The organism is Halobacillus campisalis, assembly GCF_030345335.1.
GTDB classification, from domain to species: domain Bacteria; phylum Bacillota; class Bacilli; order Bacillales; family Halobacillaceae; genus Halobacillus_A; species Halobacillus_A campisalis.
In genome coordinates this window covers 1-57,671 of sequence record NZ_JAPVRC010000001.1, presented here as the reverse complement: position 1 = coordinate 57,671, position 57,671 = coordinate 1, and the positions used below count along the sequence as shown (strand labels likewise).

Below are 57,671 nucleotides of genomic sequence, written 5' to 3'. Positions count from 1 at the left end.
ACTTAGTAACCATATCAATAGAGATATCTCCCGTCAACTCATGCTTAGTCTTAAGTGAGTGAAGGGCATCTATGTATTGGCCGAGTAAATCATCTTCGACCCGAAGCTTCTTGTTTAAAGCGTTGTTTCCTTCAAGATTTATGAACAGATCAATATGCCCGCGGTGAATGTATTCGGCAACTTTCTTTTTCATTATATCTTCCATATACAAAAACGATCGAGGTACCTTTGGAGAGAAATCAAGAAATCGGTGATTGACACTCTTAATTTCGACCGTCACTTTAAGCTGTTCTCCTGCAATCGTCTTTCGACCATAACCCGTCATGCTTTTTATCATCGTTACCACGTCCATTTATATTTTTTAACCGGTCTTAAGTGTACCAAAAATGTTCACAACCGTGCGAATCATTGCTATACTGACAAGACTAGAGAGGTGAGAACCATGTCATTTGATGGTATTGTGACCCGGGCGATTACTCATGAACTCCATGAGCCTATCCAATCCGGGAGAATTATGAAAATTTATCAACCTACAGATACAGAATTAGTTTTTACAATTAGAAAAAACCGAACAAAGCATACGCTCGTATTATCAGCACACCCAACTTATGCGCGTTTTCATTTGACCGAAGATCAATATTCCAATCCGAAAGAGCCTCCGATGCTATGCATGCTTTTAAGAAAGCATCTCGTTGGAGGCTTCATCGAAAATATCGAGCAGGTGGAAATGGAGCGAATTGTAAAATTCCACATTCGGTCCAGAAACGAAATTGGTGATGAAACAGTTAAAACCTTAATTATAGAAGTAATGGGAAAACACTCCAATATCCTTCTCGTAGATGAGGAGGCCGGTCATATCTTAGACAGTATCAAGCACCTGCCTCCTTCTCAAAACCGTCACCGGACGGTAATGCCGGGACAGCCGTATATCCTGCCTCCTGAACAAGGCAAAACTAGTCCGATCGAACTTACTGGAGAAGCTCTTATCGCGAAATTGGATTTCAATTCCGGTAAACTTGACCAGCAGATACTGAAAAAAGTGATGGGCTTTTCCCCAATGATCACTAAAGAAATCGCTTATCGGGCAAGTTTAGGTTCAGCTGCTAATTATAAAGAAGAGTACGAGAACTTCAGACAAAGCATTTTACAGCATAATTATCAGCCAACCTTATTCCTTGGGGATCGCGAACAGTTTTATGTATTCAACCTACAGCATAAGAATGAGGAGACTAAAAACTTCTCCACTGTCAGTGAAATGCTGGACAGCTACTATTCGGGCAAAGCTGAGCGCGACCGCGTAAAACAGCAGGCTGGTGACTTATATCGATTCTTAAAAAACGAACGTGATAAGAACAAACGAAAAATTAAAAAGCATGAAACTACTTTAAAAAAATCCGATGCAGCAGATGATTATCAAAAAATGGGGGAGCTTCTCACTGCCCATATGCATCTAGTGAAGCTGGGAGATTCAAATGTAACTGTCGCAGACTATTACGACCCAGATCAATCTGAAATGACGATTGAATTGAACCCAAATAAAACACCCAGCGAGAATGCTCAAAACTATTTTCAGACGTATCAGAAGTTAAAAAAGTCCAAACAAGTCGTACTAATCGAAATTGAGAAGGCAAAAGACGAAATCGAATATTTCGAACGATTGATCCAGCAAGTTGAAACAGCACGTGAAGAAGACATTGAAGATATTCGCGATGAGCTAAGAGAGCAAGGATATATGAAGAAAAAACCGGCGTCTCGCAAGAAAAAGAACCAATCTTCTAAGCCATCGCCGGAATCATTCACTTCCACGGACGGCACTACTATTTATGTCGGCAGAAACAATAAACAAAACGAATACTTGACCAATCGCCTTGCAAGTAAAAAAGATATTTGGCTTCACGCAAAAGATATTCCCGGCTCCCACGTTGTCATAAAAAGTGAAAAACCGTCAGAAGATACTCTTTTTGAAGCGGCAAGACTTGCAGCTTATTATAGCAAATATAGTCAGTCCTCCTCTGTACCGGTCGATTATACACTCATTAAAAATGTAAAAAAACCTTCTGGTGCTAAACCGGGATACGTGACCTACGATCAGCAGCAAACCTTGTTCGTAACTCCCGACAAAGAGGAAATAAAGAAATTGAAAAGTTAAATGAGCAGAAAAAATCCACTATATTAAATAGTGGATTTTTTATCTGCTCAAAAAATATACGAAAAGAATAATTGCTGCAACATAAGAAAATATAGCCTGCGCCCAGTATCTTGGCTTTTCTTTTCTAAGGAACCATTTATTCCATAATATAAAGAAAGTCAAACACCCAGCTAAGCTTAGTAAGGGTTCAAATGACCATATCGGCTCCATAAATGTGAAAGCCATCCAAGTATATAGAAAAACCATACAAGTGATTAACCCTAAGCCTGCATTAATTAGAATGAAAAAAGAATGCTTTCTTGATTTCATTTCATCACCATAGCTTTCCGTATCTACTCTTATGGTACTAACCATTTACATGAAGCGCAATATAATGTGTTTTAATTTTTTGTGAAGATTTGAGGGTCAGCACTCCACTTTTGAAGTTTTCCATATTCTTCTTCATTTAATTGATCTTTTTCTTTCATGATATGGATCAATTCATTATAAGTCGCTAAGGAATGTGTTTTATACCTCTTAGCTTCAAATGCCTCTTCAGCTGCATGTAAATTATAATTAAAAATAGATAAAATACACACTACTTTTTTATTACTTTCTCTTAAGGCTTCACTGGATGCGATCGAAGACTTTCCTGTAGATATGAGATCTTCGATGACTACCACATGGCTGCCTTGACTTAAGTCGCCTTCCACCTGATTTCCTTTTCCGTGCTTTTTGGCTTCTCCCCTTACATATACTAAGGGCAGGTTCAGTCGATCTGCAACCCACGCTGCATGAGGGATTCCAGCCGTGGCGCAGCCAGCAATCATATCGACCTCTTCATCGAGCTGGTCGATGTATCTTACCATTTCGTCAATGATGTGTTTTCTTACATGAGGATAAGACATAGTCAGGCGATTATCGCAATATATCGGGGATTTCAATCCGGAAGTCCATGTGAATAAGTCGTTCGGCTGAATTTGCACGGCTCCAATCTCAAGCAAGTAATCTTCAATTTTGTTGTTTTCCATTACTGAAAGCCTCCTTGAATCGTTCGTATGTATCCCGTGGTTTGTTTGAATGCGTAATACTTCTTCCAACTACAATCGAGTCGCTTCCCTGAAATCCAGCATCAAAAGGAGTAGCTATCCTTTTTTGATCATGCCGTTCATCTTCTGCCTGCCTGATTCCCGGGGTCAAAGCTAAAAAGTCCCTGCCGCAAGCTTTTTTGATGGCTTCTACTTCTTTCACTGAACAAACGACTCCATCAGCCCCGCTGCGCTTGGAAAGCTTAGAATACTCAGCCACAACGTCATTCAGCGGACGATCGATCAGAAGTTCAGAGGTGAGAGTATTCTGGTCTGTAGACGTCAACTGAGTAACAGCCAATAATTTAGTATCACAGCCATTTTCCTGAGCTAATCCTTCTTTTGCCGCTTCGATCATACGGCTTCCTCCAGCGGCATGGACATTTACAACATCCACCCCAAGAGAGGATACACTTCTCATCGCTCGTTTGACCGTAGCTGGTATGTCGTGTAATTTCAAATCAAGAAACAGAGGATGGTTTCTTTTTTTCAGTTCGAGGATCATAGATGGCCCCTCTTTATAAAAAAGTTCCATACCTACCTTCACGGGTACTCCATCAAGCTTATGTTCATCTAAAAATGCTATAGCTTGCATTTTACTTTCGAAATCAAGCGCCACATAAATTTCTTCCAATTGGTTAATGATGAGCCCCTCCTACCGCTTCTTTTACCGAGTTAAACCCAAACTTTTGCAATGTCTCAGGCAGTTCATGAATCAATTCTTTACAAATGTTAGGATTTTTGAAGTTCGCACTGCCAATAGCTACCGCACTAGCCCCGGCAAGTAAATATTCAACAATATCGTCTGTGGTTTCAATGCCTCCCATGCCGATAATCGGCAGGTCAACCTCTTGATATACTTGATGAATCATCCTTATGGCCACAGGTTTTATAGCAGGTCCAGATAACCCTCCCGTTTGATTAGCTATAATTGGTTTTCGAGTGTGAGGATCAATTCTCATCCCTGTCAGCGTATTGATCATGGAAAGGCCGTCAGCCCCCGCTTTTTCGACCGCTTTAGCTAACCCTACGATATCAGTGACATTAGGTGACAACTTAATATAAACGGGAAGACTACTGACTTTTTTCACTTGCTTTGTGACTTCGTAAGCTAGTTCAGGATCCGTGCCGAATTGCACGCCGCCTTCCTTAACGTTCGGACAGGAAATATTAATTTCCAGAGCATGTACACCACTTTTTGACAACTTTTCAGCAACTAGTGAATATTCCTCCAGTGTACTTCCTGCTACATTAGCGATGATCGGGGTTTTGTAAGGATAAAGAAACGGGAGCTCATCCGCTATCACGCCGTCTACTCCAGGATTTTGCAGCCCGATTGCATTCAACATCCCGCTTGAAGTTTCTGCAACCCTCGGGGTCTGATTACCGAAGCGCCGCTCCCCAGTCGATGCTTTGATAATAATCGCTCCAAGCAAAGATAAATCATAAAACTGTGAAAATTCTTTCCCGAAGCCAAAACATCCTGACGCCGGCATAATCGGATTTTTCATGTGGATGCCTGGCAGTTTTACAGTAGTATCTATCATAAGATGACCTCCTCCGGGCGGAAAACCGGGCCATCGCTGCACACTTTAACGTATCCCTTTCCACATCCGCCAGGCGTTTCAAGTACACACGCAAAACAGGCTCCTATTCCACATCCCATTCTTTCCTCTATCGAAATATATCCTGGAATTCCGTCCAGCTTTTCTTTTACATTTTTCAACATGACGGTCGGTCCGCACGTAAAGTAAGTTTCAATCGTATCTAAGGCGGGGAGGGCATCGGTAACAAAACCTTGCGTACCGACGCTTCCATCATTTGTGGTAATATGAACCTCTCCTAAGGATTTAAACTCTTCTAAATAAAAGAGGTCATTTTCAGATCGAAAACCTAATACGCTCACCACTTCGATGCCTTTTGCAGTCAGTTCCTTGGCCAGATAATATAGCGGAGGGATGCCGATCCCCCCTCCAATAAGGAGGGCTTTCTTGGAGTTTATTTCATCCATAGGGAACCCTTTCCCACCCGGCCCTACTACATCTATCTTTTCGCCTGCACCTTTCTTGGTCAAAGCCTCTGTCCCCTCCCCCATCACCTTATAAAGTAAGGTGATGGTCCCTTTGATAGGACTTACATCTGCTATAGAGACGGGGCGGCGCAGGAAGTATTGTTCGCTGATTTGAAGATGTACAAATTGGCCTGGATTATCGACTAGTCCTGCGATTTCTCCTTGCAGCTCTAATAGATACGTTTGGTGAGCGATCTGCTGATGGGTTACAATCGTCATCCATTCTCTGAGCATTAAGATAACACCGCCTCTTTTTTATCAATCGTACGTGCTGTAAATGTCATAGCATCAATGACTTCTACAATTGTTTTTGCAGTATCGAGACTCGTTAAGCAGGCAATTCCACGTTCCACAGCTTCCCTTCTAATAAGAAATCCGTCTGAACGAGAGCGAAGACCTTTGTTAAGGGTGTTGACTACGAATTGTACGTCACCGTTTCTTATTAGATCAATAATATCTAGTTGATCTGAACCCAGTTTACCTACAGTTTCAACGGGTAAATCCGCTGCCTCAATCGTTTTCGCAGTTCCTTTCGTCGCGTAGAGATGGAAACCAAGCTGATGGAAGACCTTCGCAATCCCAAGCATCTCATCCTTATCTTTATCTGCTACGGTTAATAGTACAGAGCCTTCAGTTGGAATTTTCAAACCTGCAGCTGTCATTCCTTTAAACAGAGCTTTCTCTAAACTTTGATCATATCCGATAACTTCACCGGTAGACTTCATTTCTGGTCCAAGCGTCGTATCTACACTTCTAAGCTTCTCAAAAGAAAAGACGGGGACTTTCACATAGACGCCATCTGGCTTCTCTGCCATCCCTGAGGTATAACCCAATGATTGTAAGCTTTCCCCCATAATGACTTTTGTAGCGATCTGTGCCATCGTAACCCCAGTTATTTTGCTTAGGAAAGGAACGGTTCTGCTTGCCCGGGGATTGACTTCCAATACGTAGGCTGTATCATCCAATACGACGAACTGGATATTGATTAACCCTTTCATATTGAGCTCTCTCGCAATCTTCACGGTAGCATCTACACACTGCTGTTCGAGAGCCTTTGTTAGACGCTGGGTCGGATATACGGCCATCGAGTCTCCAGAGTGTACTCCAGCTCGCTCGATATGCTCCATAACACCTGGTATTACAACATCGTCTCCGTCCGTGATCGCGTCGACTTCAATTTCCATACCTGTCAAATACTTATCGATTAAAATAGGGTGACCGTTATGAACACGAACATTTTCTTTCATATAGGTTTTTAGTTCATCTTCAGAATAGACAATTTCCATTGCTCTGCCGCCGAGGACATAGGATGGTCTAACGACCACTGGATAGCCGATCTCTTTGGCAGCGTGAATAGCTTCACTTTCACTGATTACACTTTCGCCGCCTGGTTTCGCAATATCGAGTTTATTTAACAACTGCTCAAAAAGATCCCGGTCCTCCGTCTGGTTAATTGCATCCATAGTTGTGCCAAGGATCTCTACTCCACAGCGGCTTAGCCCCTCAACAAGATTAATTGCCGTTTGACCGCCGAATTGAACAATGACTCCTGCCGGTTTTTCTAAATTTACGACGTGCATTACATCTTCCAGGGTCAGCGGCTCGAAATATAGCTTGTCTGAGACACTGAAATCGGTAGATACCGTTTCCGGGTTATTGTTCATGATGATAGCTTCGTATCCTAATTCTTTTAACGCTAGTACAGAGTGGACGGTTGCATAGTCGAATTCCACACCCTGGCCGATGCGTATAGGACCAGAGCCAATGACTAACACTTTGTTGTTTTCCGAAACGACTGATTCATTCTCTTCCTCATAAGTGCTGTAGAAGTATGGAGTTTCTGACACGAATTCGCCCGCGCAAGTGTCGACCATTTTATAAACAGGTGTGATGTCATGTTTATTTCGGAATTCCATTACATCCATCTCAGGTACAGATAGTAGACGTGCCATCTGGGTATCAGAAAGCCCGCTTTCTTTCGCTTCTCTAATAACATCAATATCCCATTTTTTCTCCGTTACTCTTCGCTCCAGACTAATGATCCGTTGTAATTTGTTTAAGAAGAAGAAATCAATCTGCGTCGTGTGGTGAATATCTTCTAAAGAAACTTCTCTACGCAATGCTTCTGCTAAAATGTAAATCCGTTCATCATCTGCTTTTTTCATGCGGAGAAATAGTTCTTCGAGACTTAACTCAGCAACTGAGTCGACATATAAATCCTCTTTTTCACCTTCAAGTGAACGAATTCCTTTAAGCAGCGACTCCTCGATTGTACGTCCTATCGACATTACTTCGCCCGTCGCCTTCATCTGAGTACCCAGTTTACGATTTCCTTTGGCGAACTTATCGAATGGCCATCTCGGAATTTTTGCCACTACATAATCCAAAGCGGGCTCGAAACAAGCGTATGTGGTTCCAGTTATCGGATTTCTTATTTCATCAAGGGTCATACCTACCGCAATTTTCGCTGCCATTTTTGCAATCGGATAGCCTGTGGCTTTAGAGGCTAAAGCCGATGAACGGCTGACTCTCGGGTTTACTTCAATTACGTAGTATTGGAAGCTGTTCGGATCCAAAGCGAGCTGGACGTTACATCCCCCTTCGATCTCTAACGCTCTGATGATTTCCAAGGAAGCATTACGTAACATTTGATATTCTCGGTCACTCAACGTTTGGGACGGAGCAAAAACGATGGAATCTCCGGTATGAATCCCGACCGGATCGAAGTTCTCCATATTACATACAACGATAGCCTGATCATTAGAATCACGCATAACTTCATACTCTACTTCTTTAAAACCTGCAATGTTCTTTTCAATTAAGCATTGACTAACTGGTGAAAGGTAGATGCCGCTCCTTGCAATTTCACGAAGCTGCTCTTCGTCGTCACACATGCCGCCTCCTGCGCCTCCCATTGTATATGCTGGACGAACGATGACGGGATAACCGATTTTGTCAGCGAAATCCACCGCTTGATCAACTGAATTCACAATTTCACTATCTGGTACAGGCTGGCCCAACTGATGCATAAGGGAACGAAATTTTTCACGGTCTTCCGCTTTTTGAATGGCTTCGAGTGGAGTTCCCAGCAAGTCTACGCTGTAACGCTCAAGAATTCCTGAATCACTCAATTCAACCGCTAAGTTCAAGCCTGTCTGTCCGCCTAATGTTGGTAAAATAGCATCAGGACGTTCTTTACGGACGATTTTCATTAAAAATTCCAACGTGAGAGGCTCCATATACACTTTATCCGCGAATGTATGGTCTGTCATTATCGTAGCTGGATTTGAATTCGCCAGGATCACCTCATAACCTTCTTCTTTCAGTGCCTGACATGCCTGGGTGCCGGAATAATCAAATTCAGCAGCCTGCCCTATGACGATCGGACCTGATCCGATCACAAGTATTCTCTGGATATCTGTACGCTTAGACATAATTAGCCTCCTTGTTCTTTTGTTGAGATTGTTTTATACGAAGTAGAAAATCGTCAAACAAATACGATGTGTCGTCTGGTCCAGGTGAGCTTTCCGGATGGTATTGGACACTAAACACATTATGTGTACTATGCTCAAGACCTTCCACGGTATCGTCATTCAAAGAAACTTGAGTCAACCTGAGCTTGGTAGCTTGAACCGATTGAGTATCGACCGCATAGCCATGGTTTTGTGAAGTGATTTTCGTCCTGTTGGATTTTATATCTTTGACAGGTTGATTAGAGCCACGGTGTCCGAACTTCATCTTACTCGTATCGGCCCCAGCAGCCAACGCGATCAGCTGGTGACCTAAGCAAATTCCAAAGATAGGTACTTGTCCCATTAATAAACGAATCGTTTGAATGGATTCAGGGACGTCTTTCGGGTCTCCCGGCCCGTTAGACAGCATGACGCCATCAGGCTTCAATCGTAAAATTTCTTCAGCGGATGTATGATAAGGGACTACGGTTATATGACAATTGCGCTTCGTAAACTCTCTTAAAATTCCATGCTTCATTCCATAATCCACCAGGACTATACGATAACCACGTCCCGGAACGACATATGGCTTAACCGTTGATACCTGCCTTACTTGATCTGTAGGGAGTGGTGTATCCTTCATCATATTCAATATTTGACTTACAGAACGGTCTGCAGACGTAATCACTGCCTTCATCGTTCCGTGCTGTCGAATGATTTTTGTCAATTTCCTTGTATCGATTCCGCTGATACCAGGTATCCCTTTAGCCTTAAGGAACTCATCAAGCGTTTCTTCACTTCTGAAATTAGAAGGTTGTTCACAATGCTCTTTCACGACCACCCCTAAAATAGCCGGGTTCACAGTCTCAAAGTCATCACGATTTATGCCGTAATTCCCTACTAAAGGGTACGTAAAGGTCACAATCTGTCCGCAATAAGAAGGATCTGAAATAACTTCCTGATATCCGGTCATCCCAGTGTTGAAAACTACTTCTCCAAAGCTTTCCCGGTCACTGCCGAATCCTTTTCCGATAAATGTAGTGCCGTCTTCAAGTACGAGTTGTTTCATTTGTAGTTCCCTCCCAGACAATTTTTCCATTGACGATTGTAAGTACCGGCCATCCCTTTACTTCATGATTATGAAATGGTGTGTTCTTTCCTTTTGAAGCGAAATCATGACGGTTTATTTGTTTTTCATCGTCGATATTGACTAATGTGATATCTGCAGGCGCACCTGCTTCCAGCGATCCATAAGGTAATCGAAACAATTGGCTAGGTGCTGAGGTCAACCAATTAATCAGTTGTTCCAATGTAATAACATCCTTTTGAACCAACTGGGTGTACAGTAATGGAAATGCAGTTTCAAGTCCTGTAATTCCAAAAGGAGCTTTAACCAGACCTTCTGATTTTTCTTCCTCTGTATGGGGAGCATGGTCTGTAGCAATACAATCAATCGTTCCATCCAGCAGCCCCTCGATCAGCGCTAGCTGATCTTCTTTAGAACGAAGAGGTGGATTCATTTTGAAAAAGGCATCGTTTTCTGTAATATCATCTTCTGTTAATAGTAAGTGGTGGGGGGTTACTTCAGCAGTTACATGAATACCTGCTTTCTTTGCATCACGGATGACGCGTACAGACTCTTTTGTTGATACATGACAGACGTGGTAATGACAATCAGCAGCTTCTGCAAGTAGAACATCCCTCGCGATGTGGACTGATTCTGCAATGTTAGGAATACCAGGAACATTCAACCTTTTACTTACGTTCCCTTTGTGCACTACACCGTTATAGATAAGTGAATTATCTTCACAGTGAGCCACAATCGTTTGTCCTAAGCGGGCGGCTTCTACCATAGCCTCATACATGACACCAGCGGTCTGTACGCCTACTCCATCATCAGTGAAAGCTACGGCACCCGCGCGATTCAATGTATCAAAATCCACTAATTCTTTCCCAAGCTGACGAGTTGTAATGGAAGCATAAGGAAGGACGCGGACAACTGCATCGTTTTTAATCTTATCGTTTAATTGTTCCATCGTTTCTTGACAATCAGGAACTGGACGGGTATTAGGCATCGCACATACTGTAGTAAAACCTCCGCGGGCTGCTGCTTCCGTTCCTGTAGCGATCGTTTCTTTACTTTCTCCACCAGGCTCTCTTAAATGGATGTGAAGGTCGACAAAACCTGGAGAGAGCAGCTGCCCTTCTGCATCTATTGTCCTGTCGGCTTCTCCCGCTACTTTTTTAGAACATTCTTGAATGACCCCATTTTCAATGAAAAGCTCACAATCTATAAGCTCACCTTCGACTACTCGTTTAGCATTTCTTATTTTTATGGACATTTATAAATCCCCCTCTAACAATTTTTGGATAATCGCCATTCTTACGGCAACTCCGTTTGACATTTGGTCAAAAATTCTTGAGCGCTCACATTCTACTAGAACATCATCAATTTCAATACCTCGATTGACAGGCGCTGGGTGGAGAATGATACTGCCTCGTTTCATCCTCGCTTCACGCTCCACAGTCAGACCGTATAGACTCAAGTAGTCCTTATTGGATACATGCTGTTCTTCATGTCTTTCGCATTGCACTCTAAGCAGCATGAGGACATCACTCACCTCTACCGCTTCATCCATTGATATGTACTCACTAGATAAAGACTCATCCTGCCACTCTACAGGAGCTGCGAACGATACTTTTGCACCAAGCTTCTTCAACGCATGTGCATTAGATCGAGCAACTCTGCTGTGTTTAATATCACCGGCAATTGTGACATGAAGATCTTTAAATGAAGAGAATTCTTGTGAAATCGTGTAAAGGTCGAGTAAGCTTTGCGTTGGGTGCTCTCCTGTCCCATCACCTGCATTTATGATAGATAAGTTCAACCCTTCAGAAAGATCTTGAAGAACTCCCTGCTCAGGCTGACGAAGAACCACTAATTGAACTCCAATGGACTCGAGCGCTTTTAATGTATCTTTTAAACTTTCACCTTTCGTCAGGCTGGAGTCTGAACCATTGACATCCACTACATCGATGCCGAGTCTCCTCTCAGCAATATAAAAGCTGTTTTTCGTCCGTGTGCTTGCTTCAAGGAAAATGTTAGCTGCAAACGTTCCTTTTGCTGCCCAGTCCACAGTTCCATCTTTAATTTCATTAGCTCTTGTGAATATGCTGTTTAAATGTGAGTGTGTCACTTCGTTCATAGATAGTAAATGCTGCATGGGTTCATCTCCTTTTTATCGATAGCTATAAAAAAAGCACCCCCGGAGTGACCGGGGGTGCTTCATTCGTTTCATAACGAATTAGCTAAGCCCTAGCCACACCTTTCAAAGCCTCACAGGACTTTGTTAAAACGTGTGCTGGTTTTAGTTATGCTGCTCCATTCGATTGATTGTCTTCTACTTCAGGCTCTTCAAACATGCTTCCATTACCCTGGCTTTTCTCTTTTCCAGGAAGAAGCAGGTTCAGAAGGACACCTAATATAGCTGCAAGAGCCATCCCCTGTACTTGAACATCGTCTGTCAATTGAACAAAAGCTCCGCCTACTCCGATGACAAGAATGACAGAAGAGATAATTAAGTTGCGCTTCTCCCCGAAGTCTACTTGATTATCGATCAGCATTCGTAAACCACTGGATGCGATGGTTCCGAATAATAATATGGACACCCCTCCCATAACTGCGGAAGGAATTGATCCAATCACTGCTGTACTCATACCTACGAATCCGAAGAAAATAGCAATGACGGCTGCTCCTCCAATTACGAACACGCTATAGACTCTCGTTATGGCAAGTACTCCGATATTCTCTCCATAGGTCGTATTTGGAGGCCCTCCGAGAAATGAGGCGATAACCGTAGCTACGCCATCACCGAGGATTGAACGGTTCAACCCTGGATTTTTCAAAAAGTTGCGTCCCACTACTTTTGAAAGAACCATCTGATCACCGATATGCTCTGTAATGGTCACTAGGGCGAACGGAACCATAAGGAAAACAATTTGCCAGCTAAAAACAGATAGTGGTGAAAAATCCCTGAATGGAATTAGAAATTCGGGCATTTGGAAAATGGCTTGAAATGTTGCTCCTAAAGAACTGGCAGACATGATACTTGACCATTCTGCTGTTATTTCACTTGTGTCTACAATTCCCTGGCTTAGTGCAAAGCCATACCCCCCTAGAATTCCGATCAAAATGGGAAGCAGTCCTAAAAATCCCCTTAAGAATATCGTGGCCAGAATGGTAATCCCTAACGTCACGAGAGCGACTGTGAAGTGAGTAGCACTGTACACCTGCTCATCGCCTGGTAAATACATGGCCATATCAATTGCAGTAGAAGCTAACCCTAAACCGATAACAATAATCACTGGCCCAACGACGACAGGAGGGAGTAATTTCATAATCCATTTCATGCCGAAGATAGTGATCAGCAGGGCGGTTGCCCCGTATACCAGCCCAGCAAGAAAACTCCCTATCATAGCACCGGCGACACCGTGAGTTTCAGAAACTTGCATGATCGGATAGATAAAAGCGAAACTGGATCCTAAATAAGCAGGGATTCTTCCTCTCGTAATAAGCAAGTAAGCAAGTGTTCCGAACCCACTTGAAACTAATGCGACTGCTGGCGGTAAACCGGTTAAGAATGGTACGAGGATGGTTGCTCCAAACATTGCAAATAAGTGTTGAAAGCTTAAAGCAAGCCATTTTGGTGCTTTTGGTATTTCTCTAATGCCTACTTCTGCTTCTGTTGATTTCATAATAAGTTCCTCCTTTTCGCATAAAAAAAACCTCTTTGCTTAAAGGTTCGCAAAGAGGTACACGTATCACCTGGATACGAGATTACTTTCGACCTTTTAAGCCTCACCGGACTTTATTAAAGGGTTCGTATGTTCAATTTTCAAAAATGACGACTTCATCTAATTTGTCCGTCTCGGATAGGCCGACAGTCACGACTTCATTTTGGGAAGTCGGAATATTTTTACCGACGTAATCTGCGGTTATCGGTAGTTCTCTGTGACCTCGATCCACAAGGACAGCTAATTGAATTTGTGAAGGACGGCCAAGATCCATAAGGGCGTCCATTGCGGCACGCACCGTCCGGCCTGTGTATAATACATCATCCACTAGTATGACTTTTTTATGGGTGATATCCACTGAAATATTCGTTTCCTTAACATCTGGCTCTTCATCATAACTTTTATTCTTCAAGTCATCACGATATAGCGTTATGTCAAGTTCACCGCCAGAGATCTCCTGGCCTTCAATGCTTTCGATTTTATCTTTGAGACGATCTGCAATCGGTACCCCTCTTGTCTTAATTCCTACAAGCACAAGATCCTCGACTCCCTTATTCTTTTCAATGATTTCGTGGGAGATTCTAGTAAGAGCTCTGCGTATCGCTGCATCGTCTAAAACTGTTGCTTTTCTTTCCATTAATAAACCTCCAAACGAAAAGCCCTTTTCCGCATAAAGGCAGAAAAGGGCTTAATGTACACAGACTCTCGTTGTGTAAACCGACTACCTTTTCAGCCTCACGGGACTGGGTTAAAGGACTATTTAATTCTGTTAACGATTATCACAGACTTCCATGCTTTTGTCAACTTTTACTTCGAAGATATTCCAGGGTTTCTGTAAACTCCTCAGGAGGATCCACTTCGAACTTGAGCCATTCTCCTGATCTTGGGTGTTCAAAGCCGATAGACTTCGCGTGAAGCGCCTGCCCGTCAAGTTCCAGCGTCTTACGAGGACCATATTTAGGGTCCCCGGCCAGTGGATGATGGATATATCTCATATGCACACGAATTTGATGCGTACGGCCCGTCTCCAGCTTACATTCAACAAAAGAAAAATCCTCAAATTGCTCTAATACTTGAAAATGAGTGACAGCATCGCGGCCTGAGTCTACTACAGCCATCCGCTGACGATCTTTAGGATCCCTTCCTATAGGAGCTTCGATCGTACCATATTCGTGTGGTATTGTACCGTGTACGATAGCTAGATACTTACGCTCTACAGTTTTATCCATAAGTTGCTTTACAAGTGATTCATGAGCCTTATCATTTTTCGCCACCATCAGTAATCCGCTCGTATCTTTATCAATCCGATGAACGATCCCCGGACGTTCAACTCCATTAATTCCTGACAAATCATTACAATGATAGAGCAGGGCATTCACTAAAGTTCCATCTTCATGACCGGCAGCTGGATGAACAACCATCCCGGAAGGTTTATTTACAACGATTACATCAGAATCCTCATAAACAATTTCCAGAGCAATATTTTCAGGTTCAAGTTCCAGCGGTTTAGTTTCTGGTATGGTCCAGTTGATTTCATCACCAGCTTGGACTTTATAATTGCTTTTTACAGCTTTACCATTGACGAGCACGTAATCTTCTTTTAACCATCCCTGAATTTGAGATCTGGAAGCGTCCTCAATCACATCTGATAAAAGTTTATCGATTCTTTTTGATTGGTCCGTTTCTTCTACTAAATAAGTTTCATTCACTGCGTTGTACTTCCTTTCTTTCTACGCTCATCTACAAAAGTAGCAATCATGACAAAAATAACTCCTACTACTAAGGCAGAATCCGCGATGTTGAAAATCGGATAATTGTAAGAACCGAGATAAAAATTAAAAAAATCGACGACTTCTTTACGAAAAAGACGATCTATGAAATTCCCGATCGCTCCAGCTAATATAAGAGCTAATGCGAAGCCTACAAAACGACTGCTTTTCGCATATTGTTTCATGTAATAAATGATGACTCCAATAACGATGACGGTCACAATATAGAAAAACCACATTTGGCCTGGAAGGATCCCCCACGCTGCTCCTGTATTGCGATGCGACGTTATGTAAAAGAAGTTTTCGATGACTGATATAGATTCCCGCAGCTCCATGCGCTCGACTACGAGCCACTTGGTGATTTGATCAATAATAATCAAGGCTGCTGCAAAGAGATAATATACAAACATAACTGATCCTCCACGTATCATTTTCCTCTGCTATTGTACCATATCTCGGAGAATGGCGCTTCCGTAAAAGTTTTAAGCTGTTATTTATACGAGAGATGGAAAAAGATACAACTTATGAAGGGTTTCACTTTAACTAACTGGCAGGATAGTTTAAGACTAGGTTTCGAGATAATCGGGTTCGTTGCCCTATTAAGAGTCAGGGGTTGTTGGGAAGCTACTCGCTTTCCTGTGGGAGCTTTGCTGTTCCGTCATCATGATGAGTGGAAGGTGGTTTTAGGAATGGACTCGCTTTCCGTGGGAGTGCGGTGAGCTTCCTCAGGCTGTGGCCTTCCGGGATCTCACCAATCACTCTCATCCCACAGGAGTCTCGCCCATTCCTAAAACCACCTAACTTATATTAAGAGACGGTACTAAGACATGAGAAGCAAAAACTCTCTTGTACCAACGTTTCCCAACCACCCTTCCATTATGAAACGACTGCCGTGATCTCATCTCACCCGCGCATTCGAGCCTCGACGCTTAGCGGGTTAACGAGACTTCCTTCACATCTGTACGATAAGTTAACATCGAATCACTCCGTTCTTCGTGTTTCCTTTATCTCCGGCAACTCAGTCCAGTCCATACGTCGCTGACCAAAGCGCTTCCGCTTTTACCACGGGAGTCTCGCAGCTTCCCAACAACCCCGTACGAAATGGAATAAACGAACCCCCTGGCATTGGTATAGAAAAGACTTTAAGTTCTCATCTAAGCCGAGTATACCGGTTATAGCGCTAACGAGCCTTATTAGCCAACATTGAAAGCACTTCGTTCTTCGTGTTTCCTTTTCTCCGGCAGTTGGATCCATACCATACGCCGCTGAGCAAAGTGCTTCCGCTTTTACAAAGGGAGTCCTGCAGCTTTCCCACCAACCCATTCGATGAAAGTTAGAAACGAACCCTTCTATCAACAAAGAGGGTCTTCTATATGACTGTCGCGTGAGAAGATAGCGTATTACATCAAGGTTTTTAACATAGGACACTTGTTATGAAAATCAGCAAATGTTTGCTTTTTCTTGAAGCGGTTTCGAGATACTATGTTTGGCAGAGGGGAGGAGGGAAACGGTGAGACTCCTGGGTGAGGAGCGGGACAGGTGAGACCCCGGAGAGCGAAGCTCGAGGAGGCTCAGCGCCCGCCCCCCGGAAAGCGATCCGTTTCCCGGAGCCCCTAAAGCCTCATTATGTCTCGAAACTGAGTCTTCAAGAATAGAGAGATATTGATTAACTAGACCATTTAACAAACAAAAACGCTTGGATATAAAAATCCAAGCGTTTTTGTTTGCTATTTACACTGTTATTTATTCTATTGAACATACTTCGCTAGTGTCCGCAGAGTAGAAACTACCTATTTATAAAGGTCGGCACTTCATAATTACGAGACATAATGTTTTTCAACAACTGCAGCACATCGCGCACACAAATCAGGGTGGTTTGGATCTTTCCCTATTTCATGAGAAGAAACCCAGCAGCGCTCACATTTTTCTCCTGAATGCTTCGTTACTTCAACGTTTACATAATCATATTCTTTCGCATTAGATGCTTCTTCACTCAATTCTGCTTCTGACACGATAAGAAGCTGGTGAAGACCCTCGATTGAATTCAAAACATTTTTTGTTTTTTCATCTCTAGGAACAATTGAGATTTTTGCGTCTAACGATTTACCGATTACTTTTTCATTACGAGCTTCTTCAAGAGCCTTCAATACATCATCACGAACTTCCATGAAATGATCCCACTTCTCAACGAGGTTCGTATCAGCTTTGTCAGAAGCTTCCGGCATATCAGTCAATTGAACACTATGCGCTTCCACTCCAGGAATGAACTTCCAAGCCTCTTCCGTCGTATGAGGGAGAATTGGAGACATCAGTTTGACAAGTGATGTGATGATTTCATAATAAACCGTTTGAATGCTCCGGCGGTGAGGATGGTCCTCGCCTTCGATATACAATATATCCTTAGCAAAATCAAGATAAAATGAGCTTAGATCGATAGTACAGAAGTTATGAACTTTGTTATAGACTGTAGAGAATTCGTAAGACTCATAAGCAGTATGCACATCTTTTACTAAGCTGTTGAGACGATGCAGCATATACTGATCCACTTCCTGGAGATCTTGAACAGCTACACGATCCTTTTTCGGATCAAAATCGTGAAGGTTTCCTAATAAGAAACGGAACGTATTACGGATTTTCCGGTACACTTCAGCCACTTGTTTTAGGATTTTATCCGAAATACGTACATCGGCCTGATAGTCAGCAGAAGAAACCCAAAGTCTAATGATGTCAGCACCAAGCTGTTTCATAATTTTATCAGGGACCATAACATTCCCTAATGATTTACTCATTTTACGCCCATTTCCATCTAAAGCGAAACCATGGCTTAAGATTCCATTAAACGGAGCCTTGCCTGTAACAGCTACAGCCGTTGATAGGGAAGAATTGAACCAGCCTCGATACTGATCGGATCCTTCCAAATATAGATCCGCCGGACGTTGAAGTTCTTTTCGCTGATGAAGGACTGCCTGGTGTGTAGAACCAGAATCGAACCATACGTCCATAATATCCGTCTCTTTCGTGAACTGTCCATTAGGGCTGTGTTCCGAAGAGAATCCCTCTGGAAGCAAGTCCTTAGCTTCACGTTCGAACCATACATTAGATCCATGCTCTCTAAATAGACCAGCTACATGATCGATTGTTTCATCTGTAATAATCGGAGTCCCATCTTCTCCATAAAACACAGGAATAGGTACACCCCAAGTACGCTGTCTGGAAATACACCAATCTTGACGGTCGCGAACCATGTTATAAAGACGTGTTTCGCCCCACTTTGGCGTCCATTCGATACGATTGATTTCACTTAAAAGCTGCTCACGGAAATCTTTGATAGAAGCGAACCACTGATCCGTTGCACGGAAAATCGTCGGTTTCTTCGTTCTCCAATCATGAGGGTAGGAGTGGGTGATGAACTCTAAATGTAGTAACGCTCCTGCTTCTTTTAGATTATCTGTTATAGGCTTGTTGGCTTTATCATAAAATAACCCTTCGTAACCTGGTGCTTCTTCAGTAAACACACCTTTGTTATTTACTGGACACAAAACATCAAGACCATACTGCTGCCCGATCCAGAAGTCATCTTCCCCGTGACCAGGAGCAGTGTGTACACACCCCGTGCCTCCATCTACAGTGACGTGGTCGCCAAGGACTACCAGAGAATCACGATCATATAATGGGTGCTTAGCCGTAATTCGATCTGCTTCCTTTCCTTTAAATACTTGAGCTACCTCATAGTTCTCCCATTCAAGAGAAGAGGCGACATTTTCAAGAAGATCATGCGCAACGATGAATTTCTCCTGTTCTACCTTAACAACGGCATAATCATACCCCGGGTTTAAAGCTATCCCCAGATTAGAAGGAATAGTCCAAGGTGTAGTCGTCCAGATGATGAACTTCTCACCGCCTTCAAGCAGGTCCTTTCCGTCTTTCACTTCAAAACTTACATAGATCGAAGGCGAACGTTTATCCTGGTATTCGATCTCAGCCTCAGCTAGAGCTGATTCACTGGACGGAGACCAAAATACAGGTTTCAACCCTTTATAGATATAGCCCTTTTTCGCCATATCACCAAAAACCTTGATTTGTTCAGCTTCAAAATCTTTATCCAGTGTGATGTACGGATCGTCCCAGTCTCCGCGCACACCCATACGTTTAAACTCATTTCTTTGGTTATCGATTTGTCCTAACGCATATTCCGCACACTTTTCACGGAATTCAGCTAAAGACATCTTTTTGCGATCCACTTTTTTCTTAGCCAGTGCAGACTCGATCGGCAGACCATGCGTATCCCATCCAGGTACATAAGGGGCATGATAGCCGGACATGGATTTATATCGAACGATGAAGTCCTTTAACGTTTTGTTCAGTGCGTGACCCATGTGCAAGCTTCCGTTTGCATATGGAGGTCCGTCATGCAGTACAAATAAAGGACGCCCTTCTGTACGTTCTTGAACTTGCTTATATATGTTCTCTTCCTCCCAGGATTTTTGCATCTCAGGTTCGCGGTTCGGTAGGTTCCCTCGCATTGGAAACTCTGTCTTTGGCATTAATAACGTGTCTTTATAATCCATTGCCATTCCTCCTTTAAAATCTATACAAAAAGACCTTCTCATCCCTAAAGGGACGAGAAGGTCTCGCGTTACCACCCTAATCAATCAGTAAAGAAACTGATTCACTTATCTTATTCGTATCGTGAACGACTCGGCTATATTTACTCCAAGTTCAACATAGCTGCTCCAGGGTGATTTTCCTACAATGACCAGCTTCGGTCTTTCACCATCACCGAATCGCTTGTTACTGACTAGTTCATTGAGTACTTTCCCTATCAACGCATGTAAATATTCATATGTGTTTATGAATTAAATGTAATTTTAGTCATTTAGTCAAGACTTATTTTCTACATAGTCCTTCTCTGCATCTTTTTCAGTTTGTATTTCCTCTGCTGTACTTTCGCCATGGGGGAACTGGGTATCGAGTAAATGATCCCAGTCATCATTGTCGATCATATCCACTTGAGCTTGGACGAGCATTCTTAATCTCATTTTGAATACTTTCGCCTGCTTTTTCATTTCTTCAACTTCCGAGGAAAGCCGGCGGGACGTTTCCAAAGCTTCATTGATTATGCGGTCAGCGTTTTTCTCGGCTTCCTTCACAATCAATTCTGCTTCTTTGTCAGCACTCGTCTTCACGCCTTCTGCTGTTTCTTGAGCAACAAGTATAGACTTATTCAATGTCGTTTCAATGTTGTTGAAGTGACCGACGCGTTCATTTAAGTGCTCGACCTCACGTTCTAATTCTTTCTTTTTACGAATCACAATTTCATAGTCTTTAATTACCTGTTCAAGAAATTCATTTACTTCGTCTTCATCATATCCTCTAAAACCGCGAGTAAATTCTTTATTGTGGATATCCAATGGTGTTAAAGGCACACCGTCCACCTCCCTGATCATCATTATTTAAATTTCCAATATTACTAGTTTCGTCATATAGCGAGCTAATCCTGCCGATTGTTAATTAAGCTTCGAAATCGTAACTCTGAATTTTTCTTTTTTTGTCATACCACGGATTTCCATCAAGCGGCTTCGTCCCTTGCCTCTCACAGATAATAAGTCTCCTTCCTGCAGTTGAAAAGAAGGATTCTCTACCGTTCTGAAATTCACTTTAACATGGCCCGCATCAATGTGCATTCCTGCCTTTTTCCTTGAGATTCCATAAATTTCTTTAACGAGGACATCAAGCCTTAAAGAAGATAAAGTCGTTTCATTCACTTTCCACGTTTCATTGCTTGCAATTAAATGAGTTAACGACTTTTCTTCGAATTGGACGTTAGTCTTCTTAACACTAGTAAAATTCATTCTTATGTAATCACTGATTTCTTCGGCTACAATGATTTGAATGGTTCCATCTTGAACGACAAGATCACCCAGCTTTTCACGTTTAATCCCTAATGACATGAATGCCCCCAGAACATCCCTATGTTCCAGAGTGATGAATTTATCAGGGTAAGAAGCTTGCAATAAGGTTAGAGAAAAGTCCTGCTGGTCGATTTCCTCATACTCAGGAGCCAGAATGGCACGCTTTCTCTCAGACTTCTCAGATCCTCCGAAAGTATCCCATATGAGATCTGGCTGTGCTCCCATTAAGCTCGTAAAAATAAATATCTCCCGAGGATCCAGAAAATCCGTTTCTTTCCTTTCGTACCGAATGTTCACTTCTTCCTGCATGGAAAGAACCTGATCGATAAAAGGACGTTCTTCCTCTCTGAAATGCTGATAAATCTCCATCATTCTTCCTCCAATATGCATGCATAACTTCTTAAATCATTTTTCTTAAAAAAACCTGTTATACTTCCTATTTCATAAGAGCTCCCTTTTTGGAGATCGTTTCGCAGCTTTTGCGTAAGGAATTGGGAGCTTGGAAATAGCTCAATTCCTACTCGGAAAACGGCAGCATTCCCTAAGCTGAACCTCTCGAGGCCTTGCCCAAATACCCTTTACCATTTCCGAGTTCCCATTACGACAATTAGGGGAACGAAACGATCATTTCATGATTATTAGTTACAGATAAAAAAGAACAGACAAGACGCTTGCTGCTTCTGATCTGTTCTTCTGACTTATAATGTAATAATTATACGATAGAGCTCCTGCAAGCCTGAGGCCGCAAAACGTAAAACCAAAATGGCGACGATAGGTGAAATATCTATCATGCCAAGCGGGGGGATAATTTTGCGGAAAGGCTCTAAGAATGGCTCAGCCAGTTTCGATAAAACTTCGCCGAAACTTGATTCTCTAGCGCCCGGAAACCATGAAAGTAAAATGTAAATGATTAGTATCCAACTGTAAATATTAAGTGCCGTAAATAAAATCTGAAACAAAAACCCCATCAGTTACCACCTTCTGTTTATATCTTCTTCTTCATTCATCAGCATTTCAGAAATGGATCCTGAAATTTCAACGTTCTCTGGTGTACATAAGAATGTTTGAGAACCCAGCTTTTGAATATCACCACCTATAGCATAAACGGTTCCACTTAAAAAATCCACAATTCTCTTTGCCTGCTGATGATCAACACGCTGTAAATTGATGACTACCGCTTTACGATTCACTAGCTGATCGGCGATTTCCTGAGCTTCATTATAATTCTTCGGTTCACTAAGCACCATTTTTGAGGAGCTCTTCGCACTCTTTAAGCTCACAACATTTTGATGCTCAGATGGCTGCTGCTGTTTGTTTCTATATGCTGGAGGAGTGGTTTCTTCCTGCTTATCATCCATTGTATCTTCATCCATATATTCATATTCATCTTCCAAAGTAAAAAACGATTTAAATTTATTTTTCATACTCATTCCACTCACCTCATTGTCCTATTTTTTAACCCACTAGACTTGAGCCTACTCTGATGTGAGTCGCACCTTCTTCAATCGCCAGCCGATAGTCATTGCTCATCCCCATGGACAGCCACTCACAAGGTGCATGGGATTCTTGTTTATCCCTGATGATATCCCGTAAAGCTCTCAGCTTTCTGAATACCGCTCTCAGCGCTTCTTCCTCTTCTTCATGAGGCGCCATGGTCATAAGGCCTACCACCTTAATATTTTCATAGTTTGCCATGGACTCAATGAATGTTTCAACCTCGTCCGGGGCAAGACCGTGTTTGGATTCCTCTCCGCTTATATTCACCTGTACGAAGCAGGGAACAATGCGTTCAGCACGTTTATTTATTTCTTTCGCCAGCGACTTCCTGTCCAACGAATGGATGTAATCTACTTCATTGATTACATCCCTCACTTTTCTGGACTGCAAGGACCCGATAAAGTGCCAAATAGCTTCCTTACCTATCGCTTCATATTTTTCAAGGAATTCTTCTTTTCGATTTTCACCAAGATTTGTAACCCCGGCGGCAAGAGTTTCTTTTGCACGATCGATGGAAACATATTTGGTCACACCTATAATCGTAATGTTTTCAGCGTCTCTGCCGCATTCCTCGCAAGCTTCATTTATGGTTTCCTTTATTCTAGATAGTTGACTTGAAACACTCATATGTAACCTCCTTACTCAACTTTTACGACCAATAAAAGCAAGCATTCTACCCGTTTGCCCATGGTCACGTCGATGGGAGAAAAATGATGCTTGATCTTCGTACGTACAGTAATTTGTGAGTCTTATATTTTCATTTAAGATACCAGCATTGATCGCTATTTGTCTGTTTAGCTCTTTTAAGTCGAGTTTAAACTTATTTTTAGAAATTTGTTCAGAGACCTTGGATTTGAACTCGTCTTTCACATGACTCATAACGTGGTCGTCAACTTCATAATTCTTTTGGCTAATGCTTGGACCAATCGTTAAATGAATTTGTGTTGGTGCGACACCCTGTTCAGATAATTTTTCCACCATTTTCCTGGCTATCTCATGGACGCTGCCTTTCCAACCTGCGTGCGCTATACCAATCCATCCGCTGTCTGGTTCCACGAATAGTAAAGGGACACAGTCAGCATAAAAAGCCGTTAATAAAATATCTTTGTGGTGCGTAATCATTCCGTCTGTACCACTGATTGCTGAGCCTTGAGATAAGGCCCCTTTCCCCTTATCTTCTGGTGTGATGACGGCAACACTAGTTCCGTGAACCTGTTCACCCATAACCCAGTTCTCTAAAGGAATAGAGAGTTCTTCTGCTAAAGCTTTTCTATTTTGAATGACACTGTTCTCATCGTCTGATACATGAAGTCCCATATTCAATGATGAAAACGGAACTTCGCTGTATCCGTCTTCCCTGCTTGATATTCCAGCAATGACTTGATTAGCATCGACGCAGGTATAATATTTCTTCGACTTGCGTTGGAAGGGTTCGGTCATAATAACACCTCAATTTCCCTTCATTTTACCACATGATTCACCTTTTTTCCTAACCTTATCCTGTTATTCGAACTTTTGGTCCTCACTTTTACTACTAAACCCTGTTTTTTTGACTAGTATGACATCGGCTCCGATATTCACGATCTGGTTCCATGGAATCACCATTTCCTCATCTTTTCCAAAAAGACCCATTGCCTTGCCTTTCAATGTCAATACCAGCCCTTTAAGCTGACCACGCTGACTATCTATATCTAAATCAGTAATATATCCTAACCTTTCTCCCGTTTCCATTGCAATGACATCCTTCACCTGAAGTTCAGAAATTTTCATTTAAAGATCCCTCCTCCTTTTATGTATATGCACAAAATTGACAACCATTTCTAAACACAAAAAAACACCACTGAATAGTCAGTGATGTTTTTTCATATTATTGGAACATGGATGAATTCATTTCTTTAATAGCTGCTTTTTCTAACCGTGAAACCTGTGCTTGAGAAATTCCGATTTCTTCAGCGACTTCCATTTGGGTTTTCCCTTGAAAAAATCGTTTAGTCAGAATCATTTTCTCGCGTTCGTTTAATTTTTTCATTCCTTCACGCAAAGAAAGTTCATCCAGCCAATTCGAATCTTTCTCACGATCATCCTTCAACTGATCGACCACGAAGATAGGATCGCCTCCATCATTATATATAGGCTCAAATAATGAGACTGGATCTTGTATGGCATCCATAGCGAAAACCACGTCTTCATGGGGGATCCCCATTTTGTCAGCTATCTCATGAGGTGCTGGGTCCTTGGATGTTTCACTGATAATTTTCTCACGCATTTGTAAAGCTTTGTAAGCTGTATCTCTAAGCGATCTTGAGACCCGTATCGGATTGTTGTCTCTTAGATACCGCCGTATTTCTCCAATGATCATAGGTACGGCATAAGTTGAAAATTTAACATTATGACTTAAATCAAAATTATCAATCGACTTCATTAAACCGATACAGCCGACCTGGAACAAGTCGTCTCCGTATTCTCCGCGGTTATTAAATCGCTGTATCACAGAAAGAACGAGCCTGAGGTTTCCATTGACTAAGACCTCTCTTGCTTCTCGATCTCCTGATTGCAGTTGCTCAAATAGGGTCCTCATTTCCTTATTTTTGAGTACAGGAAGCTTTGATGTATCTACACCGCATATTTCTACTTTATGTCGTGTCAACGTAAGACCCTCCCAAGAAGCTTTAATCCATTTTCAGTATCTCCTTGGAAGGTAAAATTATGCATAAATTGTCATTAAAAAATTACACCATTTTATCAAATTCTCTTTGTAATCGACGAATTATTTTCTTTTCAAGCCTTGATATATAAGACTGTGAGATCCCTAACATGTCCGCCACATCTTTTTGAGTTTTTTCTTTTTTTCCTATTAAACCGAATCGGAGCTCCATGATTTCTTTTTCCCGATCATTTAACTGTTCCAACGCCGATTTCAGAAGCTTTTTGTCTACCTTCTTTTCGATTCCTTTCGTAATGAGGTCTTCTTCTGTACCAAGAATATCTGAGAGAAGCAGCTCATTTCCATCCCAGTCCACGTTTAAAGGTTCGTCAAAAGAAACTTCTGTTTTCAGTTTATTGCTTTTCCTTAAATGCATCAGTATTTCATTTTCAATACATCTTGAAGCATAGGTGGCTAGTTTAATCTTCTTCTCAGGGTCAAATGTATTCACGGCCTTAATCAATCCAATGGTGCCGATGCTTATTAAGTCTTCTATGTTCAACCCGGTGTTTTCGAACTTACGAGCAATGTAAACAACCAGGCGTAAGTTTCTTTCGATGAGCATCGCTCTTGCTGCTTTATCTCCAGTAGGCAGCCGCTCCAGGAGGTCTTTTTCTTCTTCTCTTGATAATGGCGGGGGCAGAGCTTCACTTCCGCCAATATAATAAATTTCTTTTTGCTTAATTCCTAATTTAATGGCTATTTTGTAAAGCCAAAACTTCAACTTAAATGACAACTTCATCGCTATCTTCCCCCTCGACTATGCAGAAATCCCTTTTAAAGAAGCGTGCGGGTGGATCAATATTTGATACATACGATCAAAGGTAAGATCATGATCCTGAATCCCCACTAACGGTTTCTCGATTCGCAATTCCCCTTCTTCCGTAAACACAATAATAGAATCCACTAAAAAGGTAACCATAAGCTGCCCCCCGCTGCCGGCACCTTGAAAAGGTATAAGCTGAACTGAGGATTTAAATGGATCAGGCAGCTGCTCTAAGGCGTCTAACATTTCTTCGCCAACGAGCTGATTCAAAGTTTCATCAGGTAAAAAATTTCTCCATAAGTTACGGTCTGCTAAAAAAACCATTCTCTTGCTAATAGGATCGAAAAGATGATTGCCACTATCGACTAAGCCTGTACACGTTACAGAGTTATGGTTGAAAACAACTTTCACACGATAAAGATCTTCCGTTTTTAGACGATGAGCCTGAATTTGTTCCATTCTCCATTTCGTGAATAACCAGGACACTGGGAAACCGATACATACAAACAGCCAGCTGAATGGATCACCGAAACCTGTGGAATACGTTATGACTTCACCCCCATTCACCTCAATAGGGGTGCTGAGGAGAAAATGAATGCCTACTAAAGTTCCTCCAATTGCAAAAGTCACGAAATAAAAAGTCAGCCATTGGATAAGTAAGGATCGAAAAGAAACAAAAGAGAAAGCTGCAAAAATTATGAGGATGGAGAAGCACGTTTTGCCTAAAGTCGAAGTCAGCCATAAATCGGGATGCAGTACTGTAATGGGAACAATACTTGAAGCTACCAATGCTGCTGCAAAGATTCTAAAATTTGAAGTTTTAGCTCTCGTCAACCCTTGTGTTAAATATAGAATCATACCATCCATCAATAAATTCAGCATCCAAACAGCATCTAGATAAATTCTCCCCACCTCTCTTTAGTATTTATTAATCAGTATAAGTGTGTACCATTAAAAAGTCTGTCAAAACGTGAGCCGCTAAGAAGCTATTTTTGTCGGAAAGAGGATAGGTTTTATTAAGCTTTCCAAATGTTTTCAAAATGACGAAATGGAATATTCAGCGCAGCATCTTAACAAAAAGCTTATTCAATCTTTTGATCAGCTTGCCAACACTCTTTTTACAAGTAAATATCCTGCTATTGGAAAAGGCTGAATATCATCTATTCCATATAACAGGAGTAAAACCTTTTAGGTAAGAACTCTCACTATAAGTTAAAAACCCAGTCAAACAACTGGGTTTTTGTTTTGATAATACTTTTTTAAATTTTATTACTATTTTTATTGTAACGAAACATATTTATATGTAATAATAGTAACCAACAAATGAAAGCCCTTACTTTTTAATGAAAAAGGAGCGATAGAAATGGTCGTGAGATCTGCATCTCGATTAGTAAAAAAGAAATCTACGGAAATGGAATACCCTAGACCACAGTTCAAAAGAGGTGAATGGTACGACTTAAACGGAGAATGGGAGTTCACGTTTGATGATCGAGATATTGGCGAACAAAAAGGGTGGCATAACTCTTCGGATAAGCTTTCACAAAAAATTCAAGTTCCTTATGCTTACCAAAGTAAAAAGTCTGGCATCCATGTAAATGAGAATCATGAAATTGTATGGTACAAAAGAAATTTTTATTGGGAGAAACATATGGATAAGGATTTACTCCTTCATTTTGAAGCAGTTGATTATTACACCAAAGTTTGGGTCAATGGTCAATTTATAGGGGATCATGCAGGTGGGCACACGCCGTTCAGCTTCTCAATCGCTTCAGCTGTTCAACACGGGGAAAATTCCATTGTAATAAGAGTGGAAGATCGAAACAGTGTAGAGCAGCCTATAGGTAAACAATCCTGGAAATCTTCTAACTTTTTATGCTGGTACACACGCACAACAGGCATTTGGCAGCCGGTATGGCTTGAAGAAGTTTCACCTCTTCATATCAAACATGTAAAAATGACACCAAATATTGAGCAGTCTACTCTTCAACTTGAAACCTTGCTTCCTCCTCATGAATCGAAAGCTTATGTAGAAGCTCATGTCTATTTTCAGGGAGATTGGATCAATACCGTAGGAGCCGCGGTGAAAAAAAATCAAACCAGCGTTGAGATGACGGTGGATGTTGAATCGGATCAAGCTGACTTCCGGGTATTTTACTGGAGTCCGGATTCACCACAGTTGTATGACATTTCTTTTGTCTTACGAAGTGAGGAAGAAGTAATGGACGAGGTAAACAGCTACTTCGGCATGCGCAGCATTGAGGTAAATGATGACAAAATACTACTAAATCGTGAAACTTTTTATCAAAAATTGATTCTCGATCAAGGATATTATAAAGACTCATTGATGACTGCTGACTACGAACAAATGAAAAATGATCTCACAAAAGTCAAAGAAATGGGCTTTAACGGAGTGAGACGTCATCAAACCATTGCCGATCGCAGATATATGCAACTATGCGATCAACTCGGACTAGTCATGTGGGCTGAAATGCCGAGCATTTTCCGATTTACTGATCAATCAATGAATGCAATGCTCCAAGAAAGCAGAGAAATGGTCCATAAACATATTAATCATCCATCCGTTATTATTTATACATTAATGAATGAGTCATGGGGAGTTAATGAAATCTACCATCGAAAAGATCAGCAGAATTTTGTAAACGCTCTCTATTATCAAACGAAAGCACTGGACCCCTCTCGTCTCATCGTTGGAAATGATGGATGGGAACACACATTAACAGATATTCTTACGATCCATGATTACAATTCCAATGCAGATGAACTTGCAAAAAGTTATGTAAACAAAGAAAAGTACGTAAATGGAAGCCCTTCTAAAACAAGCAGAAAACAAAATTTTGCCCGAGGTTATCGATACAGTGGAGAACCCATTATAATGAGTGAATTTGGGGGAATCGCTTTTGCTCCTGATTTACATGAAGATGATTGGGGTTATGGATCTAGACCTCAAACGAAAGAGGATGCATTAATACGTTTTGAGAAATTAATGAAAGCCATTATGGACACTGATTCTATTCAAGGCTTTTGTTACACTCAACTATCTGACGTGGAGCAAGAGGTTAATGGCCTTTTAAATCATGACCATGAGGAAAAATTTGATACAAGTCAAATCTGTAAAGTTTTATCAGCTATGAAATCTGATGGGTTTATTTTTGAATAACAGGAGGAGGAGAAAAAATGGAACCAGCTAAAAATCAATCACAAACTGATTTGGAATTGAAAGAGGACATTCGAAAAAAAGAGATTGCTTCCTATTTTGGTTATGGTTTTGCCCAATGTATCAGCTTCGGGTTAATAGGTTCATATATCTTATTTTTCTATACAGACATCTTGGGAATTTCTGCGGCTGCGGCAAGTATCATCTTTCTTATCGCAAGGACGTGGGATGCTGTAAATGATCCGCTTATGGCCTCGATTATGGATACGTTAAATTCAAAACACGGGAAATTTAGACCTTACCTTAAATACATGCCCTTCCTTATCGTGATATCTACGATCGCTTGTTTTCTGCCTTTAGACGGACTTAGTATGACAGGAAAACTCATTTATGCCGGGGTTACTTATGTTTTATGGGGCATGATTTATACAGCCTCTGATGTTCCATTTTGGTCCCTGTCATCCGTTATGAGTCAGCAGGCACAACAGAGAACAAAATTAATTACTTTCGCTAACATGGGTGTGTTTACAGGCATCGCATTATCTCCAACCATTTTCATCCCGCTAACCGAATGGCTCGGCGGAGATGATTTGGGACAAGGTTACTTGCTAGCTACTATTGTATTAATGGCCATCGCACTCCCTATCATGTTAAATGGGTTCAAAAACACGAAAGAACGAGTCAAACCGCCTAAAACAAAAGTAAAATTTTCAGATGGCGTGCGGGCGATTAGAGCCAACAAGCCGATGTTTGCTATACTGGTTGTTTTCTTTTGCAATGTCTTTATGAACATCACGCAAGCCTTGAACATTTACTTCTTTACGTATAATCTTGGAAGCGCTTCATTCATGACCATTTTTGGGATCATTAGTTTTGCCAGCTGTATCGGCTTTTTCATTATCCCTAAACTAAACTTGAAGTATAAGAAAAAGCATATGCTGATGGTGATTGTAGCTGCAGATGTAGTCATTAGGATCATTTGGTTTAGTCTTGGTTACTCTAGTGTTGTTGTTTCATTCATTTTCATAGGAATCACAATGCTATTGTACACAACTACGGGACCTTTAATCTCTGGAATGCTGGCAGAAACGATTGAATATACAGAATGGAAAACTGGAAAACGTAATGAAGCTGTTATCTTCTCAGGACAAACTTTTACAGGAAAGCTGTCTGTGGCTGTTTCTGGAGGTGCTACGGGACTGATCTTAACCGCAATTAACTATCAATCAAATCAGGCCCAAACTGAGTTTACACTGAACATGCTATTTTTCGTAATTGCCTTGCTTCCTGCACTCGGGTCGATCATTCGCTTCATTATCATGTATTTCTATTCTTATACTGAGAAAGAGTACAAGGAAACTGTCGAGAAGATCCAAGTTAGAAAACAAAAAGAGGAAGCGGCTCCTCAAAGTTAATTCTAATAATAAACGTGCTGATCGGAACGAACAAATACAGTAAACTGAAAACACAATAGGTTATTGAGGAGTGCAAAGCCAAATAAGGTTTGCACTCCTTTTTGAAAGCTATTTTAAAGTTCAATGTCATAAATAGTTATTAAACAATATGGCAGGATACTTTAAGACTCAGTTTCGAGATAACCAGGGTTCGTGGCCGCAATGAGAGTCTGGTGTGGTTGGGAAGCTACTCGCTTTCCTGCGGGGGGAAGTGGCGAGCTTCCTCGGGCTTGCAGCCCTGTGGGATCTCGCCTACATCCTTCTCCCACGGGAGTCTCGCAGCTTTCCAACAACCCCGTACGAAATGGATTGAACGAACCCCCTGGCATTGGAAAAGATTTCTGATTTCTCATCTAAGCTGCGTATTCCGGCTATAGAGCTTAACGTCTAAAGAGACTGGCAAATCAACACCGAGGCATTTTGTTCTGGTTTCTTTTATTTCTGCCAGCTTAGTTCAGTCCATATACATTCTTTTGAAATGGATTGCAATTAACTTATCCAACAAGACAATAAGTGATTAACCGCCTGTGATATAGCCTATTAGACAATAATCATATAGCCGTGAAAAGATCAATTAGTTGTAATGGGTTATTGGAAATGGGGGGACATGTCGTTGCCACTCGAAAAGAGCTGTACTACACTTAAAGCACTGTCTCAGATGTTTCCGTGAACCTGACAAACTTAAAGGAGGTCCGGGAAATTGCGAGACTCCTGTGGGAAAAGAGTGCTTGGTGAGACCCCGCAGGACGGGACGTCCGAGGAGGCTCCCCGCGCTCCCACGGAAAGCGAGTGATTTCCCGGACCTCCAAACGCTGTAAAACGTACCGGAAACAGCTCTAACATCTTGAAACTGAGTCTTCAACTAAAGGGAGCTAATATAAAATATAAACACGAAGAAAAAGGCCTCGTGCACACCTTACCCATATGAAAGCACATGAACTGTGCCTGCTCGTTTTTTCATTACAAAATTACAACAGTCATGCTTACGTCCCTTATTTTTGCAGTAATTTGTTATACTTAAATAAAAGACACACTCTTATACGGAGGCTTCCCTTGTGAAAAAATTACCATTAACTTTTGAAAATATGCTCCCAATCAATAAAGCACTATCTAATCCGACCCGTGTTAAAATATTGGATTTATTAAGTGAAAAGCCGCACAATGTCAACGAGTTATCTGAGAAATTGAAACTTCCTTTTTCCACTACCGCCTCTCACGTAAATAAGTTAGAGAATGTCGATCTCATTGTGACGGAACTAGTTCCTGGGAGAGGTACTCAGAAAGTAAGTGCTATTAACTACGATAGAATCATCATCGACTTATTCAATATAGAAGAGCAGACTAATGAACATGAACTTTCTATTGAAATGCATATTGGGGATTATCTTGATTGTCATGTTTATCCGAACTGCGGACTCGTTAGCGAACGGGAATACATTGGCATCCAGGACGACCCTCGTTCTTTCTATGAAACAGGCCGAAAGAATGCTCAACTCTTATTCTTTAGAGATGGCTATGTAGAATACAGATTTCCTAACCGCATTCCTTATGGATACAAAGTAAAGGAAATCTCGTTTAGTGCAGAAGTGTGTTCCGAAGCTCCCAACTATAAGCTCGACTGGCCATCTGATATAACAACTTGGATTAATCATACAGAAACTTCCACTTGGACTTCTCCAGGTGACTTCGGAGGGGAGCGAGGGTCCCTTACTCCGGATTGGTGGCGTACAAACCTGACCCAGTTTGGTTTACTGAAACAATGGAAAATCAATGAAGATGGTTGTTTTATAGACAATGAAAAAGCTTCTGACGTAACCATAGGAGACCTTCATTTAAGCGAGCATCCCTACGTTGCATTTAAATTAGGCATTAAAGAAGATGCCCAGAATAAGGGCGGCATGAATTTATTCGGTTCAAAATTCGGTAACTACGAGCAAGGAATCATAATGAATATTAAGTACGAAGCTAAAAGCTGAATCAATTTTAATTTTGAAGCACACACATATGGAATAGAAAGAAGCAATACAATCTAACGGATTGAAAACATTTACTGTGAATAACGACTCCTGCATGTCCACATGCTCTTTAAATTATCACAGAGCAAAATGTCTTGATCGCATGGGCATACTAAGGGGTGGGCATAAAAAACCAAACTTCCTGCTCTTGATTTCAAAAGGTTTTCTAAACAATCTTTTAAAACGTTGATGAATGCTAAAAAAAGTAGACAACATTACTTTTTATAAAAAAGGCGGAAGAAAGGTTGGGCTCCCTATAAACTAGAGTTTCCTTCACCTGTTTGGCTGGCTTTAGTTCGGTATTGCATTGAACTGAAACCAGCCAATTTTAATATCAAACTTTTGTTCCAATTCCTCTTAAAATAATAATTTCTCACCATAATACACCTTATTTCATATGTCCGAAAAAGTTCACTGTAGAGGCACTTTCTGTACAAGGTGTTTTTCCTCGACATACTTTTTTTGGAGTACTTGGAGTACTGCTCAAATTTCCATATTTATTAGCCTATAGTTAACATGATAGGAAGCTATTAAGGTATTCCTTCACAATTATTAGCCACTGTATTTCGCCCCAAAAAAAGACCCCAAAAGTTAGTTTTACTCTAACTTTTGGGGTGCAACTCCTATCCATTGGGATAAAAGACTTTAATAATTATCTGCGACGATTTCTGTTTCTTAAGAACGTCGGAATGTCTAGCGTATCTTCTTCATTACCAGCATTAGGTTTTGGCTGTGAATGAGGTGCTTTATGCTCTCTAGTGGACTGCGGCTGTTCTTCGCGAGTTCTCTCCACGTGGTTAGGCTTCATTTGATTGACAGGATTTTGACGAGGCTTCTGTTTGCCTTGAGCAATTTGAGCTTCATCAAACCCTGTAGCAATAACGGTTACGACAATTTCATCTTTTAGGTTCTCATTGATTACTGAACCAAAGATTACGTTTACTTCCTGATCAGCAGCTGATGTTACAATATCGGCAGCCTCTTGAACTTCATAAAGGCTCAAGTTTGATCCGCCACTGATGTTCATTAGTACCCCGTGCGCCCCATCAATAGATGTTTCCAGCAATGGAGATGAGATAGCTTTCTTAGCTGCTTCAGCTGCACGGCTTTCACCTGTAGCGATACCGATCCCCATCAATGCAGAACCTTTATCGACCATGATCGTCTTCACGTCAGCGAAGTCGACGTTAATCAGACCAGGCACAGCAATTAAATCAGAGATTCCCTGTACACCTTGGCGCAATACGTTATCCGCTTCACGGAAAGCTTCTAGCATTGGTGTATTCTTATCAACAATTTCAAGCAGGCGGTCATTAGGAATGACAATTAAAGTATCTACACTGCCTTTTAAACTGTCTGTTCCAGTAGCAGCTTGTGTGGAACGCTTTCTGCCTTCGAACGTGAATGGTCTTGTTACAACACCTACAGTAAGCGCGCCTAATTCTTTTGCAACGTTAGCAATGACAGGTGCAGCTCCGGTACCTGTTCCACCGCCCATTCCTGCAGTAACGAAAACCATATCCGCACCTTGTAATGCTTCTTCAATCTGCTCTTTGCTTTCTTCCGCAGCTTTCCGCCCTACTTCCGGGTTAGCACCTGCACCTAAACCGCGAGTTAGCTTACCTCCGATTTGCATCTTCACTTCAGCTTTCGATAGATTCAATGCCTGAGCATCTGTATTCACTGCGATGAATTCTACCCCTTGTACTCCGTGCTCGATCATACGGTTGACTGCGTTGCTTCCGCCCCCGCCAACACCTATTACTTTAATCGTTGCTAATTGATCCATGCTCGTATCAAAATCTAACATCATCCGTTCCTCCTATTTCTACAAGATTACAAGATTACAATTTCATGATTGAACTATCAATCAAAAAAGTACTTTAATAAGTTAGAAAAACCTGATTCTTTCTTCTCTTTTGATTTACTGGATTGTTCGTTTGACTGCTTGGAGACTCGCTTTTGTTTTGGCTGAGTCGACTGTTCGTATTGAGTTGTAATAGACGGAAATAATTCTTTTCCTTGTATTTTCGCATTACGGTAGGCAAATTGCAATATTCCTACTCCACTAGTATATTGCGGTTCTCGAACACCCAAGTAATCCGGTATAGCTAGTCTGACATTTGAATGGAATACATCTTGAGCTAACTCAAGTACTCCAGGCATGTTCATTGCTCCTCCTGTCAAAACGAAGCCGCCTGGCAAATCCTTTACTCCCATTCGTTGTAATTCTTTTGCAGCAAACACAAAGACCTCTTCTAGTCTTGCTTCAATCATATCAGAGATTTGCAACTGATTGAATGATTGTTGCCGATTACTTCCTATAATAGTAACAGAAAATGTTTCTTCTTCGCTTGCGTCATCGAAAAACGCATGACCATATTCTACTTTTATATTTTCTGCTTCTTCAGTTGAAGTTCTCATACCAATCGAAAGGTCTTTAGTAATATTGTCACCACCATAAGGTAACATGCTTGTACCTTTCAAATATCCTTCTTCAAAAATGGAAACAGTTGTAGAACCTCCCCCTACATCTACAAGGGCTACACCTAAGTTGGTTTCATCATTAGAGAGAGAAACTGTTCCCGCAGCTAAAGGCTGGAGGCAAACATCCAGCACTTCCAACCCAGCTCGCTCAACACATTTCAGTGTGTTATGTAAAACAGTTCTGGCACATGTAATGATCATACCTTCCATCTCTAGACGAACCCCGATCATACCACGAGGATCAGTGATTTCATCCTGACCATCTACGATGAATTGTTCTGGGATGACATCTACAATCTCGCGTTCTGGCGGCACAGACACTACTTGCGCTGCATCAATCACTCTTGAAATATCTTCATTTCCGATCTCACGCGTTTCACTAGAAACCGCCACAACTCCATGGCAAGGCTGAAGTTGTATATGATTTCCGTTTACTCCGACTACGACACGTTCGATTTTCATATCTACCATACGTTCTGCCTGTTCCACAGCAGATTTTATTGAGTGGACGGTTTGGTCAATATCAACAATGGCACCTTTTTTCATACCATTAGACTTAGCTGACCCAACACCTATTATATTTAATGAGTCATTTATTATTTCACCGATAATTACTTTGATTCTGCTCGTACCTATATCCAAACTTACTAAAATTTCGTTCTGATTCACCTGTGACGCACCTCCTGTAACAAACCATATAAGTACTGAAATCATATCGTTTTTACTATTAAAAAACAATCTTTGCAATAAAAACGTAAATGAATTGATAAACTTAGTTAATTAGTCACATGATATTTTTCCTACTAACTAGTTTTTCAACGTGACATGGTTATTTCCTTTGTTTTTTTAATATTTGTGAGTTTCCGCATTTTGCTTATGGAGTCCCTGTTTTGAATTGTTCATCTATAGGAATCCCACTGCTTCTTACCAAGAATCATTACATTCACATTCTAACCTTCATTCTCATCTTCTACAACTCCACCTTCATCCTCTATGATGCTTTCACTCTCTTCAGTTTCTTCCCCTACCGCATCCGATTCATCTTCACCATCTTCGCTTTCATCTTCTGATTTCGGGTAAGCTTCGAAATAGGCTCCCACATCAATATGAATAATCCCTCTTTCTCCCTCTTCAATTTGGGAAGTTATAGAAGGATAAGCTGTGATTTTCTCAGAAAAAGTGCGGATCGAGGCTTGAACCTCGTATCCATCATTCATGTATAAGGTAATGAGATATGGATTATCTTCGTCAGGGGTATAGTGAATTTCGGAAATCAGGCGTGAAATACTGTCAGGTACTTCCTTCAGCTGCTTAGACATTTCTTCCAAGTAGCTTGAATCACTGAATTCTTTTAAAATAGGAGCATCACCGCCAGGAAGCTCTGTCGTGGCGTCGATTAGGGATCCATTTTCTAATATAGGTTGAAATTGACCTTCTGTCTGTATGTAACCGATACGTTCAGCTTCCTCAATTTCTACCACAATGGTACTTGGCAGTGATCTTTTTACATCTGCACTCATGACCTGCGGATGAGTGGACACCCTATCTTCAACAGCTCCAGCCTCCACCTGCCAAATATTCGTATTCGACTCGATTTCCGACAATTCTTCAATTTCTGCAGAGCTGACAAATGTGCCGCCTTCCACCTTTACTTCATTAACATGACTTAAAGGGGACTGTAAATATACTACGACTGCAATTAACAAAAAAAGGATAGATAAATATTGTATTAATCTTCTGTTCGCTTTTTTCTTTCGTATTTGTTTTAACTTTGGTATTCGATCCTCTATGGAAACAACTTTCTTTTCTTGCATAGTCATCAATTCTCCTTGTTGCCATTTCCATTTCATCTACTTTAAAATATTAAGTTACGCAAACAAATATAGGATTTTACATATCTCCTATTATATCATAGATATTGCGCCATTTATGTACAAGAATTCAATTGTTTATCAAGTTATTACTTATAAAATCAAAAGAGTTCAAAAGGTCTAAGTCATATTATAAAGAACCCTGTAAATTATACCACGTTATTGTTTAAATAAAACATATAAATCTAACCCAAACACCTTTACTTTTTATAGTCACAAAAAAACCGCACACTCGGTTTGTACGGTTGATTAACTTATTCATTTGAATATCTGCTCACACTCAGCAACAAGCCTAAAGCTCCTAAGGTCAAAGTCAGGGAGGAACCCCCATAACTTATAAGTGGAAGCGTGATTCCAGTTACAGGAATAAGACCCGTGACTACACTCACATTAATCATAACCTGGATGGATATCATCCCTACAATTCCTAGCGCAAGTAAACTTCCAAACAAATCGGTAGCATGCAGACTTGTTCGTACACCTCGCCATAATATGACAAAAAAGAGGATTAACACAATAGTACCGCCTATGAATCCGAGCTCTTCAGCTAGTACAGAATAAATGAAATCGGTCTGTGGTTCAGGCAGGTAGAAGAACTTTTGCATACTTTTGCCTAACCCTAAACCTAGCAATCCTCCCGGGCCAATAGCATAGAGCGATTGGATGATCTGAAACCCGCTCCCAAGTGGATCTTCCCATGGATGCAGAAAAGCAGTGATTCTTTGTATCCTATAGGGAGCTGATGCAATGAGGCCTGCCATACCCGCGATTCCTCCTGCAATGATCAGCATGAAATGAGCAACTCTCGCTCCTGCCACAAACATCATCAAAAGACAAGTACTGACCATGACGACCCCTGTACCCAAATCTGGTTGAAGCATAATCAACGCGAATGGAACAAGGATGATGGAAAGTCCTGGAAGGAAACCTTCTTGAAATGATGCCATTCTCTTCTGCCTCTGCGAAAAAAATTTAGCTAAGAAAATGATTAATCCCAACTTCATGAACTCAGAGGGCTGAATACTGAACATACCGATACCTATCCAGCTTTGCGCTCCCCCTCGTACCATGCCTACCCCGGGTATTAACACGAGAAGGAGAAAAACCAAACAAATGAGTACAATCACTTTTGCGTATTTGAACCATACATAATATGGAATATTCGAGAGTGTAAACATAGCGATCAAACCTAAAGTAGCAAAAAGTATTTGTCGTTTTGCAAAAAACCAGGGATCATCGAATTTATACTCTGACCATATACTTGATGAACTGTACACCATTACAATTCCAATGAGTAGTAAGCAGAGAATCGCTGAAGTCAACCATATATCAGGTTTTTGTTCATTAGTCCGCATAAAAAAGCCCTACCTTCCATTAATATTGGAAACCAGGGCTTTGAATGCTTGTACATATGCCCCTACTACAGCTTATGCACAGCCTCTTTAAACATATGACCTCTTTCTTCAAACGTGCGATACTGATCCCAGCTTGCACATGCAGGAGAAAGCAAGATAACATCCTCACTTGTAGATATTTGATAAGCTTCTTCGACAGCTTCCTTCATGTTATTCACAGTTGAAATGTGCTGGACCCCTGCCTGCATGCCGGCTAAACTAATTTTCTCAGCTGTTTCCCCGAATAGAACCATTGCTTTAACATTCCCGAGCTTTTCAACCAGCTCATCAAACTGATTGCCACGATCAAGTCCTCCTGCAAGAAGGATGATCGGCTGGTCAAAAGCTTTCAAAGCATAGGAAGTCGCTAGAATATTAGTAGCCTTTGAATCATTATAAAAGTAGACACCATTTTTTTTCGTTACAAATTCTAAACGATGCTCCACCCCGCCAAACGAAGTTAAGACTTTAACAATCGCTTCGTTTGTAATTCCGCTCACTTTCACAGCGGCTACGGCAGCTAAAATATTCGCAAGATTATGCTCACCCACTAATACAATGTCACGTCTTTTTACGACGGGTTCATCCTTAAAATAAACCCATTCCTCATCACTCCAGGCTCCCTCGACTTTTCCTTGAAGTGAAAAGGGAACCAACTGAGAAGCAAACGAAGGAAGGAAGTTCAAGATTGCACTATCGTCAGCATTGTAAACTAGATAATCCCTCTCACTTTGGTTTGCAGCAATTTTTGCTTTAGCTTTATGATAATTTGCAGCTGTGTGATGATAATCAAGATGCGCATCAAATAAATTGAGCCATACCGCTACATTAGGGCTGAACGTTTCAGTCCCCAACAGTTGGAAAGATGAGAGCTCTACAACCATTGTCTCTTCATCTGCAGTACTTCGAGCCACCTCACAAGCGACTTCCCCAATATTCCCTGCAATAGAAGCAGGTTGTTCGTCTTCTTTCAAAAACTCATGGATTAAAGTTGTTGTGGTCGTTTTTCCATTGGACCCTGTCACTCCAATTAAATTGCCGTCATGAAGAAATCCGGATAACTCGATTTCGGTCACGATAGGGATCTGTCGTTTTTCCGCTTCGGCCACCATCGGGTTCTCATAAGGAATCCCTGGATTTTTCACAAGCAGATCAATATCGTTGAGCAGTTCTAAAGGATGGCTCCCCGTCACTACACGAGCGCCTCGCTCTTTGAACTTCTTAATGTCTACACTATTTTCATCTGCTTTTAAATCATTTATGGTAACTTTAATACCACTATCTAATAAAAGTTCGGCAGCTGCTTTCCCGCTTTTAGCCAGGCCTAGCACAAGGACATTTCTATATTGGAAAGTCTTTGGGTCTAAAGATTTCATCCGAACATCACCTCTATATAAATTCCGAGAACCGCAAATAGGAAGCCGACCGTCCAAAAGGTTGTGACAACTTTCCATTCAGTCCATCCCTTCAATTCATAGTGATGGTGAAGCGGACTCATTTTGAAAATGCGTTTTCCTGTCGTCTTAAAAGAAGCAACTTGAAGGATGACAGACAGGGTTTCAATAACGAAAACCCCTCCAATAATAACAAGCAGTAATTCCAACTTTGTCAGAATGGCTACCATTGCGATAGCGCCGCCCAATGCCAATGAGCCAGTATCACCCATGAATACTTTAGCCGGATGTGCGTTGAAAACAAGAAAGCCTAATAATGAACCAACAACAGCCAAAGAAAAAACGGCTACCTCTACGTTGCCTTCCTCCATCCAAGCTAATATTCCAAATGCTCCGAACGCAATCGCAGCTGTACCTGCTAATAAACCATCCAAACCATCCGTCAGGTTTACAGCATTTGAACCGCCAACCAGCATCACAAGGATTAGAAGGGCATAGCCGAATCCAAGTTCAAGTTCCATCGAGGTTCCTGGAATCTCTATGTATGTAGAAAAACCATTTTGCTCCAGAATGAAATAGACGATAACTGCAATAATAATTTGTCCGAGCATCTTCTGTTTAGAATTTAAACCCATGTTTCTTTTCAGTGCTACCTTAATGTAATCATCTAAAAAACCTAACAGTCCATATCCAACCAGTACAAATAAAACAATGAACAGGTGGACTTGACTGGGGTTCGGGATAAACCATATAGATGAAATAATCGTAGTCAATGTGATAGCGATCAGGATCATGACACCGCCCATGGTCGGTGTACCTGATTTTTTCTGATGTGATTTTGGTCCTTCCTCACGAATACTTTGGCCAAATTTCAACCTTCTAAGAAAAGGGATCGTAATAGGCGAAATTACGACTGTTAGTATGAAAGATAGCGCCATAGTTAGCAGCAAGATATAGTCGTTCAATGAAATTCCTCCTTATGTGCAATCATGATTGTCATCGCCTGTTTATTTCTCTGTAAGATCGTTTAATAATTGTTCAAGCTTCATCCCTCTGGAGGCTTTGATTAAAACGACCGTATTGGCAGTTAATTTCTTTTTTAGGTGATCACTCAATGATTCTTTATCTTTAAAATGAATACTTTCTATATTTGGATGTTTAACCTTTACAGACTCCACTATTCTATTTGCATGCTCCCCGATCGTATACACAGAGCTGATTTGATCCGAAATTACAGTGGCCACATCTTCATGAAGCTCACCTGCAAATTCGCCCAATTCAAACATATCACCTAAAACAAGTATTTTATGGGATCTCGATTGCAATTCTTCGATTATTCCAATGGTTGCTTTCATTGAAGTGGGCGAAGCATTATAGGCATCGTTGATAAGAAGAGAACCATTTATACCGTCTACTTTTTCAAACCTCATACCTGAGAGTTCTAGATTATCAAACCCACTCTGTATTTCACCTGGAGTCAAACCTAGTGTTTGGGCTAAAGAGATGGCATAAGCAGCATTCTTAACATTATGCCTGCCTGCAATAGGTAACGTGTAATTGTGAGCAAGCACTTCGAAATGACTTCGATCCTCTAGAAGTTCATGGACTTTAATGACGACAGAAGATTGACTTAGAAAGCCGCATGATACAGACCGATCTGTCCCAAGATACGAGTTTAGCAGTTCTTCATCCCCGTCAAATATGAACGTACCATCATGCCATCCGTTAAGAATTTCCAGCTTTGCTTTAGCAATCCCCTCACGCGACCCTAAATATTCAATATGAGACTCACCAATGTTCGTGATAATAACATGAGAAGGCTCTGCTAATTTAGATAATAAAGAAATTTCTCCCGCTTGACTCATCCCCATTTCAAGGACAGCCACCTCTGTATTACTCGGCATAGATAATATCGTTAAAGGTAAACCGATATGATTGTTATAATTCCCAGCCGTTTTATGAGTGCGAAATTTCACTTGAAGAATAGAAGCAACGAGATCTTTAGTTGTCGTCTTTCCATTAGACCCTGTGATTCCGATAACGGTGGGATTTACTTTTTTTAAGTAAAACGAGGATGTCTCCTGAAGTGCCTGGAGAGTATCCTCGACGAAAAAAACAGGAAACTCAGTAGGAATTTCCCTGGGTAATTCGTGATCTTTCTGCCACAATGCAGCTACAGCGCCTTTTTTTATTGCTTCGTTAATAAACTTATGTGCATCGTGATTTTCACCGACTATCGGTACAAATAAGCTTTGCTTATTTTCCACACGAGTATCCGTCATGGCTCCGCGGATTAAGATTTGGGCATCAGCGGTACCTCTGTAAGATGGGAAAATTGATGTTAATTCATTTATTGTAAACATTACGTGCGACTCCCCTTAACCTTCGATAAGATATTTCTCGCTACCTCACAATCATCAAACTCATAACGCACGCCATTAATTTCCTGATATGTTTCATGTCCTTTGCCTGCAATGAGAACCATATCCCCTTCTTCAGAATTGGAAATCGCAAGGTCGATCGCTGATTTGCGGTCTTCTTCTATTACGAAGTTGCCATTCAAGTGGGAAGTCATATCATTTAAAATTACAGTTGGGTCCTCTGTTCTTGGGTTATCAGATGTAAAAATTGATTGATCAGCGTATTTCATAGCTACATCCGCCATCAGTGGTCGTTTCTTGCGATCTCTATCGCCTCCGCATCCAACCACTACCCGGATTTCACCTTTACAAAATTCGCTCATAGTTTTCAGCACATTCTCTAGTGAGTCAGGTGTGTGCGCGTAATCGACGACCACTCCAAATGGCTGCCCTTCTAATACAGGTTCAAATCTTCCACGCACCCCTTTCGTATGTTTGAAAGATTTTTGGATAACGGAAAGATCTATTCCTGAAACCAGAGCAGCGCCTGCAGAGGCCATCATATTATAGACACTGAACAATCCCATTAAAGGACTTTCGATGGTAATCTCACCTTTAGGGGTGCTTAATACAAAAGAACTCCCTTTCTCGTGAAGTCTGATCTCTCTTGCCATGATATCAGCCGGCTTATTTATACCATAAGTCAATACGGGTTGGGAAGTTGCACGGATGAGTTTCCCAGCTACCGGTGAATCACCGTTGATAATAGCAAACTTCTCCCGTTTCAAATTATACCCATTTCCTAGTTGGGCAAACAATAGGGACTTAGCATGAAGATAGTCGCCCATGCTTTCATGATAATCCAAATGATCCTGGGTCAAATTGGTGAAAACGGCCACATCAAAATCACAGCCATAGACACGGCCTTGATCCAATGCATGGGATGACACTTCCATTATGGCTGTATCCACTCCATATTCCACCATTTGTTGAAAACTTTGCTGAAGCGAAAGAGCATCAGGTGTTGTGTTTTTCACAGGATATGATCTTCCTGCGATATTCATTTGAATCGTTCCAATTGTTGCGGTTATGTGTTGTTCAAGAGTGAAAATTTCATCAAGTAAATAAGTAATTGTCGTTTTACCATTTGTACCTGTCACGCCTATGGTATGGATTTTCTCGGTTGGGTAATTGTAAAAAGTCGACGAAATCATAGCTAATGCTTTCGTCGTATCATTAACAGTTATTACAGGAAAATCAATTGACAATTCTTTCTCAGCAATAATCAATGCTGCCCCTTGATCTATGGCTGAATTTACAAAGTCGTGTCCATCAGATTCACTGCCTATGATACATACAAAAGCTTCACCCAGACCCACAGATCTAGAATCCATGGACACACCAGTGATTTCTATATCATCCACATTTTGATTTGTTTTGTAAAAAGGAATTAGTTCTAATAGTTTATTTAATTTCATACATACCATCCTAACTGTCGACATTCTCTACTATTATAGCAAAAATCAAGCCCACTGTATGGTTTTGACATAAATTTAGAAAACTCAATCATTATTTAAATAAATACGGATGGTTGATCCACTAGGCACTTTCACTCCTGCTTTAGGAGCTTGAGCGACGACAGCTTCTCCTTTTCCACTTACTTCTACTTTTAATGTCGTCATTAGCTTATTGATATCTTTTTTCTCCATCCCCGTGACGTCCGGCACTTCTACAAGTGGTTCTTCAGGCCAGGAATATTCTTTATCTAATCCGTCTTTACGAGGTTTTACACCGAGTGAACGGAGACTATCTTCCATAATCGAACCAACAATGGGAGCTGCTACTACACCACCAAACTGCACAGTCCCTTTTGGGTTGTCAATCGCTAAGTAAACGACCAATTCTGGATCATCTGCAGGGGCGAACCCGATGAAAGACACAATATGATTATCCGTCATATACTTTCCGTCTTTGCCCACTTTCTGTGCTGTTCCTGTTTTTCCACCTACACGATACCCTTCCACGTAAGCGCCGCGACCTGTACCTTTCGCTACCACACTTTCCAAAGCCTTACTTACTTCCTTTGAAGTCTTTTCTGATATCACTCTCTTAATTAAATTTGGCTCTTTCTTCTCTAATACTTCACCGTCCACAGGGTCCAGCCATGCTTCCTGTACATAAGGTTCATAGTAATAACCACCGTTCACAGCAGCAGCTACTGCCATAACTTGTTGAATCGGCGTGACTGAAACGCCCTGTCCAAATGCAGTTGTCGCTTGTTCTACCGGTCCAACTTGTTCAGGTCTGAATAAAATCCCGCTGCCTTCACCTTCTAAATCAATCCCTGTTTTCTCACCAAACCCGAAAAGATCAATGTATTCAAATAATTTTTCTTTGCCTAATCGTTCACCTAATTGCACGAAACCTGGGTTACAAGAGTTTTGCACGACTTCTAGAAAAGTTTGATCACCATGGCCGCCCCTTTTCCAACATCTAAGTGTTGCTCCTCCAACTTTAACTGAACCCGAGTCATGGAAATGTTCATCATCCAAATTTACCAGCCCCTCCTCTAAAGCAGCGGCTAACGTAATAATTTTGAAAGTGGATCCTGGCTCGTAGGTGCTCCATACAGGCAAATTTCGGTTATAGGTGGATGCATCCACTTCCTGATAATTTCCTGGATGGAAATTCGGCCTTGAAGCCATCGCTTTGACCTGTCCCGTTTTCGGATCGACTGCAATAGCTACTGCTCCATCAGGGTTATATTTAGCTTCCGCCATATCCAATTCCCTTTCCACGATCGATTGAACGTTATAATCAATCGTAAGCTGAAGGTCTTTCCCATCAACAGGAGGGGTATAAGTATCTGCTATATCAGGCATCCTCTTCCCTTTTGCATCAGAAAAAAAAGACAGTGCACCCTGCTCTCCTTTTAGTTGATCGTCATACACCGATTCAAGGCCAAGGAGTCCCTGATTATCAATTCCGCTGAAACCAAGTACATGAGAAAGAAAAGAACCATTCGGGTAATATCTCAATGAATCTTCTGCTACGTAAACCCCAGGCATATCGAGCATCTGAATAGCATTCGCTTGCTCGTCCGAAATCTTTCGTCCTTCAGGATGAATTTTTTCAATTGATACTTGCTTTGTAAGGTGTGAGAATGCTTTATCTACACTCATCTCCAAAATGTCAGAAAGCTGTTTTGCTGTTTTCTCAGGTTCTTTTATTTGTCTTGGGACGACCATAACAGTTGGTGCCGATTGATTTCCAACTAAAACTTCTCCATTCGTATCTAGAATTTTCCCTCGTTCCGGCTCGAATGTTATATCTCTCCCCCAGGATTGTTCAGCCTTGTCCACTAGGAAGTCACTCAACACGAATTGAACATAGCCGAGACGGCCAATGATTACAGTAAAGATAATTAACCCTACAAAAAAAACAGCGACTAACCGCTTTCTTACGATTACTTGTGATACCCTTCTCATATCCATAACTCCTTTAAAGTCGATAGAGTAAGCTTGTATCACTATATGCAATCGGAAAACGATTAGAACACTGTTGGTTTTGATCACTCTGGCTTAGTAAGTTCCACTACCAGGTAGCCGCCTTCTCTTAGCGCCGTACCTTCTTCCATGTTCTGGTTACTCACATAACCATCCCCCATGGTTTCTAGTTCAAGATTAAAATGTTCGGCCAGCTTCTGTACATCACGCAGAGACCAACCCTGGATATCAGGCATCACAGGTTCATCTGTAATCAGAATCATCCTCTGCTCTGTCATAACGTTTGTGCCTGCTTCGGGTATAGTAGCAGTCACTTCACTCCCTGCTCCTACTACAGTTACGTTTTTGAAATCTTTCTTCAAGTCTTTTTCAGCCTTTTCCGTAGATTTTCCAACGTAATCTTGCACTTCTTTTTCTTTTACTTCAGGTTCTTTCTCCTGATCTGGATCGATATTCAAATAGTGAAGGCTGTTCTCCATTACCGATTTAACGATAAAAGAAGTAGGTTCTGATCCAGTTTCAGTTACTTCAAGATTCGGCTGCTTTACTGCAACATACATAAGTAACTCCGGGTCTTCCACTGGAGCCATGCCGAGGAAAGAAAAAATATGGTTGCCCTTTCCAGTAAGGTAGCCCCCACCTTCTTTCGGTATTTGTGCTGTTCCAGTTTTTCCTCCAAGAGAGTAGTCTTTAAGTTCAAAAGGAGCACCCGTTCCATGTTCACCTGAAACGACTCGTCCTAATAAATCACGCATTTTTTCTGCTGTATCCTCAGAGATTGGTTCACCAATAACTTCTGGCTCTTTTTCACTTATGACTTCCCCGTTTTCGCTGGAAGTCACCTTTGACAACGTGTAAGGCCGCATCATTTTACCATCATTTGCTATTGCAGTCGCTGCTGTCATAAGCTGCAATGGAGTAGTTGTTGAACCTTGACCAAACGCAGTTGTCACTTTTTCAATCGGATAATCATAAAGAATCTTGCCTTGACCCTCTCCAGGAAGATCTATTCCTGACTTTTCATCGAGATTAAAATCTGAAAGGTACTCTCTGAATTTTTCAGGGCCAAGCAGTTCGTAACCAAGTTTGGAAGCCGCCACGTTAGATGACCTTTCGAACCCCTCATCATACGTGATTTCTCCCCATCCTTCCCGGTTGTGATCCCTTATTGTACTCCCAGAAACCTCATATGAACCCGATTCAAACGTACCCTTCCCATTATATACTCCATCTTCTATGGCCGAGGCCCATGTGAACATTTTCATAGTAGACCCAGGTTCAAAAGAGTCAGCAATAATGTCGTTATACCAATTATCCACTTCGCCTAGATCGTTAGGGTTGTAGCTTGGCCTGTTCCCCAAAGCTACGACTTCTCCTGTCTTAGGATTCATAACCGCTGCCATGATCTTTTCCGGTTCATATTTCTCATCGACTGTTGCCATAGCATCTTCTAAAAATGTCTGTATCTTTTGGTCGATGGAAAGATGGACATTATCTCCATTATCAGGTTCAGTCAGTACTTCATTAGGGTTCAATAATTTAGAGCCATATTTATCTCTTTCATAAGAGATTTCACCCTTTTGCTCTTGCAAGTATTCTTCCATCTGTTTCTCAACACCGGTCACTCCCGTAATAAGCCCATCATCATTACGAGCGAAGCCGATAATGTGAGAAGCGAATGTGCCGTTTGGATAGTAGCGTTTGGATTGTTCCTCGAAATCGATCCCGGGCAAATCAAGTTCCTCAATCTCTTCCATTTTATCTTTTGAAAGATTTGCTCCCTTACTGCCAAACTCGACTTGGAATCTTCCGTCTTCTTGAGCGTCGTTTATTTGAGTTTCGATTTCAGATGTCTCCATATCTAACAAAGGAGCCAGCGCAGACGCCGTTTCATCCGGACTCGTCACATGTGCTGGCTCCTCTTCAGATTGAGAAAATTCCGGGTCCACCACCGCATACAGCTTGTATGTAGGGCGGTCGTACGCTAAGAGCATTCCATTTTTGTCATAAATGTTCCCTCTATCCGCGTCTAAAGAATAGGAACTAGTTCTGGCTTTTTCCGCCCATTCATTCAAATTCACACCCTCAATTTCAGCAGTGGACTGAATATATAGGAACCGTCCAGTGATGATGAGGAAGAATGCCGAAAAAAGCAAAATCAGGATCGCGGCACCCTTATGTGTATTTGAGCTTTTCATAAGAAGTTCACCTAGTTTCTCTTAGTTTCCAACATAGCCAGCTTGTTTGACTTCTGCGTTTTGCATTTCCAAGCCATTGTCTTTTGCAATTTGAAGAATACGGTCGGGGTTACTTAGTTCTTTAGCATCATAAGCCAAACTGTCGTTAACAGCCTCTTGTTGACTGATTTTCTGTTCAGCTTGTTGAATATCACGGTTCAGTGTATCCGTAGTTGAAGAAAAATGCACCATAAAAACTGAAGCCAACGCTATGACGCCTGTAGCTGCAGAATATAAAACTTTCTCCCCTGTACTTACCCATTGCTTTTTTTGGATTTTAACTTTGACTTGCTTTTGCTGCTGTTGGTGTTCGATTGGCTGCTGCATTTTTTTTACTCTCTCTGTACTCACGTTTGCTTCCACCCTTCTTCAAATGTGAATGAATCTGACCATGGTTTGATTTTCTCTACCACTCTTAATTTTGCTGACCTTGAACGTCGGTTGTCTTCTAACTCTTCTTCTTCTGCAACAATAGGCTTGCGTGTAACCATTTTAAATGGTGGCTGCTTATCTTCAGGAATCATTGGGATGTTTTTCGGAAGAGGCGGATTCGTACTCCATTTTTTAAATGCCTGCTTACATAGTCGATCCTCTAATGAATGAAAGGTGATCACCGCTATTCTCCCATCTACAGCTACCGTTCTGGCCGCTTGATGGAGAGTGTCTTGAAATGCTCCTAGCTCATCATTGACAGCAATTCTGATCGCTTGAAAGATCCTTTTTGCAGGATGGCCACCTTTTCTTCTCGCTGGAGCGGGTATGGCATCCTTTATCAGTTCAACGAGATGTCCCGTTGTTTCAATCGATTGTACCTCTCGCGCAACCTCAATTTTCCTTGCGATTTGCTTTGAAAATTTCTCTTCCCCGTATTTGAAAAATATTCGGACAAGGTCTTCATATGCCCACTCATTTAACACGTTCCATGCTGACGTTTCATTCGACTGGTCCATCCTCATGTCCAGAGGAGCATCGTTATGGTAGCTGAACCCTCTCTCAGCTACGTCGAGCTGAGGACTTGAAACACCTAAGTCGTAAAGAATCCCATCTACGCGCTCGATTTTAAGCTCGTTGAGTTTTTCTTCTAATTGGCGGAAATTAGCATGTACTAATGTAACTTTGTCTGCGTAGGGAGCTAACCTTTCTTTTGCTGCTTCTAACGCATGTTCATCTTGATCAAAGGCTATGAGCTTTCCTTTATCGAGTCTTGAAGCGATCTCAATGGAATGCCCTCCACCTCCTAAAGTGCAATCCACATATACACCATCAGGCTTAATATGCAGCTGCTTTATTGTTTCTGATTTTAATACACTATAATGTTCGAACATTTCTTCACCCGTTTCTCTACCTATCAAATATCGAAATCCAACATATTTTCAGCAATCTCTGAGAAAGACTCTTCTGATTCTTCGAAGTAGCTTTCCCATAGATCTTTACTCCAAAATTCAATACGATTTGATACGCCAATAACTACACATTCCTTATCTAACTTCGCATGGTTTCTTAGCGGCGGGGGAATGTTTACTCTTCCTTGCTTATCTACTTCACATTCAACAGCTCCAGAAAAGAAAAATCTAGTGAAGGCTCGCGCATCTTTTTTAGTAAGGGGAAGCTTTTTCAGCTTTTCCTCTAATAATTTCCACTCGTTCATAGGATAAGCGAATAAACATTGATCTAAACCTCTTGTCAGCACAAAGCCTTCTTGAAGTTCTTCACGAAATTTCGAAGGGACGATGATCCGTCCTTTCGTATCGATGTTATGCTGAAATTCGCCCATGAACATAGAGTTTACCCCACCTTCTATTTTCAGACTACCACATCGCTCCACTTTTCACCACTCATTTTTAAATATTCTACTGACACACAAAAAATCCTGCTTATTTAAGCAGGATTCTTACTATTTTTTATAGTGGGAGATGGTGGGGGATTATTTACAACCTAACGACAAAATGGGTGTGATCAAATGATAATTCTCTGCTGCACATTCTTTCAAAGACGTCTATACCGTGCATATTAACCCATGGTACTATACTCCACATTCTTTCCTGCAGAGCTCCGCCTGGGCGCAGCAATAGGTTCAATTCATCGAATACTCGCAACTCCCGTTCGTAATTTTCTTCGGTCGATTTCAGCATTCGTTTTTGAAGGAAACCTATTGACTGATGAATATACTCTAAGTTTTTGTCTGCTAATGCTTTCATATCCGGCCCCAGATCCGCAGCTTTATTTCTAAGAGGCTTGTGGATGTTTTCTATTTCTTTTTTCATTTCTTCTGCCAGCTTATCTATTGGCTGTTCACCTAATGTCGCTATCCAGTTCAATTTATTAGGACCCGTGCCTTGCTGGACTCCAGCCCCTACATCAATTTCGTAATCACGAAGTCTTTTGTCGGATGCACGATCCAGTAATGTAAATGATAACCTTGGAACTACTGGAGGCATTCGTAAATTTAAAGTATGAAAAGCTGGTTTAAGCGCTGCCCAATAATTTATTTCTCCAGGACCTCCGACGAAGCCGAGAACGGGAAGAAGAAGTTCCTGCATAAGCGGTCGAGTAACTACGTTATTACTAAGCCGCCATGGCTCTTGTTCGGCAACGGAAAGCAGGTCATCTTTACTTAAGCTAACTTCTCCTTTTTTCCCTTTGAAGAACCCATCTTCATCCCTAACTAACAGAACGCGCTCCCCGTCTTTATGAAGGAACAAGTTTGCGTCATCTGCTGAGCTGAACAGAGATATCGGGTAGCCTTCCTGTTTGATTTTCTGCTCGGAAGAATATACACCCTGGGCAATCTGCTCATTATGGTCAACCATTTCCTTGAAGTAGGAACCTTCTAACTTGCGAATTTCACGGTCATGAGCATCGAGTAAAATCAAACCTTCACGAGGAAACAATTTATGAATCACTTTTGCAAAAAAGTCCGTAAAGCTGCTCGACGTTTTAATGGCATCTTTAAAGCTTGAATAAATACTAGAGGTATACTCCGTTTCCTGGAGGTGATTAAAGATCTTATCCAGCCATTCTTTCACAGCGTGCTCATCAAATATTAAATCTGAAACAGAAGACTTTTCATTCACGTCAGTATCCACCTGTAGTTTTTCCATAGCCTGATTGTTTTCCATGTAAATATGATTGATTTCCGCAAAGTCATGATCCTCCCCTGCGATCCAAAACACAGGTACAACAGGACTCCCTAATTCCTTCTCTTTCAATTTCGTCATCTGTAAGACAGAGATGATTTTATGCACAGTATATAAAGGGCCTGTTAGAAGCCCTGCCTGCTGGCCAGCTACTATAGCTGTCGTGCGTTTATCTTCTAATTTTTTAATGTTTTGAAAAGTTGGTGCTGAAGCATTCCAGCGATCATTCAACTGTGTAAGTACTTCAGTTAATTCTTCCCTTTTATAATGGTTACCTTGAATGTCCTCAGCTCGTTTAAGCCAATCACTTTCATTGTTAGGATTAAAATCGAATTTATCGTGCACGCTTTTGTTATCCGCTTTATAATCAGCAACGAGAGGGTTAGCATCCGAAAAATTAATTGGATCGATGCGCATTTATGAACTTCTCCTTCTATACATAGGTTGTTATGTACCACTATGTATTGTACAAAAAACAGCCGCGAAGTTCACCTAATCTGTTTGTTACAGAAATAGCCGGTCCACAATCCCAAAAGCGGTCAACCCTATATAAACGGTTGTAAATACTAGGAAACTTAATCGCAGAAAGCTTTTAAAGGCTTTGAACAAGAGTATTTCTTCAGATATTTTATATTGAATGATAATAGCTACGCTCAGTAAAAACAGAAGAGATACAATGATCCATGCTAAAGCGTTTAAATCGAACAACACGATCAAAAGGGTATGTACAGCTGTAATTAGAATCGGCACCATAAGCTGAGCCGTCTGATGAACGGCTTTCCTCTTATTTCGATACAGCTTACGCGTTATAAAATAAAGCAGAAATAAAAATAAAAAAGGTACGGTGACTATAAAAGCTAAAATATAAACAAATACCTCACTCATATAGCCTCTCCTTTATAATTTATTGCCTCCAATGCATGAACGGATTCAATGACAAAATTATGGTATGGAGCCTCCCCTTCCAGTTTTTTAAGGATAAATCCACAGATCGCATCTATTTCTGTTTTCCGTTCCTCATTGAGATCTTTTAACATAGAGGATTGATTTTCACCAGTAGACTGTGCAATTCGGCAGATTCGTTGCCATTGTTCTTCATGGATAAGTCCCAAAGCTCTTGAACCCTCTTCACATAATAGTTCTGCCAGTTTCCTGATATGGTCATTTTCTAAAATGTATTTATTATTTACTTTAAATATTGCTGTTAACGGATTTATCACTGTATTAATAATCAATTTTTCAGAAAGCATGTTCCAGTAATCATCATGAAAGTAAATTGGGAACTTTTCTGATCCAAGAAGATCAACAAGCTGACTTGCCATTTCCTTTCCATGATGATTTGCAAGCCGAATAGAACCATTGCCCGTGTGAAAGACTTCATATTCGGAGGCTTTCATTGCTCCGTGCTCTACAATGCCAAGGGCACAATTATTGGGCAAATGCTGAATGAAGGATAAGTGGGTCATTCCATTTTGAAGAAATAACAAATCCGGGTTTGAAGGCAGCGTTAAACTTTGCAGGTGATACTGTTTTACAGCCACAATCAAAAGATCTTGTTCCTTCATCTGCTCATTATTAGAATAAGCTTTAATCTCCCGCATCATTCCGTCGCAAATAACCCCATTTTCATTCACTGCCTTCTTTTGCTTTTCCGTTCTGACATAAAGTGAAACTTTGTGGACAGCCCCTAAATGAGATGCAAGAAGTAACCCTATAGAACCTCCGCCTATAATTCCTATTCTCAAGTATTTTACACCTCCGGTCTAAAGCCTTTTTTATTATTGTAGCAAAATTTAAAAAGATAAGGGAGAAGATTTTTCCATAGGTAATAGTTATTTCTTTCTGAATATTTTTATATTATAATGGTAAATTAGATAGATATTTGAAAGGGGAATCTGGAATGATGACAAAAATAAAGGTTCAGCCTCTCTTGGTAAATTATAAAACGCTAGAGGAATTCAAACGATTTAAAGAATATGGGAATCAAGAATTAGCTATGTTTGAGGATTTAGAAAGTAACATCGTTGAGAATGACAGTGAGTCACCTTTTTTTGGAATCTATTTTGGAAACGCTTTAGTGGCAAGAATGAGTTTATATCGCGTCTCAAAAAAATACGATTATTATTTCACACCTCCTCAAGACTATTTAGAACTTTGGAAATTGGAAGTTCTCCCAGACTATCGCAATCAGGGATATGGAAAAGCTTTAGTGGATTTCGCTAAAAGCTTCAAGTTACCCATAAAAACAAACCCAAGAATTAACTCTCATGGGTTCTGGGAAAGAATGGATTTCCATAAAGCTCACTATGAGGTAGAACGTGACCGGGGAGAAAACCCTCTCATTTGGCTGCCTTCGGGAGTCGAGGAAAGAGATATAAGTGAATAAAATAACACAAGGCCGCTACATTTATGTGTAGGGCCTTTTTTATTTAAGAAGACGTCTGATAACGATTCTTCACCCAATTCGTTAATTTATCAATCTCTGACCAGGCATCTTCCCATTGTTTGATTTGATTTTTCAAGCGTACATTCTCTTCGCTCAGCTGATAAAGCTTAGATTGTAACTCTTCCTGATCATGCTGGGAATGCTGCTTCATCTCTTTTAAAAAGAGAATGGCATCATCAAGAGATATAGATGAGTTCTTTTGCAATGCGGCCGTGTTTACCGTGTTTCGGTAAGACGTACGCTCCTGCTTAGCTTCACGGATATCGTTTTGATAATTTTTTCTAACCGTGGCGTTCCAACGGAATCCGCAAGCAGCAGGGGTTCGGTTCAATTGTCTCGCAACTTCTTGAAAAGCTTCCAATTGGGTATGGCCTTCTTTAATGTATTGCAAGACAGTGTGTGCTAATAATTCATCTTCATCTATCTTCCAAGCATCTTGTCTTGGAGCATCCATTCTATCCCTCCTCTATAGTTTGCTTATAGTTATGCAAATGTGGAGGTTGATAGACTATACTTCATTATTTTTTTCGTGATTCCTTGAATCTCTTCAAAGCTTCTTTATGTTCAGACGACTCCCAAAGACGAGCGCAATTCTCAACTTCAAGTTCCATGTCTTCCAATAATTCTTCAATAGATAGTTTGCTTAAGTATTGTTTCTTAAGCCATCGTAACTGCTCATTGGATTTGTTTAAAAAGGAACTAAATATACCCTCGTCCTGAAGATCTTCAGTTTCTATAATTTTATGTAACCAGCCTATTCGAAGTGCTTCCTCAACTCCATACATCGACGCATCCATCAACCACTGAGAAGCTGCTTCCGCTCTTATACGTCTATATAACAGTTCGCCCCCTCCCCATCCAGGGATAATTCCTAAACTTGCTTGTACAAATCCGAACTGTGCGTCACATCTCCCATAACGAAAATCACATGCTGTAGCTATCTCACATCCACCACCCCGGGCCTGCCCGTTAAGAAGAGCAACAGTCGGCATTGGAAATGTGAACAACTCATACAAAACCTCTTTCATCAGACTCAACTTCGCGTAAGCTTCCTGCTCATTTAACTCTCCGTGGAATTCCGTCAAATCGCCCCCCGAACAAAAGGCTCGGTGACCAGCTCCCGTTATGACTAGACACTTGACCCTCGAATCTTTTTTTAGCTTTTGGAGCGTTTGTAATAGCTCACCACTCATTTGTTGAGTAACCGCATTCATCTTTTCGCTTCGGTCTAATGTTACCTTAGCCAGTCCACTTTTGGTCTGTTCGATGCTAACCTGTTCCATATCCACTTCTTCCTTTCTACTGCTAAGTACTGCTATCGGATGTAAAAAAGGAGCCTGAATGGAATTCAGGCTCCTTTAACACTTAGATTTACTTTGCAATAACTTGCTTTCCATTATACTGTCCACAAGATTTGCAAACATGGTGTGGTTTTGAGTACTCCCCACAGTTCTGACATTCTACCATGCCAGGTACATGTAGTTTTTTGTGAGTACGGCGTTGGTTTTTAACCTTTTTTGAAGTTCTGCGCTTAGGTACTGCCATGTTGTACACCTCCTTTTATTTTACGAGAGGAAATCAGATTGTTTCCTTAATCGTTATTTTCTTTTTCATCTAATAATGATTGCAGTTTAGCCATGCGAGGATCTACTTTGTTTTCCTCCGGTTCTTCTGTAACCACCTGCCACCCTTTTCCTTCAGTTAGAGCTTGAGCGTGTACCTCATCGTCCTTACAAAACACACGAGTTGGAACCTCTAATAGAACATTTTCCTTTATAAAGGGGGTTAAGTCAAGGATTTCTCCACGAACCGGATGAATCTCGCTCTCATCTTCTTCTTTATAGAAGGAAGACACATTAAATTGCTCAAGTCCTTCAATTTGAAAAGGGTAAGGAACATCAACAAGTGTTCTCGCACATGGAAGAATCATTTCACCTTCAGCTGTAAAAGTGACAGTAATGTCGTCACCACGCTTAGTAGCTTGACCTTGCACATGCACATCAGAAATTCTTCGGATGTCGTTGTTCATGTTCTCTAATTCGCGGATATCTACATCTTCTTCAAATTCAAACGGCTGATCACCGGATTGATTAAGTTTTTGTAGAGGAAATTTCATTTTTTCACCTCATGGCAACAAGAGTTATTGTAAAAGGATTTTCGTGTTTTGTCAATATATTTTCTTTACACACACTGACTCACGAATTCCAATACTTATATTTTATATAAAATTGAACAGAATCTCAACTAACTGCTACCATCATGATAAAATATGGAGAACAGTATTAATTATCATGCCGCTTTTTAATGCGGCAAGGAGGTAACTAAAGATGAATGCTTGCGGTATAGTAGTGGAATATAATCCGTTTCACAACGGTCATAAATACCACGTATCAAAAAGCAGAGAACAGTCAGGTGCAGACTGCATGATTGCTGTGATGAGCGGACATTTTCTCCAAAGAGGAGAACCGGCCATAATCGATAAGTGGCACCGTACAAAAGCTGCTTTACAATCCGGAGTTGATTTGGTTTTAGAACTTCCCTATGTCTACGCGGTACAGCATAGCGACTATTTCAGTAAAGGGGCGGTCCTTTCTCTGTCAGCTTTAGGCATTGATTCGTTATGTTTTGGCAGTGAAAACGGAAAAATCCCTCCGTTCATGAAGGCTTACGATGATTTAAAAGAAAATAAAACTTCCTATGAAGTAAAAATAAGACAAGCTCTGGACCTTGGGCATTCCTATCCTGATGCTGCTCGAATAGCCAACGAGGCGATCGGAATATCGACAGCTTCATTCGACTTTTCCGCCCCTAATAATATTTTAGGTTTCAGCTATATAAAACAAATTTTGACATACGATGAATCGATCAAGCCTTTGACTATAAAACGTCAGGAAAGTGAATTTCATGATGAACATCTTTCAGGACGGATGGCAAGCGCAACTAGTATACGTAAAGAAATATTAAAAGAAGATGGGCTTTCTGAACATGCCAGACAGGCTCTTCCTCAAGAAACCATTGACCAATTAACACATTATCGCGAAAGAGCGGATTTATGGCATAATTGGAATCTGTATTTCCCCCTGCTCCACTATAAGCTATCGGTTAGCTCTCTAAAAGAACTCCATGCTATTCACGGAGTAGACGAAGGATTGGAATACCGATTGAAACAAGCCATTAAGACATCGGTCTCTTTTTTCGACTTCATGGAAAAAGTTAAGACGAAGCGATATACGTGGACAAGAATTCAGCGTGTGTGTACACACATTCTAACAAATTTCACAAAAGTAGAAGCTGACCTATACTTAGATCAGAACACCGTTCCGTATGTGCGCGTCCTCGGCATGAACCAAACGGGTCAAGATTACCTTGGTCAACGCAAGAAAAAAATGGACGTTCCTCTCATTACGCAGCCGCAAAAGGCTAATCATCTTATGCTTGATATAGAAGAAAGAGCTTCAGCTGCTTACTATAATCCGCTTCCTAATGACCGCAGAAACAATCACTATCATAGGGAATTCGGTGCTCCTGTTCGGATTTAAATTTATTGAAGGATGACTTACCAAAACCCTTATTGAGAAAAAACACTTTAAAATTAGAAGTGCTCATAAAAATTATTGCTTGTTTTCCTTCATCTAGTTTAATCGTTAATATTGTAACGAATGTAGCGTTTTTTGTATAAAGCTGTGCACCTTGTGGTAGTTTTTAAACTATTTGGCAGGATACTTTAAGACTCAGTTTCGAGATAACCAGGGTTCGTGGCCGCAATGAGAGTCTGGTGTGGTTGGGAAGCTACTCGCTTTCCTGCGGGGGAAGTGGCGAGCTTCCTCGGGCTTGCAGCCCTGTGGGATCTCGCCTACATCCTTCTCCCACGGGAGTCTCGCAGCTTCCCAACCACACCAATCGATATGAGATGAACGAACCCCCTTATACTGTTCTTTGAATTATTTTTATCTCCGCCATCTCAGTCCAGTCCATACGCCGCTGAACGAAGTGCTTCCGCTTTCAAAGGTAGGA

50 protein-coding genes and 1 other annotated feature (1 of these 51 running past the window's edge) are annotated in these 57,671 nt (G+C 41.1%); of the genes, 6 read left to right on the top strand and 44 right to left on the bottom strand.

The window, feature by feature from the left end; translation table 11 throughout:
- Nucleotides 1–337 carry the 5' end (the start) of a YicC/YloC family endoribonuclease gene (locus O2Q26_RS00250; RefSeq protein ID WP_289214064.1) on the bottom strand. It extends 545 nt beyond the left edge of the window, so the window shows 337 of its 882 coding nt (coding positions 1–337); it begins with the start codon at nucleotides 335–337; its stop codon lies off the left edge, out of view.
- Nucleotides 338–442: 105 nt separating this feature from the next.
- Here O2Q26_RS00250 and O2Q26_RS00245 point away from each other — a divergent pair, with 105 nt between their 5' ends.
- The gene (locus tag O2Q26_RS00245; RefSeq protein ID WP_289214063.1) at nucleotides 443–2,149 is read left to right on the top strand and encodes an Rqc2 family fibronectin-binding protein; all 1,707 of its coding nucleotides are present in this window, start codon (nucleotides 443–445) and stop codon (nucleotides 2,147–2,149) included.
- A gap of 380 nt (nucleotides 2,150–2,529) precedes the next feature.
- Here the strand turns inward: O2Q26_RS00245 and pyrE are convergent, their stop codons facing one another.
- The 23 genes from pyrE to spoIIGA all read right to left on the bottom strand — a co-directional run bounded on the left by pyrE (nucleotide 2,530) and on the right by spoIIGA (nucleotide 27,093).
- Nucleotides 2,530–3,159, bottom strand: a complete 630-nt coding sequence (gene pyrE / locus O2Q26_RS00240; RefSeq protein ID WP_289214062.1) for an orotate phosphoribosyltransferase — start codon at nucleotides 3,157–3,159, stop codon at nucleotides 2,530–2,532.
- Nucleotides 3,140–3,850 (bottom strand): orotidine-5'-phosphate decarboxylase, encoded by a 711-nt coding sequence (gene pyrF / locus O2Q26_RS00235; protein ID WP_352232189.1) that lies wholly within the window; start codon nucleotides 3,848–3,850, stop codon nucleotides 3,140–3,142. Before pyrF ends, pyrE begins: the two co-directional genes overlap by 20 nt.
- 4 nt (nucleotides 3,851–3,854) lie before the next feature.
- Complete coding sequence (locus O2Q26_RS00230; RefSeq protein ID WP_289214061.1) at nucleotides 3,855–4,763, bottom strand: dihydroorotate dehydrogenase; 909 nt, start codon at nucleotides 4,761–4,763, stop codon at nucleotides 3,855–3,857.
- Nucleotides 4,760–5,521: a dihydroorotate dehydrogenase electron transfer subunit gene (locus O2Q26_RS00225; RefSeq protein ID WP_289214060.1), complete on the bottom strand. Its 762-nt coding sequence runs from the start codon at nucleotides 5,519–5,521 to the stop codon at nucleotides 4,760–4,762. The genes O2Q26_RS00230 and O2Q26_RS00225 overlap by 4 nt, the downstream gene beginning before the upstream one ends.
- A complete protein-coding gene (gene carB / locus O2Q26_RS00220; RefSeq protein ID WP_289214059.1) occupies nucleotides 5,521–8,721 on the bottom strand; it encodes a carbamoyl-phosphate synthase large subunit in 3,201 nt (1,066 codons plus the stop codon). The genes O2Q26_RS00225 and carB overlap by 1 nt, the downstream gene beginning before the upstream one ends.
- On the bottom strand, nucleotides 8,714–9,808 hold the full coding sequence (locus O2Q26_RS00215) for a carbamoyl phosphate synthase small subunit (protein ID WP_289214058.1): 1,095 nt from the start codon (nucleotides 9,806–9,808) through the stop codon (nucleotides 8,714–8,716). The genes carB and O2Q26_RS00215 overlap by 8 nt, the downstream gene beginning before the upstream one ends.
- On the bottom strand, nucleotides 9,789–11,081 hold the full coding sequence (gene pyrC / locus O2Q26_RS00210) for a dihydroorotase (protein ID WP_289214057.1): 1,293 nt from the start codon (nucleotides 11,079–11,081) through the stop codon (nucleotides 9,789–9,791). Before pyrC ends, O2Q26_RS00215 begins: the two co-directional genes overlap by 20 nt.
- On the bottom strand, nucleotides 11,082–11,963 hold the full coding sequence (locus O2Q26_RS00205; RefSeq protein WP_289214056.1) for an aspartate carbamoyltransferase catalytic subunit: 882 nt from the start codon (nucleotides 11,961–11,963) through the stop codon (nucleotides 11,082–11,084).
- 148 nt (nucleotides 11,964–12,111) lie between these two features.
- Complete coding sequence (locus tag O2Q26_RS00200; protein ID WP_289214055.1) at nucleotides 12,112–13,494, bottom strand: solute carrier family 23 protein; 1,383 nt, start codon at nucleotides 13,492–13,494, stop codon at nucleotides 12,112–12,114.
- Between the two features lie 133 nt (nucleotides 13,495–13,627).
- Nucleotides 13,628–14,170 (bottom strand): bifunctional pyr operon transcriptional regulator/uracil phosphoribosyltransferase PyrR, encoded by a 543-nt coding sequence (pyrR, locus tag O2Q26_RS00195; protein ID WP_289214054.1) that lies wholly within the window; start codon nucleotides 14,168–14,170, stop codon nucleotides 13,628–13,630.
- A gap of 163 nt (nucleotides 14,171–14,333) precedes the next feature.
- Nucleotides 14,334–15,242, bottom strand: coding sequence for an RluA family pseudouridine synthase (locus tag O2Q26_RS00190; protein WP_289214053.1), 909 nt, complete (start codon nucleotides 15,240–15,242; stop codon nucleotides 14,334–14,336).
- Nucleotides 15,239–15,712, bottom strand: coding sequence for a signal peptidase II (gene lspA, locus O2Q26_RS00185; RefSeq protein WP_289214052.1), 474 nt, complete (start codon nucleotides 15,710–15,712; stop codon nucleotides 15,239–15,241). The genes O2Q26_RS00190 and lspA overlap by 4 nt, the downstream gene beginning before the upstream one ends.
- A 1,407-nt stretch (nucleotides 15,713–17,119) precedes the next feature.
- Nucleotides 17,120–19,870: an isoleucine--tRNA ligase gene (gene ileS, locus O2Q26_RS00180; protein WP_289214051.1), complete on the bottom strand. Its 2,751-nt coding sequence runs from the start codon at nucleotides 19,868–19,870 to the stop codon at nucleotides 17,120–17,122.
- Nucleotides 19,871–19,915: 45 nt separating this feature from the next.
- Nucleotides 19,916–20,137 (bottom strand) — a binding site (T-box leader).
- Nucleotides 20,138–20,182: 45 nt separating this feature from the next.
- On the bottom strand, nucleotides 20,183–20,728 hold the full coding sequence (locus tag O2Q26_RS00175) for a DivIVA domain-containing protein (RefSeq protein WP_289214050.1): 546 nt from the start codon (nucleotides 20,726–20,728) through the stop codon (nucleotides 20,183–20,185).
- 81 nt (nucleotides 20,729–20,809) lie between these two features.
- On the bottom strand, nucleotides 20,810–21,583 hold the full coding sequence (locus O2Q26_RS00170; protein ID WP_289214049.1) for a YlmH family RNA-binding protein: 774 nt from the start codon (nucleotides 21,581–21,583) through the stop codon (nucleotides 20,810–20,812).
- Between the two features lie 329 nt (nucleotides 21,584–21,912).
- Nucleotides 21,913–22,182 (bottom strand): YggT family protein, encoded by a 270-nt coding sequence (locus O2Q26_RS00165; protein WP_289214048.1) that lies wholly within the window; start codon nucleotides 22,180–22,182, stop codon nucleotides 21,913–21,915.
- A gap of 3 nt (nucleotides 22,183–22,185) precedes the next feature.
- Nucleotides 22,186–22,644, bottom strand: a complete 459-nt coding sequence (locus tag O2Q26_RS00160) for a cell division protein SepF (RefSeq protein WP_289214047.1) — start codon at nucleotides 22,642–22,644, stop codon at nucleotides 22,186–22,188.
- Nucleotides 22,645–22,669: 25 nt separating this feature from the next.
- A complete protein-coding gene (locus tag O2Q26_RS00155) occupies nucleotides 22,670–23,338 on the bottom strand; it encodes a YggS family pyridoxal phosphate-dependent enzyme (protein ID WP_289214046.1) in 669 nt (222 codons plus the stop codon).
- Between the two features lie 15 nt (nucleotides 23,339–23,353).
- Nucleotides 23,354–24,151, bottom strand: coding sequence for a peptidoglycan editing factor PgeF (gene pgeF / locus O2Q26_RS00150; protein ID WP_289214045.1), 798 nt, complete (start codon nucleotides 24,149–24,151; stop codon nucleotides 23,354–23,356).
- Between the two features lie 63 nt (nucleotides 24,152–24,214).
- On the bottom strand, nucleotides 24,215–24,481 hold the full coding sequence (locus tag O2Q26_RS00145) for a YlmC/YmxH family sporulation protein (protein ID WP_253935099.1): 267 nt from the start codon (nucleotides 24,479–24,481) through the stop codon (nucleotides 24,215–24,217).
- 97 nt (nucleotides 24,482–24,578) lie between these two features.
- Nucleotides 24,579–25,358 (bottom strand): RNA polymerase sporulation sigma factor SigG, encoded by a 780-nt coding sequence (gene sigG / locus O2Q26_RS00140; RefSeq protein WP_289214044.1) that lies wholly within the window; start codon nucleotides 25,356–25,358, stop codon nucleotides 24,579–24,581.
- A gap of 82 nt (nucleotides 25,359–25,440) precedes the next feature.
- Nucleotides 25,441–26,157, bottom strand: coding sequence for an RNA polymerase sporulation sigma factor SigE (gene sigE / locus O2Q26_RS00135; RefSeq protein ID WP_253935097.1), 717 nt, complete (start codon nucleotides 26,155–26,157; stop codon nucleotides 25,441–25,443).
- Nucleotides 26,158–26,175: 18 nt separating this feature from the next.
- On the bottom strand, nucleotides 26,176–27,093 hold the full coding sequence (gene spoIIGA, locus O2Q26_RS00130; protein WP_289214043.1) for a sigma-E processing peptidase SpoIIGA: 918 nt from the start codon (nucleotides 27,091–27,093) through the stop codon (nucleotides 26,176–26,178).
- Between the two features lie 451 nt (nucleotides 27,094–27,544).
- On the opposite strand from spoIIGA, the gene O2Q26_RS00125 reads away from it, so the two are divergent.
- From O2Q26_RS00125 to O2Q26_RS00115, 3 genes are all read left to right on the top strand, one after another.
- Nucleotides 27,545–29,359, top strand: coding sequence for a glycoside hydrolase family 2 protein (locus O2Q26_RS00125; RefSeq protein ID WP_289214042.1), 1,815 nt, complete (start codon nucleotides 27,545–27,547; stop codon nucleotides 29,357–29,359).
- Between the two features lie 17 nt (nucleotides 29,360–29,376).
- The gene (locus O2Q26_RS00120; RefSeq protein ID WP_289214041.1) at nucleotides 29,377–30,771 is read left to right on the top strand and encodes an MFS transporter; all 1,395 of its coding nucleotides are present in this window, start codon (nucleotides 29,377–29,379) and stop codon (nucleotides 30,769–30,771) included.
- A gap of 1,094 nt (nucleotides 30,772–31,865) precedes the next feature.
- The gene (locus tag O2Q26_RS00115) at nucleotides 31,866–32,786 is read left to right on the top strand and encodes an ArsR/SmtB family transcription factor (protein ID WP_289214040.1); all 921 of its coding nucleotides are present in this window, start codon (nucleotides 31,866–31,868) and stop codon (nucleotides 32,784–32,786) included.
- Nucleotides 32,787–33,477: 691 nt separating this feature from the next.
- Here O2Q26_RS00115 and ftsZ read toward each other — a convergent pair.
- The 16 genes from ftsZ to O2Q26_RS00035 form a co-directional block, all read right to left on the bottom strand.
- A complete protein-coding gene (ftsZ, locus tag O2Q26_RS00110; protein WP_289214039.1) occupies nucleotides 33,478–34,635 on the bottom strand; it encodes a cell division protein FtsZ in 1,158 nt (385 codons plus the stop codon).
- Nucleotides 34,636–34,691: 56 nt separating this feature from the next.
- On the bottom strand, nucleotides 34,692–35,981 hold the full coding sequence (gene ftsA, locus O2Q26_RS00105) for a cell division protein FtsA (RefSeq protein WP_253935091.1): 1,290 nt from the start codon (nucleotides 35,979–35,981) through the stop codon (nucleotides 34,692–34,694).
- A gap of 281 nt (nucleotides 35,982–36,262) precedes the next feature.
- On the bottom strand, nucleotides 36,263–37,126 hold the full coding sequence (locus O2Q26_RS00100; RefSeq protein ID WP_289214038.1) for a cell division protein FtsQ/DivIB: 864 nt from the start codon (nucleotides 37,124–37,126) through the stop codon (nucleotides 36,263–36,265).
- Between the two features lie 311 nt (nucleotides 37,127–37,437).
- On the bottom strand, nucleotides 37,438–38,538 hold the full coding sequence (gene spoVE / locus O2Q26_RS00095; protein WP_289214037.1) for a stage V sporulation protein E: 1,101 nt from the start codon (nucleotides 38,536–38,538) through the stop codon (nucleotides 37,438–37,440).
- 65 nt (nucleotides 38,539–38,603) lie between these two features.
- Nucleotides 38,604–39,953, bottom strand: coding sequence for a UDP-N-acetylmuramoyl-L-alanine--D-glutamate ligase (gene murD / locus O2Q26_RS00090; protein ID WP_289214036.1), 1,350 nt, complete (start codon nucleotides 39,951–39,953; stop codon nucleotides 38,604–38,606).
- A complete protein-coding gene (gene mraY, locus O2Q26_RS00085) occupies nucleotides 39,950–40,909 on the bottom strand; it encodes a phospho-N-acetylmuramoyl-pentapeptide-transferase (protein ID WP_390216577.1) in 960 nt (319 codons plus the stop codon). The genes murD and mraY overlap by 4 nt, the downstream gene beginning before the upstream one ends.
- Before the next feature lie 69 nt (nucleotides 40,910–40,978).
- Nucleotides 40,979–42,334, bottom strand: a complete 1,356-nt coding sequence (locus tag O2Q26_RS00080) for a UDP-N-acetylmuramoyl-tripeptide--D-alanyl-D-alanine ligase (RefSeq protein ID WP_289214034.1) — start codon at nucleotides 42,332–42,334, stop codon at nucleotides 40,979–40,981.
- Nucleotides 42,334–43,809 carry a UDP-N-acetylmuramoyl-L-alanyl-D-glutamate--2,6-diaminopimelate ligase gene (locus O2Q26_RS00075; protein ID WP_289214033.1) on the bottom strand — a complete coding sequence of 492 codons (1,476 nt, stop codon included), beginning with the start codon at nucleotides 43,807–43,809 and terminating at the stop codon, nucleotides 42,334–42,336. The genes O2Q26_RS00080 and O2Q26_RS00075 overlap by 1 nt, the downstream gene beginning before the upstream one ends.
- Before the next feature lie 84 nt (nucleotides 43,810–43,893).
- On the bottom strand, nucleotides 43,894–45,819 hold the full coding sequence (locus O2Q26_RS00070; protein ID WP_289214032.1) for a stage V sporulation protein D: 1,926 nt from the start codon (nucleotides 45,817–45,819) through the stop codon (nucleotides 43,894–43,896).
- Nucleotides 45,820–45,902: 83 nt separating this feature from the next.
- Entirely contained in the window at nucleotides 45,903–48,035 is a 2,133-nt protein-coding gene (locus tag O2Q26_RS00065; RefSeq protein WP_289214031.1) for a penicillin-binding protein, read from the bottom strand.
- A 21-nt stretch (nucleotides 48,036–48,056) separates the two neighbouring features.
- Nucleotides 48,057–48,425, bottom strand: coding sequence for a cell division protein FtsL (gene ftsL / locus O2Q26_RS00060; RefSeq protein ID WP_289214030.1), 369 nt, complete (start codon nucleotides 48,423–48,425; stop codon nucleotides 48,057–48,059).
- Complete coding sequence (rsmH, locus tag O2Q26_RS00055) at nucleotides 48,422–49,399, bottom strand: 16S rRNA (cytosine(1402)-N(4))-methyltransferase RsmH (RefSeq protein ID WP_289214717.1); 978 nt, start codon at nucleotides 49,397–49,399, stop codon at nucleotides 48,422–48,424. The genes ftsL and rsmH overlap by 4 nt, the downstream gene beginning before the upstream one ends.
- A gap of 23 nt (nucleotides 49,400–49,422) precedes the next feature.
- Nucleotides 49,423–49,854, bottom strand: a complete 432-nt coding sequence (gene mraZ / locus O2Q26_RS00050) for a division/cell wall cluster transcriptional repressor MraZ (RefSeq protein WP_289214029.1) — start codon at nucleotides 49,852–49,854, stop codon at nucleotides 49,423–49,425.
- A gap of 148 nt (nucleotides 49,855–50,002) precedes the next feature.
- Nucleotides 50,003–51,628: a bacillithiol biosynthesis cysteine-adding enzyme BshC gene (bshC, locus tag O2Q26_RS00045; RefSeq protein ID WP_289214028.1), complete on the bottom strand. Its 1,626-nt coding sequence runs from the start codon at nucleotides 51,626–51,628 to the stop codon at nucleotides 50,003–50,005.
- Between the two features lie 87 nt (nucleotides 51,629–51,715).
- Entirely contained in the window at nucleotides 51,716–52,096 is a 381-nt protein-coding gene (locus O2Q26_RS00040; protein WP_289214027.1) for a DUF3397 domain-containing protein, read from the bottom strand.
- A complete protein-coding gene (locus O2Q26_RS00035) occupies nucleotides 52,093–52,956 on the bottom strand; it encodes a ketopantoate reductase family protein (RefSeq protein WP_289214026.1) in 864 nt (287 codons plus the stop codon). Before O2Q26_RS00035 ends, O2Q26_RS00040 begins: the two co-directional genes overlap by 4 nt.
- A gap of 155 nt (nucleotides 52,957–53,111) precedes the next feature.
- Between O2Q26_RS00035 and O2Q26_RS00030 the strand changes: the two genes are divergently transcribed.
- Entirely contained in the window at nucleotides 53,112–53,597 is a 486-nt protein-coding gene (locus O2Q26_RS00030; RefSeq protein ID WP_390216340.1) for an N-acetyltransferase, read from the top strand.
- 43 nt (nucleotides 53,598–53,640) lie between these two features.
- Here O2Q26_RS00030 and O2Q26_RS00025 read toward each other — a convergent pair whose 3' ends face one another.
- The 4 genes from O2Q26_RS00025 to O2Q26_RS00010 all read right to left on the bottom strand — a co-directional run bounded on the left by O2Q26_RS00025 (nucleotide 53,641) and on the right by O2Q26_RS00010 (nucleotide 55,773).
- Nucleotides 53,641–54,111, bottom strand: coding sequence for an RsfA family transcriptional regulator (locus O2Q26_RS00025; protein WP_289214025.1), 471 nt, complete (start codon nucleotides 54,109–54,111; stop codon nucleotides 53,641–53,643).
- Nucleotides 54,112–54,175: 64 nt separating this feature from the next.
- A complete protein-coding gene (locus O2Q26_RS00020) occupies nucleotides 54,176–54,940 on the bottom strand; it encodes an enoyl-CoA hydratase/isomerase family protein (RefSeq protein WP_289214024.1) in 765 nt (254 codons plus the stop codon).
- Between the two features lie 88 nt (nucleotides 54,941–55,028).
- Complete coding sequence (gene rpmF, locus O2Q26_RS00015) at nucleotides 55,029–55,202, bottom strand: 50S ribosomal protein L32 (RefSeq protein ID WP_253935075.1); 174 nt, start codon at nucleotides 55,200–55,202, stop codon at nucleotides 55,029–55,031.
- Between the two features lie 46 nt (nucleotides 55,203–55,248).
- Complete coding sequence (locus O2Q26_RS00010; protein ID WP_289214023.1) at nucleotides 55,249–55,773, bottom strand: YceD family protein; 525 nt, start codon at nucleotides 55,771–55,773, stop codon at nucleotides 55,249–55,251.
- A gap of 211 nt (nucleotides 55,774–55,984) precedes the next feature.
- Between O2Q26_RS00010 and O2Q26_RS00005 the strand changes: the two genes are divergently transcribed.
- Entirely contained in the window at nucleotides 55,985–57,196 is a 1,212-nt protein-coding gene (locus O2Q26_RS00005; protein WP_289214022.1) for a nucleotidyltransferase, read from the top strand.
- Nucleotides 57,197–57,671 lie beyond the last annotated feature (475 nt).

What these genes read in the sequence shown, in the direction of transcription:
- O2Q26_RS00200 (WP_289214055.1), bottom strand. Translation starts at nt 13,494, where the DNA reads ATGAAATCAACAGAAGCAGAAGTAGGCATTAGAGAAATACCAAAAGCA.
- pyrR (WP_289214054.1), bottom strand. Translation starts at nt 14,170, where the DNA reads ATGGAAAGAAAAGCAACAGTTTTAGACGATGCAGCGATACGCAGAGCT.
- lspA (WP_289214052.1), bottom strand. Translation starts at nt 15,712, where the DNA reads ATGTTTGTATATTATCTCTTTGCAGCAGCCTTGATTATTATTGATCAA.
- O2Q26_RS00080 (WP_289214034.1), bottom strand. Translation starts at nt 42,334, where the DNA reads ATGTTTACAATAAATGAATTAACATCAATTTTCCCATCTTACAGAGGT.
- O2Q26_RS00215 (WP_289214058.1), bottom strand. Translation starts at nt 9,808, where the DNA reads ATGAAACAACTCGTACTTGAAGACGGCACTACATTTATCGGAAAAGGA.
- bshC (WP_289214028.1), bottom strand. Translation starts at nt 51,628, where the DNA reads ATGCGCATCGATCCAATTAATTTTTCGGATGCTAACCCTCTCGTTGCT.
- O2Q26_RS00075 (WP_289214033.1), bottom strand. Translation starts at nt 43,809, where the DNA reads ATGAAATTAAATAAACTATTAGAACTAATTCCTTTTTACAAAACAAAT.
- ileS (WP_289214051.1), bottom strand. Translation starts at nt 19,870, where the DNA reads ATGGATTATAAAGACACGTTATTAATGCCAAAGACAGAGTTTCCAATG.
- pyrC (WP_289214057.1), bottom strand. Translation starts at nt 11,081, where the DNA reads ATGTCCATAAAAATAAGAAATGCTAAACGAGTAGTCGAAGGTGAGCTT.
- O2Q26_RS00160 (WP_289214047.1), bottom strand. Translation starts at nt 22,644, where the DNA reads ATGAGTATGAAAAATAAATTTAAATCGTTTTTTACTTTGGAAGATGAA.
- ftsZ (WP_289214039.1), bottom strand. Translation starts at nt 34,635, where the DNA reads ATGTTAGATTTTGATACGAGCATGGATCAATTAGCAACGATTAAAGTA.
- O2Q26_RS00010 (WP_289214023.1), bottom strand. Translation starts at nt 55,773, where the DNA reads ATGAAATTTCCTCTACAAAAACTTAATCAATCCGGTGATCAGCCGTTT.
- mraY (WP_390216577.1), bottom strand. Translation starts at nt 40,909, where the DNA reads ATGGCGCTATCTTTCATACTAACAGTCGTAATTTCGCCTATTACGATC.
- murD (WP_289214036.1), bottom strand. Translation starts at nt 39,953, where the DNA reads ATGAAATCTTTAGACCCAAAGACTTTCCAATATAGAAATGTCCTTGTG.
- O2Q26_RS00205 (WP_289214056.1), bottom strand. Translation starts at nt 11,963, where the DNA reads ATGCAGCATTTACTATCTATGAACGAAGTGACACACTCACATTTAAAC.
- mraZ (WP_289214029.1), bottom strand. Translation starts at nt 49,854, where the DNA reads ATGTTCATGGGCGAATTTCAGCATAACATCGATACGAAAGGACGGATC.
- O2Q26_RS00065 (WP_289214031.1), bottom strand. Translation starts at nt 48,035, where the DNA reads ATGAAAAGCTCAAATACACATAAGGGTGCCGCGATCCTGATTTTGCTT.
- rpmF (WP_253935075.1), bottom strand. Translation starts at nt 55,202, where the DNA reads ATGGCAGTACCTAAGCGCAGAACTTCAAAAAAGGTTAAAAACCAACGC.
- O2Q26_RS00170 (WP_289214049.1), bottom strand. Translation starts at nt 21,583, where the DNA reads ATGGAGATTTATCAGCATTTCAGAGAGGAAGAACGTCCTTTTATCGAT.
- spoVE (WP_289214037.1), bottom strand. Translation starts at nt 38,538, where the DNA reads ATGCGGACTAATGAACAAAAACCTGATATATGGTTGACTTCAGCGATT.
- O2Q26_RS00025 (WP_289214025.1), bottom strand. Translation starts at nt 54,111, where the DNA reads ATGGATGCTCCAAGACAAGATGCTTGGAAGATAGATGAAGATGAATTA.
- sigE (WP_253935097.1), bottom strand. Translation starts at nt 26,157, where the DNA reads ATGAAGTTGTCATTTAAGTTGAAGTTTTGGCTTTACAAAATAGCCATT.
- O2Q26_RS00145 (WP_253935099.1), bottom strand. Translation starts at nt 24,481, where the DNA reads ATGAAAATTTCTGAACTTCAGGTGAAGGATGTCATTGCAATGGAAACG.
- O2Q26_RS00155 (WP_289214046.1), bottom strand. Translation starts at nt 23,338, where the DNA reads ATGAGTGTTTCAAGTCAACTATCTAGAATAAAGGAAACCATAAATGAA.
- O2Q26_RS00040 (WP_289214027.1), bottom strand. Translation starts at nt 52,096, where the DNA reads ATGAGTGAGGTATTTGTTTATATTTTAGCTTTTATAGTCACCGTACCT.
- O2Q26_RS00020 (WP_289214024.1), bottom strand. Translation starts at nt 54,940, where the DNA reads ATGGAACAGGTTAGCATCGAACAGACCAAAAGTGGACTGGCTAAGGTA.
- O2Q26_RS00070 (WP_289214032.1), bottom strand. Translation starts at nt 45,819, where the DNA reads ATGAGAAGGGTATCACAAGTAATCGTAAGAAAGCGGTTAGTCGCTGTT.
- O2Q26_RS00245 (WP_289214063.1), top strand. Translation starts at nt 443, where the DNA reads ATGTCATTTGATGGTATTGTGACCCGGGCGATTACTCATGAACTCCAT.
- O2Q26_RS00125 (WP_289214042.1), top strand. Translation starts at nt 27,545, where the DNA reads ATGGTCGTGAGATCTGCATCTCGATTAGTAAAAAAGAAATCTACGGAA.
- O2Q26_RS00225 (WP_289214060.1), bottom strand. Translation starts at nt 5,521, where the DNA reads ATGCTCAGAGAATGGATGACGATTGTAACCCATCAGCAGATCGCTCAC.
- rsmH (WP_289214717.1), bottom strand. Translation starts at nt 49,399, where the DNA reads ATGTTCGAACATTATAGTGTATTAAAATCAGAAACAATAAAGCAGCTG.
- pgeF (WP_289214045.1), bottom strand. Translation starts at nt 24,151, where the DNA reads ATGACCGAACCCTTCCAACGCAAGTCGAAGAAATATTATACCTGCGTC.
- O2Q26_RS00005 (WP_289214022.1), top strand. Translation starts at nt 55,985, where the DNA reads ATGAATGCTTGCGGTATAGTAGTGGAATATAATCCGTTTCACAACGGT.
- O2Q26_RS00165 (WP_289214048.1), bottom strand. Translation starts at nt 22,182, where the DNA reads ATGGGGTTTTTGTTTCAGATTTTATTTACGGCACTTAATATTTACAGT.
- O2Q26_RS00100 (WP_289214038.1), bottom strand. Translation starts at nt 37,126, where the DNA reads ATGCAAGAAAAGAAAGTTGTTTCCATAGAGGATCGAATACCAAAGTTA.
- carB (WP_289214059.1), bottom strand. Translation starts at nt 8,721, where the DNA reads ATGTCTAAGCGTACAGATATCCAGAGAATACTTGTGATCGGATCAGGT.
- O2Q26_RS00120 (WP_289214041.1), top strand. Translation starts at nt 29,377, where the DNA reads ATGGAACCAGCTAAAAATCAATCACAAACTGATTTGGAATTGAAAGAG.
- O2Q26_RS00030 (WP_390216340.1), top strand. Translation starts at nt 53,112, where the DNA reads ATGATGACAAAAATAAAGGTTCAGCCTCTCTTGGTAAATTATAAAACG.
- pyrE (WP_289214062.1), bottom strand. Translation starts at nt 3,159, where the DNA reads ATGGAAAACAACAAAATTGAAGATTACTTGCTTGAGATTGGAGCCGTG.
- O2Q26_RS00230 (WP_289214061.1), bottom strand. Translation starts at nt 4,763, where the DNA reads ATGATAGATACTACTGTAAAACTGCCAGGCATCCACATGAAAAATCCG.